52 protein-coding genes and 1 riboswitch (2 of these 53 running past the window's edge) are annotated in these 57,671 nt (G+C 40.6%); of the genes, 25 read left to right on the forward strand and 27 right to left on the reverse strand.

Annotation, left to right across the window (positions count from 1 at the left end; translation table 11 throughout):
• From AHMF7605_RS13710 to AHMF7605_RS13720, 3 genes are all read left to right on the forward strand, one after another.
• Positions 1–1,973, forward strand: partial view of an alpha amylase C-terminal domain-containing protein gene (locus tag AHMF7605_RS13710; RefSeq protein WP_106930204.1) — the 3' portion only. The gene continues 58 nt to the left of window position 1, outside the view; only the last 1,973 of its 2,031 coding nucleotides appear in the window; the start codon falls outside the window, past its left edge; it ends in the stop codon at positions 1,971–1,973.
• Between the two features lie 264 nt (positions 1,974–2,237).
• Positions 2,238–2,864, forward strand: a complete 627-nt coding sequence (locus AHMF7605_RS13715; RefSeq protein ID WP_106930205.1) for a gluconate 2-dehydrogenase subunit 3 family protein — start codon at positions 2,238–2,240, stop codon at positions 2,862–2,864.
• Positions 2,865–2,934: 70 nt separating this feature from the next.
• The gene (locus AHMF7605_RS13720; RefSeq protein ID WP_106930207.1) at positions 2,935–4,635 is read left to right on the forward strand and encodes a GMC oxidoreductase; all 1,701 of its coding nucleotides are present in this window, start codon (positions 2,935–2,937) and stop codon (positions 4,633–4,635) included.
• Positions 4,636–4,721: 86 nt separating this feature from the next.
• On the opposite strand, the gene AHMF7605_RS13725 is transcribed toward AHMF7605_RS13720, so the two are convergent.
• Positions 4,722–6,068 (reverse strand): glycosyltransferase, encoded by a 1,347-nt coding sequence (locus AHMF7605_RS13725; RefSeq protein ID WP_106930208.1) that lies wholly within the window; start codon positions 6,066–6,068, stop codon positions 4,722–4,724.
• A 365-nt stretch (positions 6,069–6,433) separates the two neighbouring features.
• On the opposite strand from AHMF7605_RS13725, the gene AHMF7605_RS13730 reads away from it, so the two are divergent.
• Positions 6,434–8,854 (forward strand): glycoside hydrolase family 31 protein, encoded by a 2,421-nt coding sequence (locus tag AHMF7605_RS13730; RefSeq protein ID WP_233219044.1) that lies wholly within the window; start codon positions 6,434–6,436, stop codon positions 8,852–8,854.
• Between the two features lie 300 nt (positions 8,855–9,154).
• Here AHMF7605_RS13730 and fbaA read toward each other — a convergent pair whose 3' ends face one another.
• On the reverse strand, positions 9,155–10,231 hold the full coding sequence (gene fbaA, locus AHMF7605_RS13735) for a class II fructose-bisphosphate aldolase (RefSeq protein WP_106930210.1): 1,077 nt from the start codon (positions 10,229–10,231) through the stop codon (positions 9,155–9,157).
• A 175-nt stretch (positions 10,232–10,406) separates the two neighbouring features.
• On the reverse strand, positions 10,407–11,717 hold the full coding sequence (locus AHMF7605_RS13740) for a 1-acyl-sn-glycerol-3-phosphate acyltransferase (RefSeq protein ID WP_233219050.1): 1,311 nt from the start codon (positions 11,715–11,717) through the stop codon (positions 10,407–10,409).
• A 534-nt stretch (positions 11,718–12,251) separates the two neighbouring features.
• Between AHMF7605_RS13740 and AHMF7605_RS13745 the strand changes: the two genes are divergently transcribed.
• Positions 12,252–13,580, forward strand: coding sequence for an ammonium transporter (locus AHMF7605_RS13745; RefSeq protein WP_106930213.1), 1,329 nt, complete (start codon positions 12,252–12,254; stop codon positions 13,578–13,580).
• 115 nt (positions 13,581–13,695) lie between these two features.
• Here AHMF7605_RS13745 and purU read toward each other — a convergent pair whose 3' ends face one another.
• From purU to AHMF7605_RS13760, 3 genes are all read right to left on the reverse strand, one after another.
• Positions 13,696–14,526 (reverse strand): formyltetrahydrofolate deformylase, encoded by an 831-nt coding sequence (gene purU / locus AHMF7605_RS13750; RefSeq protein ID WP_199200236.1) that lies wholly within the window; start codon positions 14,524–14,526, stop codon positions 13,696–13,698.
• A 363-nt stretch (positions 14,527–14,889) separates the two neighbouring features.
• Complete coding sequence (locus AHMF7605_RS13755; protein WP_106930215.1) at positions 14,890–15,192, reverse strand: Dabb family protein; 303 nt, start codon at positions 15,190–15,192, stop codon at positions 14,890–14,892.
• Between the two features lie 249 nt (positions 15,193–15,441).
• Entirely contained in the window at positions 15,442–16,191 is a 750-nt protein-coding gene (locus AHMF7605_RS13760; RefSeq protein ID WP_106930216.1) for a copper homeostasis protein CutC, read from the reverse strand.
• Between the two features lie 184 nt (positions 16,192–16,375).
• Here AHMF7605_RS13760 and AHMF7605_RS13765 point away from each other — a divergent pair, with 184 nt between their 5' ends.
• On the forward strand, positions 16,376–17,470 hold the full coding sequence (locus tag AHMF7605_RS13765; RefSeq protein WP_106930218.1) for a mechanosensitive ion channel family protein: 1,095 nt from the start codon (positions 16,376–16,378) through the stop codon (positions 17,468–17,470).
• Here the strand turns inward: AHMF7605_RS13765 and AHMF7605_RS13770 are convergent.
• On the reverse strand, positions 17,467–19,308 hold the full coding sequence (locus AHMF7605_RS13770; protein ID WP_233219062.1) for a glycosyltransferase: 1,842 nt from the start codon (positions 19,306–19,308) through the stop codon (positions 17,467–17,469). The two genes, AHMF7605_RS13765 and AHMF7605_RS13770, sit on opposite strands and share 4 nt — an antisense overlap.
• A 183-nt stretch (positions 19,309–19,491) precedes the next feature.
• The gene (locus AHMF7605_RS13775; RefSeq protein ID WP_106930220.1) at positions 19,492–20,109 is read right to left on the reverse strand and encodes a deoxynucleoside kinase; all 618 of its coding nucleotides are present in this window, start codon (positions 20,107–20,109) and stop codon (positions 19,492–19,494) included.
• Positions 20,110–20,659: 550 nt separating this feature from the next.
• On the opposite strand from AHMF7605_RS13775, the gene AHMF7605_RS13780 reads away from it, so the two are divergent.
• The 9 genes from AHMF7605_RS13780 to AHMF7605_RS13820 all read left to right on the forward strand — a co-directional run bounded on the left by AHMF7605_RS13780 (position 20,660) and on the right by AHMF7605_RS13820 (position 27,518).
• Positions 20,660–21,031, forward strand: a complete 372-nt coding sequence (locus AHMF7605_RS13780; RefSeq protein WP_146153585.1) for a hypothetical protein — start codon at positions 20,660–20,662, stop codon at positions 21,029–21,031.
• A gap of 604 nt (positions 21,032–21,635) precedes the next feature.
• Positions 21,636–22,703: a sensor histidine kinase gene (locus AHMF7605_RS13785; protein ID WP_106930223.1), complete on the forward strand. Its 1,068-nt coding sequence runs from the start codon at positions 21,636–21,638 to the stop codon at positions 22,701–22,703.
• On the forward strand, positions 22,696–23,352 hold the full coding sequence (locus AHMF7605_RS13790; RefSeq protein ID WP_106930224.1) for a LytR/AlgR family response regulator transcription factor: 657 nt from the start codon (positions 22,696–22,698) through the stop codon (positions 23,350–23,352). Before AHMF7605_RS13785 ends, AHMF7605_RS13790 begins: the two co-directional genes overlap by 8 nt.
• 162 nt (positions 23,353–23,514) lie before the next feature.
• Entirely contained in the window at positions 23,515–24,222 is a 708-nt protein-coding gene (locus tag AHMF7605_RS13795) for a porin family protein (protein ID WP_106930226.1), read from the forward strand.
• 285 nt (positions 24,223–24,507) lie between these two features.
• The gene (locus AHMF7605_RS13805) at positions 24,508–25,284 is read left to right on the forward strand and encodes a DUF4386 domain-containing protein (protein WP_106930230.1); all 777 of its coding nucleotides are present in this window, start codon (positions 24,508–24,510) and stop codon (positions 25,282–25,284) included.
• Positions 25,271–25,879, forward strand: a complete 609-nt coding sequence (locus tag AHMF7605_RS13810) for a S41 family peptidase (protein ID WP_106930232.1) — start codon at positions 25,271–25,273, stop codon at positions 25,877–25,879. The genes AHMF7605_RS13805 and AHMF7605_RS13810 overlap by 14 nt, the downstream gene beginning before the upstream one ends.
• The gene (locus tag AHMF7605_RS29740) at positions 25,876–26,049 is read left to right on the forward strand and encodes a hypothetical protein (RefSeq protein WP_158267510.1); all 174 of its coding nucleotides are present in this window, start codon (positions 25,876–25,878) and stop codon (positions 26,047–26,049) included. Before AHMF7605_RS13810 ends, AHMF7605_RS29740 begins: the two co-directional genes overlap by 4 nt.
• Complete coding sequence (locus AHMF7605_RS13815) at positions 26,046–26,597, forward strand: S41 family peptidase (protein WP_106930234.1); 552 nt, start codon at positions 26,046–26,048, stop codon at positions 26,595–26,597. The genes AHMF7605_RS29740 and AHMF7605_RS13815 overlap by 4 nt, the downstream gene beginning before the upstream one ends.
• Before the next feature lie 69 nt (positions 26,598–26,666).
• Positions 26,667–27,518 carry a CPBP family intramembrane glutamic endopeptidase gene (locus tag AHMF7605_RS13820; protein ID WP_106930236.1) on the forward strand — a complete coding sequence of 284 codons (852 nt, stop codon included), beginning with the start codon at positions 26,667–26,669 and terminating at the stop codon, positions 27,516–27,518.
• Between the two features lie 141 nt (positions 27,519–27,659).
• On the opposite strand, the gene AHMF7605_RS13825 is transcribed toward AHMF7605_RS13820, so the two are convergent.
• The 9 genes from AHMF7605_RS13825 to ahcY all read right to left on the reverse strand — a co-directional run bounded on the left by AHMF7605_RS13825 (position 27,660) and on the right by ahcY (position 38,064).
• A complete protein-coding gene (locus AHMF7605_RS13825) occupies positions 27,660–30,557 on the reverse strand; it encodes an outer membrane beta-barrel protein (protein WP_106930238.1) in 2,898 nt (965 codons plus the stop codon).
• Between the two features lie 175 nt (positions 30,558–30,732).
• Entirely contained in the window at positions 30,733–31,305 is a 573-nt protein-coding gene (gene nadD / locus AHMF7605_RS13830; RefSeq protein ID WP_106930240.1) for a nicotinate (nicotinamide) nucleotide adenylyltransferase, read from the reverse strand.
• Complete coding sequence (gene gmk / locus AHMF7605_RS13835; protein WP_106930242.1) at positions 31,302–31,886, reverse strand: guanylate kinase; 585 nt, start codon at positions 31,884–31,886, stop codon at positions 31,302–31,304. The genes nadD and gmk overlap by 4 nt, the downstream gene beginning before the upstream one ends.
• A gap of 6 nt (positions 31,887–31,892) precedes the next feature.
• Positions 31,893–32,201 carry a zf-HC2 domain-containing protein gene (locus tag AHMF7605_RS13840; protein ID WP_106930243.1) on the reverse strand — a complete coding sequence of 103 codons (309 nt, stop codon included), beginning with the start codon at positions 32,199–32,201 and terminating at the stop codon, positions 31,893–31,895.
• Positions 32,202–32,293: 92 nt separating this feature from the next.
• On the reverse strand, positions 32,294–32,902 hold the full coding sequence (locus AHMF7605_RS13845; protein ID WP_106930245.1) for a sigma-70 family RNA polymerase sigma factor: 609 nt from the start codon (positions 32,900–32,902) through the stop codon (positions 32,294–32,296).
• Between the two features lie 232 nt (positions 32,903–33,134).
• Positions 33,135–34,454, reverse strand: a complete 1,320-nt coding sequence (locus tag AHMF7605_RS13850; RefSeq protein WP_106930246.1) for an O-antigen ligase family protein — start codon at positions 34,452–34,454, stop codon at positions 33,135–33,137.
• A gap of 120 nt (positions 34,455–34,574) precedes the next feature.
• Entirely contained in the window at positions 34,575–35,621 is a 1,047-nt protein-coding gene (locus AHMF7605_RS13855) for a glycosyltransferase family 9 protein (RefSeq protein ID WP_106930248.1), read from the reverse strand.
• A complete protein-coding gene (locus AHMF7605_RS13860; protein WP_106930249.1) occupies positions 35,618–36,370 on the reverse strand; it encodes a glycosyltransferase family 2 protein in 753 nt (250 codons plus the stop codon). Before AHMF7605_RS13860 ends, AHMF7605_RS13855 begins: the two co-directional genes overlap by 4 nt.
• A gap of 386 nt (positions 36,371–36,756) precedes the next feature.
• Positions 36,757–38,064 carry an adenosylhomocysteinase gene (ahcY, locus tag AHMF7605_RS13865; protein ID WP_106930251.1) on the reverse strand — a complete coding sequence of 436 codons (1,308 nt, stop codon included), beginning with the start codon at positions 38,062–38,064 and terminating at the stop codon, positions 36,757–36,759.
• Positions 38,065–38,250: 186 nt separating this feature from the next.
• On the opposite strand from ahcY, the gene AHMF7605_RS13870 reads away from it, so the two are divergent.
• The 6 genes from AHMF7605_RS13870 to AHMF7605_RS13890 all read left to right on the forward strand — a co-directional run bounded on the left by AHMF7605_RS13870 (position 38,251) and on the right by AHMF7605_RS13890 (position 42,794).
• Positions 38,251–39,468 (forward strand): THUMP-like domain-containing protein, encoded by a 1,218-nt coding sequence (locus tag AHMF7605_RS13870; protein ID WP_106930252.1) that lies wholly within the window; start codon positions 38,251–38,253, stop codon positions 39,466–39,468.
• A gap of 206 nt (positions 39,469–39,674) precedes the next feature.
• Positions 39,675–39,998: an ArsR/SmtB family transcription factor gene (locus AHMF7605_RS13875; RefSeq protein WP_106930254.1), complete on the forward strand. Its 324-nt coding sequence runs from the start codon at positions 39,675–39,677 to the stop codon at positions 39,996–39,998.
• The gene (locus AHMF7605_RS13880; protein ID WP_106930255.1) at positions 39,991–40,518 is read left to right on the forward strand and encodes an SRPBCC family protein; all 528 of its coding nucleotides are present in this window, start codon (positions 39,991–39,993) and stop codon (positions 40,516–40,518) included. Before AHMF7605_RS13875 ends, AHMF7605_RS13880 begins: the two co-directional genes overlap by 8 nt.
• Before the next feature lie 170 nt (positions 40,519–40,688).
• Positions 40,689–41,147 (forward strand): GNAT family N-acetyltransferase, encoded by a 459-nt coding sequence (locus AHMF7605_RS13885; RefSeq protein ID WP_199200237.1) that lies wholly within the window; start codon positions 40,689–40,691, stop codon positions 41,145–41,147.
• Between the two features lie 325 nt (positions 41,148–41,472).
• Positions 41,473–41,643, forward strand: coding sequence for a chryseobasin-related MNIO class RiPP peptide (locus AHMF7605_RS29745; protein ID WP_158267511.1), 171 nt, complete (start codon positions 41,473–41,475; stop codon positions 41,641–41,643).
• A gap of 26 nt (positions 41,644–41,669) precedes the next feature.
• Positions 41,670–42,794, forward strand: a complete 1,125-nt coding sequence (locus AHMF7605_RS13890; RefSeq protein WP_106930259.1) for a multinuclear nonheme iron-dependent oxidase — start codon at positions 41,670–41,672, stop codon at positions 42,792–42,794.
• A 101-nt stretch (positions 42,795–42,895) separates the two neighbouring features.
• Here the strand turns inward: AHMF7605_RS13890 and AHMF7605_RS13895 are convergent, their stop codons facing one another.
• Complete coding sequence (locus tag AHMF7605_RS13895; RefSeq protein ID WP_106930260.1) at positions 42,896–43,498, reverse strand: DNA-3-methyladenine glycosylase; 603 nt, start codon at positions 43,496–43,498, stop codon at positions 42,896–42,898.
• 147 nt (positions 43,499–43,645) lie between these two features.
• On the opposite strand from AHMF7605_RS13895, the gene AHMF7605_RS13900 reads away from it, so the two are divergent.
• The 4 genes from AHMF7605_RS13900 (at position 43,646) to AHMF7605_RS13915 (ending at position 47,582) form a co-directional block, all read left to right on the forward strand.
• The gene (locus AHMF7605_RS13900; RefSeq protein WP_106930262.1) at positions 43,646–44,179 is read left to right on the forward strand and encodes a DUF4136 domain-containing protein; all 534 of its coding nucleotides are present in this window, start codon (positions 43,646–43,648) and stop codon (positions 44,177–44,179) included.
• A gap of 61 nt (positions 44,180–44,240) precedes the next feature.
• Positions 44,241–44,445, forward strand: a riboswitch (cobalamin riboswitch).
• Between the two features lie 101 nt (positions 44,446–44,546).
• On the forward strand, positions 44,547–45,584 hold the full coding sequence (locus AHMF7605_RS13905; RefSeq protein WP_106930263.1) for a TonB-dependent receptor: 1,038 nt from the start codon (positions 44,547–44,549) through the stop codon (positions 45,582–45,584).
• Positions 45,560–46,462 carry a TonB-dependent receptor domain-containing protein gene (locus tag AHMF7605_RS13910; protein ID WP_262512385.1) on the forward strand — a complete coding sequence of 301 codons (903 nt, stop codon included), beginning with the start codon at positions 45,560–45,562 and terminating at the stop codon, positions 46,460–46,462. Before AHMF7605_RS13905 ends, AHMF7605_RS13910 begins: the two co-directional genes overlap by 25 nt.
• Positions 46,463–46,496: 34 nt before the next feature.
• Entirely contained in the window at positions 46,497–47,582 is a 1,086-nt protein-coding gene (locus AHMF7605_RS13915; protein WP_106930266.1) for a YncE family protein, read from the forward strand.
• Between the two features lie 124 nt (positions 47,583–47,706).
• On the opposite strand, the gene AHMF7605_RS13920 is transcribed toward AHMF7605_RS13915, so the two are convergent.
• The 9 genes from AHMF7605_RS13920 to AHMF7605_RS13960 form a co-directional block, all read right to left on the reverse strand.
• The gene (locus AHMF7605_RS13920) at positions 47,707–47,997 is read right to left on the reverse strand and encodes a hypothetical protein (RefSeq protein WP_106930268.1); all 291 of its coding nucleotides are present in this window, start codon (positions 47,995–47,997) and stop codon (positions 47,707–47,709) included.
• Positions 47,998–48,271: 274 nt separating this feature from the next.
• Positions 48,272–50,164, reverse strand: a complete 1,893-nt coding sequence (locus AHMF7605_RS13925; protein ID WP_106930270.1) for an amidophosphoribosyltransferase — start codon at positions 50,162–50,164, stop codon at positions 48,272–48,274.
• A 136-nt stretch (positions 50,165–50,300) separates the two neighbouring features.
• Complete coding sequence (locus tag AHMF7605_RS13930) at positions 50,301–51,824, reverse strand: NADH-quinone oxidoreductase subunit N (protein ID WP_106930272.1); 1,524 nt, start codon at positions 51,822–51,824, stop codon at positions 50,301–50,303.
• Between the two features lie 12 nt (positions 51,825–51,836).
• The gene (locus AHMF7605_RS13935) at positions 51,837–53,567 is read right to left on the reverse strand and encodes a complex I subunit 4 family protein (RefSeq protein ID WP_106930273.1); all 1,731 of its coding nucleotides are present in this window, start codon (positions 53,565–53,567) and stop codon (positions 51,837–51,839) included.
• Between the two features lie 27 nt (positions 53,568–53,594).
• Entirely contained in the window at positions 53,595–55,796 is a 2,202-nt protein-coding gene (gene nuoL, locus AHMF7605_RS13940) for an NADH-quinone oxidoreductase subunit L (RefSeq protein WP_106930275.1), read from the reverse strand.
• 12 nt (positions 55,797–55,808) lie between these two features.
• Entirely contained in the window at positions 55,809–56,120 is a 312-nt protein-coding gene (gene nuoK, locus AHMF7605_RS13945) for an NADH-quinone oxidoreductase subunit NuoK (RefSeq protein WP_106930277.1), read from the reverse strand.
• A 109-nt stretch (positions 56,121–56,229) separates the two neighbouring features.
• Positions 56,230–56,745: an NADH-quinone oxidoreductase subunit J family protein gene (locus AHMF7605_RS13950; RefSeq protein ID WP_106930279.1), complete on the reverse strand. Its 516-nt coding sequence runs from the start codon at positions 56,743–56,745 to the stop codon at positions 56,230–56,232.
• Between the two features lie 178 nt (positions 56,746–56,923).
• Positions 56,924–57,499 carry a 4Fe-4S binding protein gene (locus AHMF7605_RS13955; protein ID WP_106930281.1) on the reverse strand — a complete coding sequence of 192 codons (576 nt, stop codon included), beginning with the start codon at positions 57,497–57,499 and terminating at the stop codon, positions 56,924–56,926.
• Positions 57,500–57,502: 3 nt separating this feature from the next.
• Positions 57,503–57,671, reverse strand: the final stretch of a protein-coding gene (locus AHMF7605_RS13960) for a complex I subunit 1/NuoH family protein (RefSeq protein WP_106930283.1). Its footprint extends 935 nt past the window's final position; 169 of the gene's 1,104 nt are visible here — the last part of the coding sequence; the start codon falls outside the window, past its right edge; it ends in the stop codon at positions 57,503–57,505.

The raw sequence follows: 57,671 nt of genomic DNA on the forward strand, positions 1-57,671 counted from the left end.
ACGAACCAGAAATACTCGCTCGTCAGAACCGGTACGCTCAAACTCTAGAAGAAATACAGAAAAAGTACGGGTCGCTTCCTGATTTTGCCAATCAGCACCATTATTTAGGTATAAATTATGATCCTAAGAACGAAGGTTGGTGGTATCGGGAGTGGGCTCCGGCAGCTTTTCAGCTTTATTTGATCGGCGATTTTAACGATTGGAATCGTACTAGCCACCCTTTGCATAAAAATGAACAAGGCATTTGGGAGATTTTTTTACCTGATAAAGAATATACTAATCGGTTTGGTCACGAAACAAAGGTAAAAGTACACGTTATCGCTGCCAATGGCAATCTCGATCGTATTCCCCCGTATATCCGGCGAGCCGTACAAGATCCGGTAAGCTACGATTTTGCGGGTCAGGTTTGGCTACCAAATGAGCCATTTATCTGGACGGATGAAGCTTTTGCTATCACTAACATAAAAGAACCGGTAATTTATGAATGCCATACCGGTATGGCTCAGGAAAAAGAAGGTGTAGGCACTTACCGCGAATTTGCCGACCAGATTTTACCACGTATTCATCGGGATGGTTATAATTCTCTGCAGCTAATGGCGGTAATGGAACATCCTTATTACGGTTCATTTGGTTACCACGTATCTAATTTCTTTTGTCCTTCGTCGCGCTTCGGTACTCCCGAAGATTTAAAATACCTGGTTAATGAAGCTCATAATTTAGGTATTGCCGTAATTATGGATATAGTTCATTCGCACGCGGTAAAAAATATTGCCGAGGGTTTGGCTTTCTTCGATGGATCGGGTGATCAGTATTTTTATCCTGGTCCGCAGGGCTTCCATCCGGCTTGGGACTCCCGAATTTTTAATTATGAGAAACCAGAAGTACAGCAATTTTTACTATCGAATGTTAAATACTGGCTCGAAGAATTTCATTTCGATGGTTTCCGGTTCGATGGCGTTACTTCTATGCTGTACCTGCACCACGGCGAAGGAGTAGCTTTTGATCATTATAATAAATACTTCCGGGAAGGCGTGGATAATGCGGCCATTTTATACTTGCAATTGGCCACTTCTTTGGCTCAAGAAGTAAAACCGGGCGCCATTTGCATTGCCGAGGATATGAGCGGCATGCCGGGTCTTTGCCGCACAATACCGGATGGAGGTATTGGCTTTGATTATCGCCTGGCGATGGGTATTCCAGATTATTGGATTAAACTCTTGAAGCACACCCGTGATGAAGATTGGAACATTTACGAAATGTGGGGAGTGCTTACTAACCGCCGCTACCAAGAAAAAACCATCGCCTATGCCGAATCGCACGACCAAGCATTGGTAGGAGATAAAACTTTAGCTTTTTGGCTCATGGATAAAGAAATGTACTTTCACATGAGTGCTGATGATCCTAATTTAATTATTGACCGCGGTATAGCCCTGCACAAACTAATTCGGCTTGTTACAATTTCCCTGGGCGGCGAAGGGTATTTGAACTTTATTGGTAACGAATTCGGCCACCCGGAATGGGTTGATTTTCCGCGCGAAGGTAATAATTGGAGCCATAAACACGCCCGGCGGCAATGGTCGCTCATCGATAACCCTAATTTAAAATATAAGTTTATGGGTAATTTCGATCAGGCAATGATTAAAACAATTTTGAAATACCATATACTGGTTGCTCCCCAGGGTAAGCAGCTTAACATGGATTCTGCTAATAATATTATAGTTTTTGAAAGAGCTAATTTAATTTTCGTCTTTAATTTAAGTCCTCAAAATTCTGTATTCGGATATACTTTCACGGTACCTCAAGCAGGCACTTATCAGCTAATTTTAAATTCCGACGATTCAGAATTCGGTGGATTTAACCGCATTGATCCAAGTGTGGAGTATTTTACTTACGAAGAGGAAAAAACGGCTAAATTACGCATCTATACCCCAAATCGTACGGCTCTGGTTTTTAAACTGAAAGACACTATCTAATACTTTGCGGCAAGAATTATAAATTAGGTTCACCATTAATAAAAAGCAGGCTAAGCCCCTGCTTTTTTTATGCCTATTTTATTAAGCAATTTCGAAAGCTAAGAACAGAAAATTAAAAATTACTCAACAAGTAAGGTTGTTCATTATTCTAATTATATAATTCTCAAAACGAGAACTATATATCGTGGATTTTGAAATAAATTATTGTAAATTGTTTACAATTTGTTGTAAATATTAATCTATTTTCTATTCAAAAACCACCTAATGGACAGAAGAGAAGCCATGTTGCGAGTGGCCGCCTTAATGGGCAGCGCTATCTCTGCTCCCCTCCTATCAGGCCTATTATACAGTTGTCAAACTAAAACCGGCAACGACCAAGACACTAAAACTACCACTGTAGTCTCGGACAAGCATAAGGCAATGATTGAGGAAATCACGGAAGTTATTATTCCGAAAACGAGTACACCCGGCGCTAAAGAGGCCAAGGTACCCGAGTATGTTTTAATTATGCTCGCCGATTGCTACCCGGAGAAAGATCAGCAACGGTTCTTTAAAGGGTTAGATGCCTTGGATGAGCGGGCGAAGCAAGCCCACGGCACCGAGTTTTTAGATTGCAAACCGGAACAGCAATTAGCCTTGTTGCAGCAAGAAGAAGAAAAAGCTATGGCGGAACGGGCAGAACAAATGAAAATAAAAGCCAAGGCTACTACGCGTGAAGAAAAAGAAAAAGAAGATGAACTTCCTTTCTTTTCGATGATGAAGGAAATGACGGTTGTTGGTTATTTTACTTCGGAACCCGGAGCAACAAAAGCTCTTGCCTATGTGCATGTACCTGGCCATTTCGAAGGCTGTACCGACTTAAAACCTGGTCAAAAAGCATGGGCTACTTAAAAGCTACTGCTAGTTTATAACTGCATTTCAGCCAAAAGTAATATAATAATTTTCTAGATTTTTAATATTCATGAACATAAACGGTAAAGCAAAAGAACAAAATACCTACGATGCCATTGTTATTGGTTCGGGCATAAGCGGTGGTTGGGCAGCCAAGGAACTCACTGAGAAAGGTCTGAAGGTAATAATGCTTGAAAGAGGCCGCAACGTAGAACACGTAAAAGATTATACCACGGCCATGAAACACCCTTGGGAGTTTACCCACCGGGGTAAAATTACGTTAGCGCAAAAAGAAACCCACCCTTATCTGAGTCGCGATTACCCTTACAACGAAACAAACGAAAGCTTTTGGATTAACGATAACGATGCTCCCTACAGCGAGAAAAAACGTTTCGACTGGTACCGGGGCAATATTGTAGGTGGAAAATCTATTATGTGGGGACGACAGTCTTATCGTTTAGCCGACCTTGATTTTGAAGCCAACGCCAAGCAAGGCATTGCCGTAGACTGGCCCATTCGCTATAAAGATATAGCACCTTGGTACGACTACGTAGAAAAATTTGCCGGAATTAGCGGGTCCAAAGAAAATATACCCCACCTGCCCGATGGTGAATTTTTGCCTCCCATGGAGTTAAACTGTGTAGAAAAAGAAGTAAAAAAGCATATTGAAGCTAAATTTAAAGGGCGTCATTTAACTATTGGCCGGGTAGCCAATTTAACGCAGCCGCATAATGGTCGCGCTAATTGCCAATACCGTAATTTATGTAGCCGCGGTTGCCCCTATGGTGCCTACTTCAGTACTCAATCTTCTACGTTACCAGCTGCCGTAAAAACAGGCAATCTTACCTTACGCCCTCATTCGCTGGTAAGTAATATTATTTACGACGAAAAATTAGGCAAAGCTACCGGCGTTACGGTTATAGATACCCAAACTAATGCTACCGTTGACTATTTCGCTAAAATTATTTTTGTAAATGGCTCTACCCTGGGTAGCACCTTTGTTCTGTTAAATTCTACTTCTAATCGCTTTCCGAATGGCTTAGGTAATGGCAGTGGTCAGTTAGGCCATAACTTGATGGACCATCATTTCCGGATAGGTGCTTCCGGAGAAATGGACGGCTTTGATGACAAATACTATTATGGTCGCCGGGCGAATGGTATTTACATTCCAAGGTTCCGGAACCTTGGCGATGAAAAACGGGATTACATCCGGGGTTTTGGCTACCAAGGAGGTGCCAGCCGCGACAGTTTTATGCGGGGCGTTGCCGAAATGGGTATTGGGGCTAACTTTAAAGAAGAAATTACCAAGCCTGGTAAATGGAAAATGAATTTAACTGGTTTTGGTGAATGCTTGCCTTACTACGAAAATCAAATAGCGTTAAACAAAGATCGCAAAGATAAGTGGGGCTTGCCTACCATAGATATTGATGCTGAATTTAAGGAGAATGAAATGAAAATGCGGAAAGATATGATGAACGATGCTGCCGAAATGTTGGATGCAGCGGGTTTGAAAAATGTCTCTACGTACGATAACGGTTCTTATCCGGGTATGGCCATTCACGAAATGGGTACTGCCCGCATGGGTCGTGATCCTAAAACCTCGGTATTAAATGCTCATAATCAATTACACGAAGTAAAAAACGTATTTGTAACAGACGGGGCCTGCATGACTTCAGCAGCTTGCCAAAATCCTTCGTTAACGTATATGGCTTTAACTGCCCGTGCGGCGGATTTTGCCGTTTCTGAGTTAAAGAAAGGTAATATTGCTTAACTTAAAGTTAAATTTTAAAACAAAACAGGCCGCAATTATGCGGCCTGTTTTGTTTTATTCAAAAGGTTATTTTAAAAGCAAAACTATTATTCTACAACTTTTTCAAAAATTTGAAGAATTTCTTCGGTTGATTTCTCCCAGGTAAGTTGTTCAATATCCTTGTAGGAATCGGCAATTACTTTGGAGCGCAATTCATCATCTTCCAGCAAGGAAATAATATGAGCCGCCATAGCATCGGTATCATTATAATCGGCTTTTAAAGCGCTGTGCAATACCTCGCCCACTCCCGATTGGTTAGAAATTACCGCCGGAACCCCAAATTGAGCCGCCTCAATGGCCGATAAGCCAAAAGGATCTGAAACAGACGGCATGCAATACACATCGGCTATAGCTAACAGGTTTTCTACTTTTTCGCGGTCTAGAAAGCCAGTAAACTCAAATTTGTTATCTAATTGCAGGTACTGATCCGAAGAAATAAGGTCTTGTAATTGATTGCCTGTACCCGCCATTACAAATTGCACGTCTTTGTTTTTTTCTAAAACTTTAGAGGCAATATCCAGAAAATAAGAAGCTCCTTTTTGCTCCGTTACCCGGCCTAAGAATAACACGATTTTGTCTTCTTCAGGAGCTTTTTCTTTCCGTTTTTGTTGTTTTGGCTCAATACCATTGTAAACCGCCTGAATCCGATCGGCCGCAATCCCGTATTCATTTTGAATAATTTGAGACGTATATTCACTTACCGGAATAATAAAATCGGCTTTTTCCAGCGCTTGCTTTTCTAATTCGTAAATCCATCCCTGGCTATCCTTACCAGCCCGGTCGTAACTTAAAGAGTGTACATGCACTACTAAAGGTTTACCACTCACCAGTTTTAATTCTACACCCGCCAGAAACGTCATCCAATCGTGTGCATAAATTAAATCAAATTCTTTTTGCGAAGCTAAACGGGTAGCATACCGGGCATACTGAATTACCGCTGAGTTGGCATCCATATTTTCCAGATTAGTTTGCCCAAATACGTTAAGCTCTTCTACCGGTTCCGAAAGCGTTACCGGATGATAAGCCAGTCTTGCGGCGGGCGCAACTGCTTCTTCCGTTTCAGCATCAGCACTCTGAGCTGGATAAGAAACTTCGGCAGGCAGGTCCTCTTCTGTTTGGTACGGCGTAATAGTAGAGGGAACATACATTACGTCGCCAAAAGCAGAATAATCCGGTTTAGTAAACTCAGCCTTAATATTTTGAATATCGATATTGTTCAGGCCAGTTAAATTAACATTTTGCAAAATAAAATCCGGATCGGATTTGGGTAGGATCAGTGTAAGATCGACCTTGTCGGCAAGAGACTTAGAGATACCGTAACAGGCAGTGCCTAATCCGCCGGAAACAATAGGGGGAAACTCCCAACCTAACATTAATACCTTTAGCTTTTTCATGTAAATAACCTTTTTGAAAGTGTCAAACAGAACCAATAAAATTTATTTGTGAATTATTCCTATTTTTTAAGCAAATAATCTAAAATTACTATATATATTTACTAAAATTATTCATTGCAATTACTCTAAAGGGTATATACGAAAGATTACTTTTTAAACTTAATCAAAATAATGATTAAATTTTAGGTATTAATTAATCAACAGTTAGGCAGCTAACTAATATTTTCAACAAAACTAATAATTTTTTACAAATTTAGTAATTAATTATTTATTACTATAAATAATTTTTAATAATAAATGTTATTTTTTATTGTAGTGTTTTTTCTGTTCCTCACCCCAATCAATTAAATTTTGCTATTGCTATTATGGAAAATGTAATCCAAGAAGGTAATTATATGATAAATGACCTGGCAAACAGAAAAGGAGAACTGTTTCCGGGAACTATTATAAATTGTGAATTTGAAAATAACAATTTTTATTTTTATTGCGATAATAATGTTATTCTGCATTTAAAAGCAGTTACCGACAAAGTAATCCGGTTCCGGTACGCGGTAGATGGCGATTTTGAAAAAGACTTTTCGTATGCCCTAGCCGATACTTATGAACCGGAAATACCCACCTTGGAATTTAAAGAAAAAGCCGATCATTTTCGTATTACTACCAATAGGATTATAATAACCGTTTGGAAAGAAAACCTATTAGTTAAAATTCTGGATAAATCCGGCACTATCCTTATTGAAGACGAAAGAGGATTTCATTGGGAATACGACCGCGAAACAGGTAACAATATTGTAAAGATATCGAAAAAAGTACAAAGCGGCGAGCACTACTACGGTCTCGGCGATAAGTCGTCTAACATGAACCTGCGGGGCCGTCGCGTACAAAATTGGGGCAGCGATACCTATGGCTACGGTAAAAACACGGACCCACTTTATAAAAATATTCCTTTTTACATTGGCTTGCACCAGAAAATTGCCTACGGTATGTTTTTCGATAACAGCTTCCGGAGCTTTTTTGATTTTGCCGCGGAACGTAGCAACGTAACCAGCTATTGGGCTTATGGTGGCGAACTGAATTATTATTTTATCTACGGGCCCAAACTGGTAGAAGTAACCGAACAGTACACCTGCTTAACGGGCAAACCGGAATTGCCGCCCCTCTGGACATTAGGTTATCACCAATGTAAGTGGAGCTACTATCCCGAAGAAAAAGTAAAAGAAATTGCCGCTGGCTTCCGCGACCGGCAGATTCCCTGCGATGCGCTTTACCTGGATATTGATTATATGGAAGGTTTTCGATGCTTTACCTGGAGCAAAGAGTATTTCCCGAACCCAAAACGCATGTTGCAGGAACTAGCTCAGGACGGGTTTAAAATTGTAGTTATTATTGATCCTGGTATTAAAATAGACAAAGATTATTGGGTTTACCAGGAAGGTATGGCCAACGATTACTTCTGTCGGCGGGCCGATGGTCCATTGATGAAAGGTTCGGTATGGCCAGGTTTGTGTAATTTCCCGGATTATACCCGTCCGGATGTGCGGGAATGGTGGGCGGGCTTGTTTAAAAGCTTAATGGAAGTGGGCGTAAGAGGGGTATGGAATGACATGAATGAGCCAGCCGTATTTGAACAAGGCACTTTCCCCGATGATGTACGCTTTGACTATGATGGCCACCCCTGCAGTCATAAAAAGGCCCATAATATTTACGGCATGCAAATGGCCCGTGCTACGTACATGGGGGTAAAAAAATATTCCTACCCTAACCGGCCTTTTACCATTACCCGTTCCGGCTACTCAGGTGTTCAGCGTTTTGCCTCTACCTGGACCGGCGATAACATTGCTAGTTGGGAACATATGTGGTTGGCTAATATTCAGTGTCAGCGCCTGAGTATTTCGGGTTATTCGTTTGCTGGCTCCGATATTGGAGGGTTTATTGAAACACCTTCCGGCGAATTATATATCCGATGGTTAGCTTTAGGAATTTTCCACCCTTTTTGTCGTACCCACTCTTCCGGCGATCATGGCGATCAGGAACCGTGGTCGTTTGGTGAAGAAAATACAGCTTTAGCAAAGAAATTTATCCAGCTGCGCTATCAGTTCATGCCTTACATGTATACTACTTTCTGGCAATACGTTTCTAAAGGTACCCCCATGCTGAAGCCACTTGTTTACCTGGACCAATACGACTCGGAAACTTACTTGCGAATGGCTGAGTTTGGTTTAGGCGACAATTTACTCGTTTGCCCTATTACTCAGCCCGAAGCCGATGGCCGCTGGTTATATTTACCCCGTGGCAATTGGTATTATTACTGGACCGATGAATTAGTAACGGGCGGCAAAGAAATTTGGGCTCACGCTGGTTTAGATCGCATTCCTTTGTACGTACAAGCCGGAGCCGTTGTACCTATGGCTCCGGTACAGCAATACGTAGGCGAAAAAGAAATAGAAGAATTAACCTTACACGTTTACCATAAAAACGGCGCGCACGAAAGCACTCTCTTTGAAGATGCCGGAGAAGGTTATGGCTACGAAACAGGCGATTGTATGGTAAAGAAATTTACCACGGTTGGCACTACGGCCAGTTTAAGTTTGCAGCAAACAGCCACCGGCGCGTTTATAGCTTCTTACCATACCTATAAAGTAGTGCTGCACGGTTTACCATTTGAGATAACTTCCAGCGAGATGGATGATTATAGCCTGCCTATTAGCCAAATAATAAAAGATGAAAATCTAAAAACCCAAACAATTTATTTAAAAGCTGATTTTAAAACATTGGCCTTAAAGTAACGAGACATTAGTATCAAGCTATTAGACCCTAGACTTTTCCCCTAACTGTTGATAATAGTGTTCTCCAACAATAATCTCGAAATCTTATATTCTAAAGAGATAGTAACTGTTATACCCAATAGTATTAGTTACCTTCCATCAGGTTGATTTAAAAAATTGCTCCAGCCCGTCGTTTCCTTCGTTATGGCAGCTACTTGAAACAATTGGGTATTACTTGAATAAAAATAGTGTAATTCATATAAAACGAAAGCCATCTGATTCCTTCAGACGGCTTTTTGTTTTATAGATTATAATAAGAAATTAATTACGGTTTAAAGCGTTTAAGTCAGCAAATGCTTCTTTTAAACGATCAATAAAAGTTTGTTCGCCAGAACGTAACCACACTCTTGGGTCATAATATTTTTTGTTGGGGCTATCTTCGCCTTCGGGGTTGCCAATCTGTGCCTGTAAGTAATCTTTTTTCTTTTCGTAGTAATTCTTTACTCCGTCCCAAAACGCCCATTGCATATCCGTATCAATGTTCATTTTTACGGCACCGTACTCTATAGCCTGGGTAATTTTTTCTTTTTCGGAACCGGAACCACCGTGGAACACAAAATTTACCGGATTAGCATCCGTTCCGTATTTCTGTTGAATGTAATCCTGCGAATTTTTTAAAATTTCCGGCCGCAACTCAACGTTGCCTGGTTTGTAAACCCCGTGTACGTTACCAAAGGCCGCAGCAATTGTAAAATGATCGCTGATGGCTTTTAAGGTTTCGTAAGCATAAGCTACGTGTTCGGGTTGCGTATATAAATGCGAGCTATCTATATCTGAGTTGTCTACCCCATCTTCTTCCCCCCCGGTAACTCCTAATTCAATTTCTACCGTCATACCTATTTTATTCATTCTTTCAAAATAGCGGGCGCAAGTTTCAATGTTTTCCTGGATATCTTCTTCCGATAAATCGAGCATGTGAGAGCTGTATAAGGGTTTACCATGCTGGGCATAAAACTTTTCACCAGCATCTAGTAAACCATCAATCCAGGGTAATAATTTTTTGGCAGCGTGGTCGGTATGTAACACAACCGGAACGCCATAAGCTTCCGCCATTAAATGAACGTGGTGCGCTCCGGAAATACCACCAATAATGGCAGCTTTTTGAGCATCGTTACTTAAACCTTTACCGGCAAAAAATTGTGCTCCCCCGTGCGAGAACTGAATGATAACGGGCGAATTTACCGCTTTAGCCGTTTCTAATACGGCATTTACCGAGTTAGTACCAATAACGTTAACTGCAGGTAGGGCAAAATTATTTTCATTGGCGTAATTAAATAAGGCTTGCACATCATCGCCGAACAAAACGCCTGGTTTAAATTTAGTCATTACATCACTCATTATTTATATTTTAATTAATGTTGGGTTTTAATATATAAAGAAGAAAAAGATACGTCTAAAGGTTTTAATTCTTCTAACTAGATGGGCACAATACTACTTTTTTTTATTGTAATTTAAAATTAATGCCTTCACTTTTAACTAAAATAGCTTCCTGTACCCTTATAGTATCGAAATGTTAGGGTACTTGTTGCACTTTTTGCAAATATTCCTGGCGGGCAAGTTCTAACTCTGCTAATAATTCTTCGCGCTGCCGGATTAAAGTATTTATTAGTTTCCGCTCGTTAAAAAACAAAGTTTGTAGCCTTAGATTAGCCCGAATGTTTTGCAGTTGCTTGTAATAATGCAGCACAAAAAAGCCAGCTATAGGCAGACAAATGAAAAAGAGGAAAACCAACAGCCACGAATGCGTAACATACCAAACCAAATACAACTCTACTCCATAAAATATTGGAAAAGTAAAAATACCCGTGGTAAGCAAAATAGGAGAGATAAATTCGGCTTCTTCGGTTAAAGCATTAGCCACCTTAGCAGGTATAATATAAGGTAAATAATTAGTGATTAACCCAAATAAGTAAAGCGGCAGACCTATTAACAAAAACAAACCCGAGGCCAACAACCACTTTCCCAAATGCCGCCTACCTGTTGAAGAATAAAATACAGTATCTTGTAAATTTAATTCTCTAATCTGCTGCAGGTAGGCGCTTAGTTTGCGTTGAATAGCCATTACTTTTTCGGGGTTGTGCTTTTTAAAGTATGCCAGGCTAGCTACTATGCGTTGGGTTAGCTGAAATTCCTGTTCAGAATTGTTTGCTTCGTTAGCCGCTAATACGTGTTTTTTAAATACGGTTTCTACTTGGTAAACCAATTCATCATCAACGTGGGAGTGCGTATGAATTATATTTGCCTCGAGTGCAGCGCGAATTTGGTTGGTTAATGCATGAAAAGCTTTTCCCGCATCTTGCTGGTACCCGGCAGCTAACCTGTTTACCTCAATAGGCGGAGCCACGTTTATTAACAACTTACTCCTGAAACGAGTAGGTTCTAAATAATTTAAACCAATTGGAATAATACGAACTTCTTGCGTGAAATTAAGCCGGGCGGCGGCTCCTAAAGCAATGCGGGCCGCACCGGTTTTTAGCGGCCGTAGCCGTCGTTCGTTAAAGCTATTGCCTTCCGGAAAAATTAATAAAGTACCCTGCGCATTCAGAAATTTATAACATTTCTCGAAAGTATTATCATTCGCTCCGGCAACTACCGGGCCGTCTTCCCGTCGGTAAACCGGAATAAGATTCATCTTTTGCAAAAGCCATTTCCGGAACGGTGAACTAAAAACAGTGCTTTTCGCGATAAAGTAAACTTCCTGCTTTAACAAAGAAGCAATAACAATAGGATCCATAAACGTGTTAGGGTGGTTCGCTACTAATAAAAGTGGCCCTTTATCCGGCAATGGCGCGGCTTGTTTTACTTCTATTTTTCTATAAAACACCCTTAATGCCACTCTAAAAATAAGCTTGAGAATAAAGTAAACCATAGCATTTATAAGCTAAGGATAAAATTTATTAGTTGCAAAACATTTAATTATACAAAGGTCTACTTTCCTGATAAAACAGCTCATTGTTTAAGTAAAACAAAGTATAAACCTCTACTCTAGGCTACAATCACTATTTTCTTTTAAAACAGTTGCATATTCCATATCCGGCTTACAATTTCAAGCTTACATTAACCGATATTAGAGAAAATATTTAAATCTAGCTTATCTTTTATACCATTTCCTTAAAATTCATCTTATCTAAACCAAACAATTAGTTCATTATTCTACTTAAAAAATATATAACATTATATTTTAAGTAGTATTTATCTAATTCATGCTTTTTTAAGCCAAATAACCCATTTTTATAAGACGTTTTCATCATTTTGATAATTTATTTAAAAATTTGCCTTATAAAATTAGGTATTATTTTAAAAATTTTATTATGTTTGAATCGTTGAACAATTATTAATCACTTTTAATTTGTAGCCCATGAAAGAAAAATTATCTATCGTTCCCTTTTCTATGCTGGTTATCGTCAGCATATTAGGTGTTGCCTTATCAGGAGTGCCCGGAAGTATGCCTACGGAAGGCTTAAACTCCGGCGATGTAGCCTGGATGCTAGCAGCAACAGGTTTGGTTTTACTAATGACTCCCGGTTTGGCATTGTTTTACGGAGGCATGGTAAATGCTAAAAACGTTATCTCAACGATGTTGCAGAGTTTTATCTGCATGGGTATTATCAGTATTTTATGGATTGTAGTAGGCTTTAGCTTGGCATTTGGCGATTCCATTGGTGGTTTTATTGGCGACCCGCGCACTTATTTTATGTTTAACGGCGTACTTGAAAGTAAGCCTTGGCCATTAGCCGCTACGATTCCGTTAGTGTTGTTTGCTTTCTTCCAATTAAAATTTGCGGTAATTACCCCTGCTCTAATAACCGGCTCTTTTTCCGAAAGAATTCGCTTTACCTCTTATATCTTATTAGCTTGTCTGTTCAGTATGTTTATTTATGCGCCAATTGCGCATTGGACCTGGCACCCGGATGGTTTCTTGTTTAAAATGGGCGTTTTAGATTTTGCCGGTGGTACCGTTGTACACATTTCGGCTGGTTGTGCGGCCTTAGCTTCTGCTATGTATTTAGGCAAGCGTAAAAAAGAAATTGTTCACTCTTCTCCTTCTAATATTCCTTATGTATTACTTGGTACGGGTTTGCTTTGGTTCGGCTGGTTTGGCTTTAACGCGGGTTCGGCAGTAAGTGCCAGTGGTTTAGCGGCCTCCGCTTTTGCTACTACCAATACTGCTGCTGCTGCTGCCGGTTTAGCTTGGATTTTATTTGACGCTTTCCGGGGTAAAAAACCTTCTGCCATGGGCTTCTGCATTGGCGTAGTAGTTGGTTTAGTAGCCATTACTCCTGCCGCTGGTTTTGTAGGCATCTCGGTAAGTATTTTTATTGGTACTGTTGCGGCTATTATCAGTAATTTGGCTGTTTCATGGAGAGGCAGAAGTAGCTTAGATGATACTCTGGATGTGTTTCCTTGCCACGGAGTAGGCGGTATTGTAGGTATGTTAATGACCGGTATTTTTGCCCACCAAAGTATTAACCCGGCTAACACTACCGGCAACGGCTTATTCTACGGCGAAACAAAATTATTCTTGATTCACTTAACCGCTCTGGGCATTGTAGTAGCCTTTTCTTTCCTGGGTACTTTTGTTTTATTAAAAATTACTGATCTCATTACTCCACTACGGGTATCAGAAGAAGAAGAAACTATTGGCTTGGATGTTTCTCAACACGAAGAAAAATTACTGGTTGCTTAATATCGCTTACAGGAGAAATTCTAAATAAAATTTATAAAACCAGAAAGAGGTTCCTATTAAGGAACCTCTTTCTGGTTTTAGCACACTCTTTTAAACTCGGCGAAACAGGAACTACTTAAAAAATAATGGTTCTATTACCGCTGACAAATACTTTATCGGCAAAAATTAATTTTAAAGCCTGAGCCAGCACAATTTTTTCTACATCTCTTCCCGATTGCGCCATGTCGCGGGCACTATGCGCATGATTGACTTGAATAACGTTCTGCGCAATAATAGGTCCTTCGTCTAGCTCATTGCTTACAAAATGAGCAGTTGCTCCAATAATTTTTACGCCTCGTTCGTACGCTTGCTTGTAGGGATTAGCGCCAATAAAAGCGGGTAAAAAGGAATGATGAATATTAATAATACGCCCCGGAAACTGCGCCACAAAACCTGAACTTAGCACTCTCATGTATTTCGCGAGCACAATGTATTCTGGTTGGTAACTTTGTACTACTTGCGCTATTTCCTCGTCGTGTTCTTCGCGGGTTTTACCTTCGTGGGAGACAAAATGGAACGGAATAGAAAAACGGGCAACCAGCGATTCTAAAACCGGATAATTCCCTATTACTGCCAGAATATTAACCTGTAAATCGTTGAATTCGTACCGCAAAAGTAAATCGCCTAAACAGTGGTGCTCTTTGGTAACCAGAATGACAATATTCTTTTTCTGCTGGGGTACCAGTTGTATATTTACGCCACCAGGTAAAACCGTGTAAAGTTCTTGTATAACTTGTTCGGCATCCAATTCCCCTTCTACTTCCGCCCGCATGTAAAAATGATTGAGCTGATTATCTACGAATTCATCGTTACTGATAATATTTAGTCCATGATTAAATAATACTCGGGTAATATCATAAATTAATCCTTTCCTATCCAAACAATCAATACGTAGTATGTGATTCATATATTTATTCGGCTATTAACTGGCCTGATTTTAAGCTTTATTTTACCCCTGAATTACCGGTTGGCTATCTTAATTTAAAAAAGTTAATTTTTGCTTCATGAACCAACGCTTCCTTGAGCTATTTCTAACTATGCTTTACGCTACCTTAAATGAAGTTGCGGAAATTTTGTAAATAAAACAGATTTGTCTTGCCATTAAACTTGCTTATGCCCGCTTATTTTACAATCGGAAAGTGGAGATTATGACAAAATCATTATAGGTACTTAGAATACTCAATTAACAAGTAGTAAAAACCCATAAAGCACATAACAAAAAGCCTTCTGTTAACGGCAGAAGGCTTTTAAGAGTTTGCGTCATATCCAGTTATACTGTTTCCGAATCGTAGATTTGTACCCGGTCCCAATATTGCTGGCAAGTTTCCACAAATTTAAGATGCGTAGGATCTACCTGGTAAGCATCATGATCAGCAAGATTCTCGAAAGCCAGCAGCAAGGAATAAGAATACGAACGTTCAATAACCGGCCGATCCGTAGTGGCTGGTCTACCCACATCCCCTATTTTTACAAATTGGATGCCTAGCAACGATTTTACGCCGGCTTCGAAGGCGGCTTGCTGCTCTTGATTTAATTCTGGTTTCAACCAGAAAAACACGTGGTGTACAAACATATACAGAAGCTTAGTGATTAGTATGGCCGGCAATTTATAGGTTTCTAAAAAAATTGCCTATTTAAATTTAAGTTATCTAGGTTCTGCTTCGTTAAAATTGAAAATAATTCCTCTTTCCAACTGCTTTTTTTCAGCTAATAAAAGGAGAAGGATTTCATAAAGTACTTCGACATAATTCGCTTAGATTACCGTTCCCGATAACTTCCTGATCATTGTTTAACAATTAATTGAACAACGAATAACCCTTAACTACTTATTTAAGGCTAATTGCGTCCGGGCTACTTTCTGCGCATTGGTAAAAGCAAGTTCGTATTCGGGCAGGCGTAGTTCTCCTCCCATAAAAGCATTCGAGTTCCGGTAAATCATGGGGCTGGGTAACTTTTCGCGGGCCGTTAAATGATATTCTTGAGCCTGGGTTTCCCGGTGCAAGCGGGCAATGTTTCGTTCCGTGATACCGCCGCCCGGCATTACCACTAATTTATTTCCTGCTCTTCGCACCAATTCCGCAATTAATTCCGATCCTTCTAAAGCGGATTTCTCCTGGCCCGAAGTAAGTAAGCGCTCTACCCCTAAATCAATTAACTGCTCTAAGGCAAGTACTGGATCTGCTACCATATCAAATGCCCGGTGAAAAGTAACTTTTAAAGGTCGGGCTTGCTTAATTAAGGCCGCCGTACGTTCTACATCCATGTTTCCATCGGGAGTTAAAACTCCTAATACCACCCCATCTGCCCCTAAACTTTTTATCATTTCCAGATCGTACTGCATTACGGCAAATTCATCGTTGGTATAGCAAAAATCGCCGCCCCGGGGCCGCAGAAGAACATGAATGGGAATGGCTATTTGCTGGCGAGCTATTTTTAGACAACCAGCTGTTGGCGTAGTACCGCCTTCGAACAAGTTAGCGCATAGTTCTACCCGGGCCGCCCCGCCCTGCTCGGCTTGAATACAAGAGTATACCGAATCGGTACAAATTTCGAGAATAAGCTGATTTATCATGAAGCAAGAATACTTAAAATAGAGTAAAAAACCAGGTTTTATTTACCATCAAGGCATATGTAGCCCTTTATATTGTTGGCTGTAATTGGCTGTAAAAAACGGAAATATTCGGACAAATCATTCCGAATATAAAATCAACCTGGTTAACAATTTCTGTTTAAGGGAATAATAAGTACTTTAGATAATGGATTTAGGCTTACCTATACCTTACTTATTAGAGAAAATTCTGCACGCCGCAGGTTTAATTATCGGCAGCTTAGTAGTTGGCTTATTAATTAAGTACTTAATTTTTAAAGCATTAAGCATATACAGCCGGCGCTCCGAAGCGATTATAGTTAATTCTATTATCAAATTTGTTAAGCGGCCGGCGGGGTATTTTTTACCCGTGCTCGTATTTTCGATTATAATGCCGCTGATGCCTTTTACGGGAGGCAGCTACGAAGTAATGCGGCGCATCATAGAAACCAGCTTAATCATAGCCTTTGCCTGGGTGTTAACCCGGGTGGTATACGTATTTGAAGAAGTAGTCCGGCAGAGTTACCAGATTTCGAAAGCCGACAACATCCGGGAACGCAAATTATTAACGCAGTTACAGTTTATTAAACGCCTCGTTGTTCTGGCCATTGCGTTTGTGGCACTTTCGTTGGTGCTGATGAGCTTTGCTGCTGTCCGGAAAATAGGCACCGGTTTACTCACTTCCGCCGGTATTGCCGGAATTATAGTGGGCTTCGCGGCGCAACGCTCCTTAGCCAATTTACTAGCCGGCTTTCAGATTGCCTTTACGCAGCCCATTCGGATTGATGACGTGGTGTTACTGGAAGGTGAATACGGCAATATAGAAGAAATTACTCTTACCTACGTGGTAGTGCGTATCTGGGACCAGCGTCGGTTAATACTACCAATCAACTATTTTATTGAAAAACCCTTTCAGAACTGGACCCGCTCGAATGCTGAACTTTTAGGTACCATTTTTATCTACACCGATTATACTATACCAGTAGATTTAGTACGAGCTGAACTAGAACGACTGATGCAGGCTTCGCCGCTGTGGGATAAGCGCGTTTGCAAATTGCATGTAACGGAGTCGAAGGAAAAGACTTTAGAACTGCGGGCACTCGTAAGTGCCCACGATTCTAGTTCTGCATTTGAGTTACGCTGCGATATCCGGGAAAAACTTATCGGTTTTATTCAAAAGAATTATCCCGCCAGTTTACCTAAAACGCGCACCGATTCTCCGATAGGGCTTAATGGCTTTAGCAGCAGTACTACTGAAGCTTAAGTAAATTCTTTATCTAAGGCCAGAACGTACGCCCGGTTATAATGTTTGGTTAGGTTTTTCCAATCAAATTCTACCGATGAGTTTTCGACTCTATTGCGCAGAGAAATCCGTTCCCGCTGATTAAGACGAACGTAATCAAATAAGTAATTAGTAAGTTGAGTTACCGCATCATCAAAGCTTCTATTCCGCCGCTTGATAACAAAAGTACCCCGAGCCGTTTCTTCATCTACCTGGCGGTGAGCCAGGTAATCACCAAAGCCGGCTAAATCACTAGTAACCGCGGGTACGCCCCGGGCAATACATTCCAGCGGCGTGTAGCCCCAAGGTTCGTAATAACTCGGGAAAATTCCCAGGTGGCAGCCTCGCACAAACTGCCCGTAATCTAAACCAAACAAAGGATTCGTGGAAGAAATAAAATCCGGGTGGTACACTATTTTTACCCGGTCATGCGCATTGTTGATTAAATGGGCGGAGCGTAGAAAATTTAAAATTTCATCGGTTTGGTCGTGGACCAGGTTGTGGGTTACCACACTCGGCAGTATGTGTGTTTTCCAGGATTGTAAATTACGCCGATAACGTAGTTGCCAGTAATCATCCACAAATTCGGTCATGTTAGGTAATTTCACATCGGAGTTAGATGCGGCGTAGTAAAATAACCGATCGCCAATTTGCCGCTCAATGGTTTCACAGGTATCCCGGATTTCCTGCATCATAGCCCGCGATTGCAGCACGTGGGCGTTTATGGAATGATAAGGTTGCTTGGTTACAAAAAACATAACCACCGTTTTTTTAATCCCGGCCTGCTGCATCCGGTAATTTAACCGGGCCAAGGCTTCGAGAGTTACATCAAAACCTTTGTTCCGGTATTCGTACCGGCCCGAAGTAAAGAAATACAGCGTATGGTCCAGATCAAATGGGTAGCTCTGGAAAAAATGCCCCATTACAAACTGGTGAATTTTTTCTTTGAACTGGGCGTGCAGGTTTTGAAACTCGTGAATAGCGGTAAATCGCTCAATATTTAAACCATTCGGTAACAACACATCCGGAATGCGGTCGAGCAAGAATATACATTCTCGCGCGGTAACCTGGCTTACCGTACTAAATATATGCGAACCATGAGCGGCCGCCCGCTCAATGCGTACGGCGGTTTCAATGTTAAAATGCTGGGCTTCCTTCAACCAGTTTACCGAGGTAAGATTATCGTAAAACGACGGATCGTTCATGGCCAGATAACGACCTAGTAAAGTAGCGTGGGTAGTAAATACTATTTTAATTTTAGCCTGTTCCCGCCGCAGAGCCGGTATCGCCGAACCGACCATCCACTCGTGAAAATGCGCAATAACAGGCCTTTCCGTAATCTCAGGTTCAATTAAAATAGTTAAAAATATTTTTACCAGGTAGCCAAAAGCTTCCGTTTGGTTTAAAAGATCGTCGTTATCCGGCGTCGGAATATCATGATCTGCCCAAAGCCGGTATTTTATTTCTCCCAGCCGATCGTACACACTGTATGGATTTAGCAATACAATGAGGGGATTGCCCGCCACGAGCCAATGTCCGTAATGTACCTCATACCCCATATTGCGCATCTTGAGTACCGCCTGGCCAAAAGGCCGGCTGTAATCGTCAGTCGGTTCAAACTCAGCCGCTGCCATTTTCGGAAAATAGGGCCCAATCAGAAAATAACAATCGCCCCATTTTTCAATCATGGATTGAACTTTCGTTTGGATAACGGTGTAGATACCGCCTACCTGGTTACACACTTCCCAGGCAATTTCGGCTAGTAACGCTTGTTTCAGCGCATCTTCGTTTAGTTTAGCAGGATAATTTAGGTCTAGCACAGGCAGGTGATTTAAGGTTAGTAAATATGCTTTTTAAAGATAGATATTACTGCAGTTAAATACGGTATTTCTACGGAAGATGAAATTACTTTTTAATAATATTGATAAAAAAATACCAGATTTAAGCTAAATCACAGACTTACAGCGAGTAATTTTTTAAACTTCGGTGCTTTTCCGGACTTTTTACTTGAAAAGACCAAATAATTCCAGGTTAATTTTATCTATGATGGAGCCTAAATCTTCTGGTTTCGACACAAAATCTAAATGGTTTACATCAATAACGAGCAATTTGCCTAAATCGTAGTGGTTAATCCAGTTTTCGTATTGCTCATTTAAACTACGCAGGTATTGGATACTGATATTGCTTTCGTATTCCCGGTTCCGTTTTTCAATTTGCGCAATTAATTTTGGCAAATCGGCTTTTAAATAAATTAAAAGGTCGGGCGGGGTAACCATACTAATCAGAGAGCGAAATAATTCGAAATAATTGTCGTAATCGCGTGGGCTCATCATCCCTGATTCGTGCAGGTTACGGGCAAAAATATACGCATCTTCGTAAACCGTGCGGTCTTGTACTACGCTTTTCTGGCTGTGTTTTATTTGTTGCACTTGCCGGAAACGGCTGTTCAGGAAATATACCTGCAAGTGAAAAGCCCAGCGAGGCATATCGTCATAGAAATCTTTTAGATAAGGATTATTATCCACCACTTCTTCAAAAAGAGCCCATTTATAATGACGCGCTAGTTTCTGAGCCAAGGTTGTTTTACCAGCTCCAATGTTCCCAACAATGGCAATATGCATGCGTTTAGTTGAAAGTTACAGATTGTAAGTTGAAAGTTAAAAGTTGCCAGTTGATATTTAACTTAATTTAGTAAATTAATTTACGTTAGCGGGTGAAATTATGAATTCGGGTTTTACTGGTAAAGTACTTAAAGTGTATCCGGCGAAGGCAGAATGCTTGATCATTTTTACTCTTTTGTTAAGATTACAGCAATTAAAAAGAAATTCTTAAAGAGAGTTTAAGTAACTAATGGCTGAAGGTGGCAAAACTATAAAGCCAAATCGATTAAAATAGGCAGGCAAGCTGAGGGTTGTTGCTTAAAAATAGTAAACAGCCAGGAGAAACAAATGGCAAAAGGTAAATGTTAGTGCATACGAATATCTCATTATTCAGGTATTTAAAACACTGATATGAGTTAAATTGATGCATAAAATATGCATCAATTTAAGAGTTATTAGACGAAATGCTATGAGAAACCTCAATTGATAGAAGAAATCAATGAATTTCACGGTTATTTCTGTTTTTGCGAATTCAAAAGCATACTAATTAATCAAGCCTTTTATGATAAACATGGCACAATCGGGACTTTTAATTTTACTCTCGCTGTTTTTAGTATTGCATTTTATCATTCTTGTAAAATTAATCCCTTACAATCTTGTTTGGGGTGGCAGACTAAAATCAGATAAAGAAATGTATCGTTTTGAAATCTTCTCTATCTTAATAAACTCACTATTCGTTAGTGTAATTTTGGTGCAAGGAAACTTTTTGATAGTTGATATACCAAACAAAATAATAACTTATGCCTTATGGCTCATGACAGGCTTATTTTTATTCAACACATTGGGGGATCTAACTTCAAAAAATAAAATTGAACAAATATTCTTTACCATAACAACAATACTATTGGCTATATTTTCATTAATTTTGGCATTGTCAAACTAATTTGAAAGGCACAATCTCCAACATGGGTATTTGCAAAGATTGAGCGGAAGGAAGCCTATTTTAATAGTTGTAACTTGATTGGGTAGTAGTTCGAACTTGACAGAATACTATTGCCTAGCTTTCGCAAACACCTGGTCGTTGTATGCAATTCAGAAACGAGATTCCGTTTGCCTTCATAATTATAGAACATTCCATATGAGTATCTTATAACCTACCGCACATTGCAGCACATTTACAAAGCACATAAAGAGCTTACCTTATAATAGAGATCCAATTGCTAACATACGGTATGCATTCTTTCAATTTAGAAAGGCAAAATCCAAAACAAGAAGAAATAAAAGTCGACCAAAACGACTTCATTTTGTTAATTACATACTATACAAAAAATCCCTTACAAAAATTAAGCATCACACTTCCAACAATTAAACGATTTTATAAAAGAAAAGAATCAATTATCTTTTACCTTTTACCAATAGTTAAATAAGTGTGTATAACTTATATATCTCTAATTTGGCAGACAAATCCGACCTGTTTGCATATTAGTTTTACAAACTCCGAAATAATCAGAGACTTTTGACTTCATTTTTACTAGGTATTTAAAGGTATGAAAAAATCATTTATCGTTTTATTACATATAGGTTTTTGGGTCTGCTATTTACTATTAATAGCAATTATGCTAGCTGTTTACTATCGAAGTAGCCTTAACGTAAGTAACCAAGAGTCCAGAATTTTAAATGCCTTAAAAAGTCTTTTCCTTTTTGCCTTTATCCCTTCATTTACTTCATATTTCTCTTATTACTTTATATTGTTTCCTAAGTATCTTCAACACAAAAGAATTTTCCTTTTAATAATTCATGGCATATTAATTTCTGTAGGAGCAGCCCTAATTGGATATATCCTGATTCGGTATTGGATAGAATCTGGTTATATGATAGACATGGATGATGCTGGTAGACACGGCAGGTCAACCGCTGTTACAGTAATAATTGCTATGACTATCATTGGTCTAATATCTGGTATGGTTGCATTGGTTATTAAAGGGTTTATCACTTGGTTTAATGAAATTAAACTTAAAAAAGCTTTGAAAGATAGAAATTATGAAATAGAAATGGCCCTAATAAAATCAAAACTTGATCCTCATCTTCTATTTAACACCATTAATAATATCGATGCACTCATTTTGAAAGACGCCGTAGAAGCATCTAACTATTTGAATAAATTATCAGACATCATGCGGTTTATGTTGTATGAAACAATGGCTGAAAAAATCCTCCTTTCCCAGGAGATAGAATACATAGAGAAATACATTGCCTTGCAAAAGATAAGGACTGCAAACGAAAATTATGTACACTTTGCGGTAACTGGTATTATTGGCAGTAAATATATTGCCCCAATGATATTTATTCCATTTATTGAAAATGCCTTTAAGCATACTCATAACAAGAAACTTGAAAATGCTATAACTGTCAATATCATTATAAAGAAAGAAACCATACAACTAGTATGTGAAAATAAGTTTGACTCAAGGCCATCGGTTAAGCAAATAAATAGCGGTTTAGGTAATGAACTGATTCAAAAAAGACTACATCTTATTTATTCGGGAAAACACATTTTAGAAGTGCATAAAAACAATGAACTGTACAGCGTAAACTTAACAATCACTAATGGATAGATATACCTGCATTATTATTGAAGACGAGCCACTTGCGCTTGAAAAAACGAAAGATTTTGTAAATAAAGTTCCCTTTTTGAATCTAAGTGCAACTTTCGACAATGCACTAAATGGGCTCACTTATCTGAACAACAACAAAGTAGATTTACTTTTTTTGGATATAAATATGGATGAATTATCGGGCATCGAATTGCTAGAAAGTTCTAAAATACACAGCCAGGTTATCATTACCACGGCCTACCAGGAATACGCCTTAAAGGGTTACGAACTACAGATAACAGACTACCTTTTAAAGCCATTTACCTTTAATCGCTTTCTGCAAGCTGTCAATAAAGCTCAAGAAAATTTAAGTCAAAGAGGCATCGATAAACAATTGGATTCTGTGTTTATAAAAACGGAGAACCGCCTCGAAAAAATCATAATTAATGATATCCTGTACATAGAGGGCATGCGAGATTACGTGCGTATTCACACGGCAAATAAAAAAATTATGACTTTGCAGAGCTTTCATGAACTGGAACAGTTGCTACCTGCTCATCTGGTGTGCCGTGTGCATAAGTCGTATATGGTTGCCATAAACAAGATCGAATCGATAGAGCGGAGTAGAATAAAAATTGCGGATCAATTAATTCCCGTTTCAGAAACATAAAAAGAAGCTTTTTTGCAACTCATCAACAGCAGGCCATAAACTTTCTACTATCTCGCAGACTAAAATATCCCGTTGGCAGACATATTCCCCTCCGTTGCATAACTGAATTGTAAGCTCTCGCGCGTTCCTATACTTTTGCTTCAGTTAAAAAAACTAAAGAAAATGATGAAGCAAAAAGTACAAACAGGATTCATACTAGGTATGGTTTTCCTATCAATAGCTGCGTTTGGTCAAACAAAAGGGTCAGAATTTAAAAAAATAAGCGACCCTAAAAAAACTACCAAAACCTATCTGGACCTGATGGTAAATGTGGTAAGTACAAATCTTAACTACGGCGGATCGAACAGCAGCCTGGCGGATTACAAGAAATCAGCGAACGGTATACAAGCCGGAGCTTCCTTTCAAGCAGGCATTACACCAGGGGTTTCGCTTGTTTCTGAGCTGTATTTTATAAAGAAAGGAGGCAAATTAAAAGCTAATAATCCTTTATCCGATAAAGAGTCCAGTATTCGTTTAAATACAATAGAATTGCCGCTGTTAGCTCGTTTTCATTTTGGTAAATTTTACATGAACGCCGGGCCATCTCTTGCCTATAATCTTAGTGGAAACAAGAAAATTGCTAATTTATCAACTAAACTCACTTTTGAAAATTCAAGTGAAGCATTTAAGCGTCTGGATGCTGGTATTCAAATGGGTGGAGGTATTGAGTTTCCGTTGAAACAAAGAAGAATTTCGTTAGATGTTAGATACTCGCATGGTTTAACCAACATCGCTTACGATCAGGAAATTTACAACAGGGCTTTGATGATTAGTGTACATTTTTCGAGACCCTGGAAAACAAATCCACTAGGAAGTAATCGAAATTCATAAATCAAAATATTCCGGGTAGTCCTGCCACTGTTTTGCAATCATTTTAAAAAAGAATGATGAGAAACTAAGTCCCGGTAACATTTATTATCCGGTGCAGCCTATTGTATGCTCTGTTCCTGTCATAGCCGCAAAAATTTAGGAACGCTACATTTTCAATCATTGCAACTGCGGTTTCTTTTGCTATTCCAATTCCCGGTTTTATGATGAAAAAACTATTTCGTGATAATACGGCAAACCTGCTTCTAAAATTTTTCATTTCATAAAAAAAACCTTAGAAATTTAAAAATGAATGCAAACATAAATACCGCTACCTTAACAGCCAATACAACGGATCGTGCCCCGTTGAGCGCATTGCGGAAGACATCGTTAGTTGCCGGCGTACTTTACCTGCTCACCTTTGTTTCCATTCCCACTCTGGCGCTTTATAGTGCCATACACCAACCTAATTACATCGTTGGTGATGGTCCGGATACCGCCGTTATTTTCGGGGGTATCCTGGAGATAATCGTGGCACTTGCTGGCATCGGTACCGCTGTTACACTGTACCCCGTGCTCAAGCAGCAAAACGAAAGTCTGGCGCTAGGACTTCTTGCTTCCCGAATTCTGGAAGCCGGCACCATGTTCGTCGGTGTGGCCTTTCTTCTGTCGGTAGTAACTTTGCGACAGGCCGGTGCCGGAGCAGAGGTATTGGTTACTAGCCAGGCACTTGTTACCCTTTATGACCGCATCTTCCTACTTGGTCAAAGCTTTTTACCGGCGATAAATGACTTGTTGCTTGGTTTTTTGCTTTACCAATCACGCTTGGTGCCCCGGGTACTTTCTCTTATTGGAATTTTTGGAGCCGTTCCGCTCATAGCTGGCTATATCGGTGTGCTGTTTGGTAGTATCGAACAACATGCACCTATGGCAGGATTATCCGCGTTACTAGTCGCAGTATTTGAATTTTCGCTGGGCATCTATCTCGTTCTTAAAGGCTTCAAGCCTTCAGTAATTACCGATCAATTTTTTAAATTATTTAACCAGACCACCGTTAATAAAACTTATTCAAATGAAATTTTTTAAAAATTACAATTTATTTTTCCTGTCTGCTTTTATAATGTTTTACGCGAGCAGCGCCCAAATTAATAAACCGAAACTCGTTAACATTGATTCATTAATAAATTCTATTTCTGATAGTTTAAGCCTACATTATATTTTCCCCGAAAAAGCTGTAAGTATATCTGTTTACCTTCAATCGCAACTGAAGAAGAATGCTTATACCGGTTTGCTATCTAATCCTCAAAAGCGGGCTGAAAAAATACAGCAAGATATAAATAGCGTACACCATGACCCCCACCTGCGCCTAAAATTTGATACGGACTTTGTTTCCCAGAAAATTTATAAACCTACTTCTGAAGATATTAAGCAAGCTAAAAGATATTGGAAAGAAAATAATTACATGTTTAAAAGAGCCGAAGTACTTCCGGGAAACATTGACTATCTGCCTTTAAATTTGTTTGTGGATGATATAGAAGCTGCCAAACCAACCATTACGGCTGCTTTCAAATTTTTATACCATACCACTGCTTTGATAATTGATTTAAGGGAAAATATGGGCGGCAGCCCGGAAATGGTAAGCCAGATTGAAAGTTATTTTTTAAAAAAAAGACCCCCATGAATGATCTTATTAACCGCTCAACGAAAGATACTACTTTATGGTATGCTGACCCTGCTAAATCCGACAGTTTAATTCTTTCTATGCCTCTTTATATTTTAACCAGTCAGCACACTTTTTCGGGAGCAGAAGATTTTAGTTATGGAATGCAAATTGCAAAAGAGCTACGGTGATAGGTGAAACAACCGGTGGTGGTGCACATCCCCAAATGCCGTTTTCGGTTGGTCAGGGCTTCGTAATTTTTATACCATTCGCCCGTTCTTTTAATTCCATTACGCAAACAGACTGGGAAGGAAGAGGTGTCATTCCGGATGTAAAAACAACAGCCCTAAAAGCATTAATTAAGGCCCAAGACCTTATATTCCGGAATTTATTATTAACAGTCACAGATCAAAAAGAGAAAAACAAATATGTATACTACATAAATTCTCTACTGGTAAACGATTCGAATAAACTACTCCCTTTAAATCAATTAGTTCTCTTTGCAGGAACTTATGGCGGGTTAAAAATTTACCTAGAGAAAAGCCAACTTTCTTGTAAAAACAATAACAACGGAGGTGCTGTTTCAGAATTAAAACTGCTATCTAACAAACTGTTTGTACTCGATAAAGATGCCCAAATAAAATTCATAAAGAACCGCAAAGGACATTATTCAGCGATAAAAATATTCGTTAACGATGGAAGTGTTTTTGAAGAAAAAAGAACCGATAATCCCCTTTAAATAAGAGTACCAAATGATAGTGGTATTGCAAATTTTACGATTTAAATTTTAACAACTAAATAAATAGTTATGATAATCAGCATTACCAAACAAAAAATATTAAAATCTGTATGGGCAAGAATAATTTTCGGCTTAATTATCTGCCTGGCATCAATAATTATCGGGCAACAAATATTCCTGAAAATACCCGGTATAGATCTACTACAAGCAGATTCAAGAAATCTTATCAAAGGTATCTTTGTTTCCATTTTAGCAATTAGCAGTTACTGGCTTTTTTACAGTAACTACGAAAAGAGAGCCATTAGGGAATTGTCGGTAAACGGGTTTGGAAAGAAATTATTTGCAGGAATATTAATTGGCAGTGGTTTACAATCCCTTACTATTTTGGTGATTTCTGTTTATGGCAGTTTTAAGATTATTGCTATTAATCCGGTTTCAACCATGATTATCCCCTTTACCGTTGCATTTACGGTTGCTATAATAGAGGAAATACTGCTGAGGGGAATTGTATTTAGAATTACAGAAGAAAAATGGGGCAGTACCATTGCGTTAATTATTTCGGGGGCAACTTTCGGGGGCTTACATTTGGTTAATCCTCACGTTACATTATTATCGGTTCTATGCGTAACAGTTGTAGGAGTTTTGCTGGGTGCAGCCTACATGTATTATAAAAACTTATGGGTGCCCATAGCTATTCATTTTGCCTGGAATTTTACTCAGAACGGAATTTTTGGCGCTATTACATCGGGAAACGAGAAAACCAGTAGTCTTTTAACATCAGAAATTAATGGTCCGAAAATTTTAACCGGTGGACAGTTTGGACCAGAAGGGTCGATACAAGCCGTATTGCTTTGTTTTATTGTTGCAATGGTTATCATTAGGCAACTACATAAACAACATAAATTAGTTAAGTTTCTTTAGTGTTTCAGATTATCCAGACGCAACAAAATTTAAGGTTTTTAATGCTATCTCCCGAATAAGCCCCTAAACAAAGTAGCTATTACCGCTAATCTTATTTTATCTCCCACAAAGCTCTTAGTAAGGATAATTTTTACTAAAAACTTAATTCCGCGGCTCACCACCCGGACTGAAACCCCGATTGCCGGGTCCGAACCCATCGTTGCGCCGTTGGTTGTTTTCGCGATTGCCGGGTCGGAAGTTACCATCCGAATTATTATTGTTAGAGCCCTTATAATTGCGGATAGTATAGGTAAAAGTAAGCATAAAATACCGGCGCAGCGTTTTGGTTTCGGTATCTTCAATGTAAGTAGGATAAATATTCCGCTGGATGCTGTTATTCTGATTAAGTAAATCGTACACGAGCAACCGAAGGTCGCCGTTTTGTTTTGGAAAGAATTTTTTACCCACGCTCAAATTCCATAAACTGTAGCTCTGGTTAAAACTACTGCTTAAGCCGGAGTAAATTCGCTGCGTAAAATCAGTTTGCAGCACCAAGCCTTTGCCAAATATCCAGTTTAAACGGGCCCGGTTATTTACGATAACGTAATTGGTATTTTGGTCGGGAGCCGCCGAGTTTTGCGTGAGGCTAAGATTGCCATTTGAGCCAACCGTAAAATCGAGCTTTTCGCTGATATTACTGCTTATCGAAAGTCCTAAGCCGTAAGTCTGGGTGCGGGAAAAATTAAGTAAACCATTAAAGTATCCAGGGTTTTTATTAAAACCGGCGTTAGCATCTACGTTTACGTTGCTTTTAATTGCTTTAATGGGCAAACCATAATTTAAAAAGCCATTGACATTGTACTGGCCGTTTAGGTTGCGCGGTCGGGTTATCTGTTGATTTTTAACTAAGGTATCGCCAAAAATAACGGTAGTAGTATCGGCAATAATAGTCTCGTTTACGATGGCATTCTGGTTTATTGCCCCATTAAAACCCACAAAAAAAGTACTGGCTTTTTCGAGGTTAGCAGCGCTGTACCGAATATTGGCAAAATGCCGGTAATATTGGTTTAGGTTGGGATTACCTACTGTAAACCGCAAAGAATCGTTGCTGATGGTGGTTACATCTTGCAATTGTTCCACTGCCGGCGGGTTAGTGGCGCCGGAATAAAACAACCGGAGATTCTTTTGCTTGTTAATGTTATAACGGAAATTGGCGGAGGGCACCACATTATGAAAGCCTCGAGAAAATTGATTTTTCGTTAGATACTCCCGTTTATTGTTCAATTCCGAATATTGGTACGAACCATTTAGGTTTACATTTATTTTATTATCCGGAGTCCGGAGGCGATAACCTAAGCCTAATCGCTGCTGCGGGTTTTCGTTCACAAAAGTATTCGAAAAACGCGGATCAAAGCTGGTGTATCCTTCGTCGGGAATAAAGTTATAAGCCCTTCTATCCGATTCGTTACGCTGAATAATACCCGAGTAATTTAATTGCAACTGACTAAACTTGGTTAACGGTTCCGAATAAGTAACCGATGGATTCAGGCTCCAGCCTTTCACTGTTTGGTCGTTACGCTGGTTGATAGCTATATCTTCCGTGGAATTAAATTGTTCGGTGGCCGTTTGGTTGTAGGCGTCGGTGCTGCGGTTATTGAAACTGGTGTTTAAACCAATCGTTAACGAGCGGCCTCTTTTCGCAAACTGGTGCCGAAAATTAAACTCGTTATTAAAATTAATTCCTACAGCATCTGATCTACTCTGCCCCACCGTGCGGGTTACGGCGGTACTATCCAAGCCTAACGTTCGCGTTAAATCGGTATTGGCAGCCCGGTTTTGCAAGCTTAGCCGCGGCCGGATAAAAATGGTATTGGCCGAATCCAGCTCGTACTCCAATCGAAAATTAAACCGGTGATTGGAGTTTTGAGTAACGGCATTGGTAATCGAGCTTTCATTGTTGTACAATCGGCCCGGATTCACAACGTATTGTAAAAAGGATTTTTCGAAAGCATCGTTATCGGTGTAATTTCCAAAATAACTGCCGCTTACTTGTATTTTCTTTCCCCACTCGTCGGAATAATTAAGGCCGGCCGAGTAGGTCTGGGTAATCCCATTCGTTTGAGGTACGGCAAAACCGGCATCGCCCCCGTTTCCGCCCCGGTCACCACCACTTCCCCGGTTGCCTCGTCCGCCCTGGCCGCTACCATTACTTACGCCAATCAAATCTTCGCCGGAAAAATTCTGTTGATTAATGGAATTAGATTGTCCTAAAATAGTAAGCCTTTGCCCGGGTTTAAACATATTTATACTTCCGCCCGCCTGGTAACGCCCATCCGTTCCAGCGCCCGCGTATACCCGTCCAAACTGTCCGTTTCGCCGGTCAGTCCGGGTAACAATATTTAATGTTTTTACCCGGGTACCATCATCAAAACCGGAAGCTTTAGATTGTTCGCTTTGCTCATCAAAAATTTGAATTTTATCAATTACCTCGGCGGGCAAGTTTTTTAAAGTGGCATTTACATCATCGCCAAAATACGTTTTACCATCTACCAGCACCCTCTGCACGTTTTCGCCTTGTGCTTTTACCTGACCATCCTGCACGCTGATACCCGGCATCTTCTGCACTAAATCATCGGCGTTGGCATCCGGGTTGGTTTTAAAAGCTTTAGCATTTAACTCGGTGGTGTCGTTTTTTTGTACGGCCGTGGGTGTTTTACCAATTACCTGAACTTCTTTTAACTGCCGGGCATCCGCTGATAAAGCAATATTTCCTAGATTAACAGGGGCGTTGCTAATACTAAGATCTCGTTCTAGTGTTTGATAACTAAGAAAGGAAATTTTAAGGTGGTAACGCCCCGGGTTTAATTGAAAAGCAAATTTACCCGCAGTATTGCTGATTACTACCGATTGCACCGAATCTGGTAACCGGGTAAGTAAAACGGAAGCGCCGGGAAGTACCGAGTTATCTTTGGCATCCACAATGGTGCCTTCCAATAGAAAAGATTGGCCGAACACCTGGAAAGTTACTATAGTCAGTAAGAAGGTAAAAAGTATTTTCATAGCATCAGAAACGGAACTTGGTTTCCTTAGATGCTTAGAAATGAATAAAGTTTAACGCGCTGATGATTTTTATTAAATAAAAATTATTTGTCAAAACCTGGTTAGCACTATCCGGAAACTCAGCTAGTAGGAGTAGCTAATTATATTTGGTAAAAGGAGTAAATAAGGAAGAGATTTACAACCAGAACTTTTTTAACTTGATGTAATTTTCGACGACTTCGGGAACCATGTAGGTAATGGATTTACCTTGGTGTACGCAATCGCGAATGAAGGTAGCGGATATATCCAGCAAGGGCGCCGGTACTAATTTTACTTTCGGGTGATTTTTTAGCGGCGAAGGAGGAGTGCCGGAACGGGGGTAAACGTAAATTTGAAAAAACTCCAGGATTTGTTCGTAGTTTTTCCACTTCGGGAAAGAAGGCAAATTATCTTCTCCCATAATCAGGACAAACTCATAAGAGGGATATTTTTCCTGCAGGTAGGTAAGCGAATCGACCGTATAGCTCGGTTTAGGCATTTTAAATTCAATATCCGATACGCCCAACCGGGAATTAGTATCAATGGCCAGGTTCACCATATGTAAGCGATCAAATTCGTGCAGAAGGGAAGTACTTTTTTTGAAAGGATTTTGGGGCGACACTACCAGCCAAACCGCACTTAAATCGGTATTGTTGGCCATGTAATTGGCTAAAATTAAATGGCCGGTATGGATAGGATTAAAAGAGCCGAAAAGCAGGCCTACTTTCATAGTACACTGTCTTCCACTTCAATAAATTCGTTTACTAATTTTTCCGCTTTCCGGAAGGCATCTTCCAAGTTATCGTTTACAATAACCTTATCAAACTTGTTTTCGAAACTTAGTTCAAACTTAGCTTTAAATACCCGACTGGATATACTGGAGGCCGAGTCGGTAGCCCGGGCAACCAATCGTTGCGCTAATGCTTCGATAGAAGGAGGTTTCACAAAAACCGCTAATGCGCGGTCCTGGTAAAATTCTTTGATATGCAACCCGCCTTTTACATCTACGTCCAAAATAGCGTGTTTCCCGTTACTCCAGATACGCTCAATTTCAGATTTTAAAGTACCGTAAAAAGCGCCTTCGTAAACTTCTTCCCATTCCACAAATTCATTGTTTTCAATTTTCTGCCGGAATTCTTCGGGGGTAATAAAATAATAATCCTTACCGTGTACTTCTTTACGGCCCCGTTTGTCGCGCGTGCAAGCGGAAATAGAAAAGCCTAAATGCGGATTTACTTGTAGAAGATGTTTTACAATAGTGGTTTTACCAGCACCGGAGGGAGCCGAAAAAATAATAATCTTACCTTGCATCCGAGGTTAAACAGTTTCATTTATGATGGTCTTGATAGAACCCATCAGATTTTGAGGCACAATTTTGCGCTTTATATTATCTTTTAAAAATAATTTTAACTGTTGATGCTTATCATGGGCCTTAAAACAATCCTGGCAGGTCTCCAGGTGGTTGAAAAAATAATGACGGTCTTCGGCGGTAGCTTCGCCGTCAATAATTACATCTAGTAATTCAACTACGCGTTCGCAGTCTGTTTTAGGCCCGTCTTCGGTAAGGGCGTGTTGCAAAGTAAAGCTTGTATTCATGGGCGTTGGGTTGGGTGCTTGCGAGTTCATACGTTCCGATTAGCCGGTTTAAACAGGGTGTTTTCTGTGTAACAAAAAATCCAAATAAAAATTTACAATTTCATATAAATATTTACTTTTTTTTATTCTTCTTCCTCATTGCCCTGGTACCCCATTGACCGAGCATATTTTTCAAGCTTTTCTTTCAGAAAGTTCCGGGCCCGGTGCAAGCGAGAGCGAACAGTACCAATGGGAATGTCCAGAATTTTGGCCATTTCTTCGTAAGTAAACCCTTCTAAGTCGCAAAGAATAATTACGGTTCGAAAATCGACGGGTAATGAATTTAACGCGCTGGCTACTTCATCCCCGATTAATTCTTGCACACTTTGCGACCGCATATCAGAGGTAGTGGCTATTTCCCCGTCGCCGTCTAAACCTTCGGAGTTATAGTACCCCTCTACTTCGCTGTAATCAACTTTAGCCGGTTGTTTACTTTTCTTTCGAAAATCGTTAATGAAAGAATTCTTGAGTATCCGGAACAGCCAAGCTTTGGCATTAGTTCCGGGCTCGAAGTAATCGAAAAACCGGTATGCCTTCAGATAGGTTTCTTGAACCAGGTCATTGGCATCGTCTTCGTCTAAGGTAAGTCTAAAAGCAAAATTATACAGCGGATCGATAATTGGCAGCAATTCCGCTTCGAACCGGGTATCTTTTTCTGCCTTGGTTAGCTGATTGCCTCTTTGCTCGCTCATTTAACTTAAATTGGATGTTAATACACTTATTTAACAGCTACCTATACGCAATTTTATAAAAATGTGTAACGTAGCTGGATGTTAGTAGTTACCAACGGAATAATGAGTACTTCGGATTTTACATATAATCCGGAAGTGCTATTATCCGTTTAGCTAATTGTACTCTAATAAGTAGAAGGTACGCAAACTGCCACAATTTAGATATTTCTACGTTATCCGGATTTTAAATTTGTTAAGTATTAAAAACGGCTGACTGCTTTTCCGCTTCTATTGGCAAATTATTTACTAACGTACGCTGTTCTTTTAAAATAATCAGCAACATGTAAAAAAACACAAATAAATTCAAACCACGTTGCAGTTCGAAAAAAGAATCTACGATCATGGCAGTGCCGGTAGATAACAAAAAAGTAGTAGCTAAGAAATCATTTTGCCAGATCCGGCGCCAGAACGGGGAAATAAGCACGTATAAAAATAAAAGTAATCCGATAATACCTGTACCCATTAACATGTGTAAGTATTGATTATGAATCATTACCTGATTCTCTTTTATTAATCCAAAGTCATGAATAGCATATTGCCGCCGCATTTCAGTTGCTATATCTGCTAACCCTACGCCTACTACCCAATTTCGTTTAATTACCGTAAAAGCGGTTTCCCAGGCAGCTAATCGCTGCGAAATAGAATAATAATTTATATCCTGGTGCTCCAAATACCGGGATATATCGGTCTGAGTATTCGCTACCCGCAGCCGTACGGATTCTAAAGAAATATACGCGATTACCGGCACAATAAGCAAGATAGCTAAAAGGCTCCCCCCCAGTAAATATCTTTTTTGATTTTTAATAAAAATGAAAATTTTAAAAACCAAAGTAACGTAAAGAGCCAGCAAACCGGTTCTATAAGCCAATACATGCATTGATACCAGTAAAACCAAAACGCAGAGTACGACTACGTATTTCTCCGTTTTTTGCCAGAGAATTTGCCGGTCCCGGAAAATGTAAACGCCAAAAAAAATGGCTAAAGTCATCATCACCCCAAAATGAATATGAAAGATGCGGTTAATGGTCGGCGGATTTTGGCTATGAATAATAAGCTGATTTTGAGCATCGATGTTACGCAGGTAGTGCACCATGGTACCAATGGTAATGGCGGTAGTAAGCAGCAAAAAAAGATACAATAAGGCGTACACTTGCTTGCTCTTTAAAGGGGGCAAGAGCCCACCGGCTAGCGGGAAAAATAACAAAGCCGAATACCGGTAGATTTGCTTTGTATAATTATGCATGTTCTCGGTGTAGATGACACTAATTAGTAATAAGCCATACATAGCGAATAAACCTATGGCAGAACGATTTTTTATTAATAACTGGCATCTTTCTTTAAGGTTAGGACGCGTAAGAGCAAATACAAAAAGTAAAGCCGGCGCCGCACTTATTAAAGCGCGGGAAAAGAAAAGTCCTACCAGGAAAAGTGCGCATAACCCAGAAAAAATTTGCTGCGTTTTTAAATCGCGCTGCTCCGCAGGTGTTCCAGCAGAAAGAGCAGAAGAATCCATATCAGAAGGTTTAATAATGGGTTAAACGTAGCTTTTTAAAAATGAACCTAGTCTTACTTAATTTATTTACAGCTAGTTCCGTTATGGGCAAATAATCGTAAAGATTTACTTAAAGTAGTTTTAATCAGAAATCAGCTCCGAAGAAGGCCACTTATTAATCTTGGCAAGCACCTGGGCAACGGTGATCTGTTGAATGCAAATGCAGCTACCCGGAACCTTCCGGCAGTCCTCGCAATTTTTAGGCATCACTAAGTAATCAGCATGGGGGCCAAGAGGAGCCCAACGCCCCGGGTGCATGGGTTTAATGGGCGGATACAAGCCTAAAGCCGGAACTCCCAGGCTGGCCGCCAGATGCAAAGGCCCGGTACTCGCTCCTACTAAGCCGGTGCAAACTTTGATTAAACTAATAAACTCCGTTAAATTTAATTTCCCGGTAAAATCGGTAATATACGCTTGGTTTTCGCGGAGCCATTCCTGTAACAACTCTTGCTCTGGCTTGGAACCACTAATTAGTACCTGCCACCCCTGCGCGTGTAGCTGACGAGCCAACTCGCCAAAGTGCGTTAAACCCCATTCGCGGGCACTACCTTTCGACTTTGGGTGCAAAATAATCTGCGGTTTATCTGTCTGTAAATACGCCTGCCATTTTTCCGGCAATGGCGGCACAACCGAGAAATCCAGGTACGTAATTACTTCAGCTAAAGCCGGAATTCTTTCAAGGCCAAGCGGCTGTAATAAAGCAAAGTTAAGCTGGCTCTCGTGGTACGGAGAATGACGGCGGCTTAAGGCTACTAATGTATTAACCGTAAACAGATGAAACCATCGGTTACGGGTACCAATCCGTTGCTTAATACCAGCCTGGCGGGCTAATAAAGCAATTTGTTTATTCGGGAAAACGTGAATAATACTATCTACCTGTTGATCTTTTAAAAGTTTTATTTTTTCTGGTTGAGAAAGCAATTGCATTTCATCCCAATTTAAAAACGCATCCACGTGCCGGCAACAAGCTACCACTGGTTTAGTATAAGTTCGTCCCAGAAACAGAACGCGGGCACCCGGAACATGCTGTTTCAGCCAACCGGCCAGAGGTAAAGTTAATACCACATCACCGATCGCATCAATCCGGCTAATCAGAAAAGTTGTAGAAGTTTTGTTGGAAGCCTTCATCTATTCGCCAGGTATAATTTGGCGTATTTCGCAAAAACGGCATACGCCGAAAGTACAGCCACGCAAAAACCAGCAAAACCATCGCGCCAACCCATTTTTAATAAATACATCTGAAAAAACTTAAACGGAGGTTTTACCAGCAAGGGCCACAATCCTGGTTTTTTGCCTTGTAATTTCAACTCCTGGCAAGCAATGGTAGTAAAATGGTTTATCTGCTTTAAATGATCTTCGAGGCTATGAAAAGAATAATGCAATAAATCGCCTTGCAACTGCCCCGTTGTTTGACCGGATTTTACCTGGTAAACTTCGTGCAGTAATAATCCTTCCCATTGTCCTAAATCCCGATTATACAAACGCAATTTTTTATCGGGGTACCAGCCACCGTGCCGAATCCAGCTTCCGCAATAATTGGTAAGTCGAGTCAAATAATAGCCGGCATGCTGCCAGTTTTCCTTTATAGCTAGTACCGATTTTTCCAGTTCGGGAGTTACTTCCTCATCGGCATCCAACGAAAGAATATGCGAAAAAGCTGCTTGCGAATTGGCAAAGTTTTTTTGATCAACATAACCAGAAAAAGCCCGCGAAACAAATCGAACCCCGTACCGGGCACAAATCGCAGAAGTATTATCCGTTGAAAAGGAATCTACTATTACTATTTCATCGGCTAATTTTTTTACGCTCTCTAAACAGCGGCCAATATTTTTCTCTTCGTTAAACGTAATAATCACTACTGATAATTTTACAGGCATCCAACTAAATTTTATTTCTCGGCTAAATTTGCGCGAATATCGGATTTTACTGGTTAGAATTGAAAAATTTTATCTAAATGCCTGTAATGTACTAAATCACATTAGTTAGGATTTTAAAGCGATAGGTTCCTTCGTTGAGACTTTTCCAGTCTCAATAGAACAGTGCGGATGCGGGGAAAAAGTAACCGGTTTGCCTCGTGCCTTGACCCCAGAACGCTAAAAGGCCCTCTGTAGCCAAACGGGTCTTGGTTGCTACTAGTTACTTACTATTATTTAGTAACTAGGCCGGCAAAATTTTTAACTAAAAATAAAAGAGCCAGATAATAATCTGGCTCTTGAAAAATATACTTGAAAAATAATCTGCGTAATTCGAGTAATCCGCGATTCTAGTAACGGTAATATTCAGGTTTAAACGGACCTTGTTTATCTACGCCAATATAAGCGGACTGGTGATCGGATAACTCTTCCAGTTCTACCCCAATTTTGGCTAAATGCAAACGTGCTACTTTTTCGTCGAGATGCTTAGGTAAAGTATATACCTGGTTTTCGTAGTTAGCAGCGTTGGTCCAAAGCTCTATTTGCGCCAATACCTGGTTGGAAAAAGAATTTGACATTACAAACGAAGGGTGACCCGTAGCACAACCTAAATTTACCAAACGGCCTTCCGCCAATACAATAAGGTCTTTACCGTCAATATTGTATAAATCTACTTGCGGCTTAATGGTGTCTTTGGTGTGGCCATAGTTTTTGTTTAACCAAGCCATATCAATTTCATCATCGAAGTGGCCAATGTTACACACAATGGCTTTATCTTTAAGGGTCCGGAAATGTTCTTCCCGGATAATATCGCAGTTGCCCGTAGCAGTTACTACAATATCCGCTTCCTTCACGGCATCCGTCATTTTCTTTACGGCAAAACCATCCATCGCGGCTTGTAAAGCACAAATGGGATCAATTTCGGTAACAATAACCCGGGCACCTGCTCCGCGTAAGGAAGCCGCCGAACCTTTACCTACATCACCGTAACCGGCAACCACGGCTACTTTTCCGGCCATCATCACGTCAGTCGCCCGACGGATAGCATCTACCAGCGATTCTTTACAACCGTATTTGTTATCGAACTTCGATTTAGTTACCGAATCGTTAATATTAATAGCCGGTAAAGGCAAAGTTCCGTTTTTCACGCGCTCGTACAAACGGTGAACCCCAGTAGTAGTTTCTTCCGAAATACCCCGAACACCGGCAGCTAATTCCGGATAATGATCCAGCACCATGTTGGTTAAATCACCGCCATCGTCCAAAATCATGTTCAAAGGCTGACGGTCTTCGCCGAAGAATAAAGTTTGCTCAATGCACCAGTTAAATTCTTCTTCGTTCATGCCTTTCCAAGCAAATACTGGTATACCGGCGGCAGCCACGGCAGCGGCAGCATGATCTTGCGTTGAAAAAATATTACAAGACGACCAGATTACTTCGGCGCCCAGTTCCACAAGGGTTTCAATTAAAACAGCCGTCTGAATAGTCATGTGCAAACAACCAGCAATGCGGGCACCTTTTAAGGGTTTGGAAGAACCAAATTCTTCGCGAATGGCCATTAGCCCCGGCATTTCGGCTTCGGCTAATCTAATTTCTTTCCGACCCCACTCGGCGAGTGAGATATCTTTAACTTTGTAGTTAAGAGCGGTTTCGATCATTTTTTTATAGTTTTGAAGGGCAAAGTTACAGAATAGGTTTATGAACTACAAAAACTCTACATAGTTAATAGCTTGAAACAGAACTTACTTGCTATTCCGCATTAGCCTATTAAAAGTTTTGTAATACAACAAATTTAACTTAAAAGAGTTCTGACCTTTATTCATTCAACTATTTAAAGATTTTTCATGCCCCGCGATTCCTCTCAACAAATACCGGAATTACAAGCGCTTACACCCGCTGAACAGGAATTTGTACAGGAGTACGCGCAAGCCGATCCGGCAACATTACTTTTGCAACAACACCGGTACCGAGGTTTGGCTATACCTAAATTAGTGCATTATATTCAGGCTCGCCAAAAAGTGAAACACAAATTACCGCTTTGGTACCAGTGTTTAGATATTGTTTATCCTCCTACTCTATCGTTAGAGCAAAGCTCTTCGGAGTTAACGGCCCAGTACAAAGCTGGTTTGGTAACCGGTAAAGTTTTAATTGACTTAACCGGAGGCTTTGGAATTGATAGTTTTTTCTTCGCCCAAAATTTTGCGCAAGTGCATTACGTCGAACAAAACCCCGAGTTAACGGCAATTGCCGCGTATAATGCCCGTTTGTTAGGGAACACTAATATTCAGTTTCATAATGATAGTGCTGCGGAGTATTTGCAAGCTTTTACCGGTCAAGTTGATTGGATTTACCTGGACCCGGCCCGGCGCAGCACCGCTAACCAAAAGTTACATTTCTTGAGCGACTGTGAGCCGGATGTTTTAGAGCTGTTGTCCCTGCTTTTTCAGAAAACAGAACAGGTTCTGCTTAAAACTTCCCCGATGTTGGATATTGAACAAGCTCGCCAGCAGTTAAGCAAAGTAAGTAAAATAATAGTTGTAGCCGTAGAAAACGAATGCAAAGAAGTATTGTATTTATTAAATGAAAAGGCACCTCCGGAGCCAGACTTGGAAGCGGTAAATTTATACGCACAGAAAGAACCTACCATTTTCCGGTTTAGTAAATCCGGGGAAGAAGCGGCTAGTATTACGTACTCCGAGCCGCTACCGTATATTTACGAACCTAACACCGCCATTTTAAAAGCCGGGGGCTTTAAGAGCGTAGCCCAACAATACAAATTAAATAAACTGCACCGCAACAGCCATTTATACACTTCCGAGAATTTAATTTTGGATTTTCCGGGCCGAATTTTTAAATGTTTAGCCGTTAGTAAATACCAAAAAAAAGAAATACTAAATTATTTACCGGAAAAAAAAGCCAATATCACGGTTCGTAATTTCCCGGAACCCGTAGCCGCTATCCGCAAAAAGTTGGAACTGCAAGAAGGCGGCTCTGTTTATTTATTAGCTACCACTGATATTCATCAAAAGCCTATTATTCTGGTATGCGAAAAAGCTTTGTAAATAATAGCCTGCGGCAACGTTCCGGTACAACCTTGTAATCCTTTCTTATTTGATTCAAAAATTTTACCTGGAAATTAAGCAGGTGATATTGGAAGGTTCCTACTGCGGGATTTTTATCTGGTAAATTTTAATAAAAAAGGCTTGCGCAACCGATTAATTGCATTTATATTCGCAACTAAATGATTGCAAATTAATTGAATTTATTTATGCGAAGAGACGTATTTCAGGCCATTGCCGACCCGACCCGGAGAGCCATTCTTAGCTTGATTGCCTTACAAGCTATGACTCCTAATGCCCTCGCGGAACATTTTGCCAGTAGTCGGCAAGCCGTATCAAAACACATTAAAATATTAACCGAGTGCGAACTCGTGAAACAGGAACAGGCCGGGAGAGAAATCTATTACAACTTAAATCCTCAGAAAATGCAGGAAGTAGATAAATGGTTAGCTCCTTTCCGGGCGCTGTGGGAAGACCGGTTCAACCAATTAGATACTGTATTACAAAACTTAAAAAATAAAAACCATGACTAACAACAAACAGACCGTAATCGCCAAAGATTTAGCCAACAAAAAGCTTAAAGTAGTAAGAGAATTTGCTGCCCCGCTGGAACAAGTATGGAAAGCCTGGACGGAAAGTAATTTATTAGATTTATGGTGGGCGCCTAAGCCTTGGAAAGCAAAAACAAAATCTATGGATTTTCGGGAAGGCGGCTTTTGGCTCTACTGCATGGAAGGCCCGGATGGAACCCAATCTTGGGCACGAGCCGACTTCCAGACAATTGTTCCCCAAAAAAGCTTTACTGCCGTGGACTCCTTCTGTGATGAAAACGGCAATAAAAATGCGGATTTCCCTAGTATGCACTGGAAGAATGAATTCAACTCCATCAGTTCCGGGACGAAAGTAGAGATTGAAATTTCCTTTACCGACGAAGCAGATATGACTAAAATTTTAGAAATGGGCTTTGAAGAAGGATTTACCGCAGCGCTTGGTAATCTGGACGAATTGTTCCTGAATCAGTTTTCAACTGGCGCCGAAAAAGTAGTTAGCTAGTCGCATTTACCAACTTTTATTCAAATTTAAAATCAGGATAAAGTTCTCCTTCCCAAATTTCTGATTTATTTTAGCGGTAGGTTTCTGCCCGGATTTTTCTTTTAAAAGCTGAAATCCGAGCAGAAACCTACCGCTTTTAGTATATTGACCAGTATAATTTAAAATACATTATGGAGGTAGAAATCAAGAAATTAAAAAGCCAAGACCTGAATACCTTTATAGAACTTATCCGCGTATTTGAAGATGTTTTTGAAATGAAAAATTTTATTCTACCCGACTCAAAACATCTTCAGCAATTATTAGCTCAGGATAGCTTTTTTGTATTTGTAGCCTTGGTAAACGATAAGGTGGTGGGCGGCTTAACTACCTATACCTTGCAACAATATTATTCTACTTTACCTGTAGTTTATATTTATGACCTGGCCGTTTTAACCAGCTACCAGCGCCAAGATATTGGAAGAATGCTGATTGCCAATTTAAACCAATACTGTAAAGAAATTGGGGTGCAAGAAGTATTTGTGCAGGCCGACGAAATAGACGATTACGCCCTGGAATTTTACCGAGCCACGGGAGGAACTGCCGAAAAGGTGGTTCATTTTACCTACCCTTTAATTTCTTCAGCATCTTAATTTTAAAAATAACCTTTCAGGTAGGGATCTATGCTTTAATTAAGCGGCATTTTCTATTTTAGAGTAGAAAACCAGAAAATAGGTACTCGAAAATAATAAACGGTTACCTCCTAATTAACTTTCCTTCCAATCACTTACTTTCTTCCGTTAATCATTTAAATTTAGTTGATTAAGTTACAACCCCATGCAACCTTTCCTTAAAAACCGGGGTCACTCAGGTAAGTCAGATTATCAGGAATGGCGCACTTAAAACTACATTTTAGCTCTTTGCTGGAGCTTTCTTAGTACCAGGTGCTATATTTTCTAATTCATAAAAATTTTAAATATGAAACTGTCAAAAACCTTACTGAGTGCCCTTTTGCTGGGTATAACGGTGCAGACTACCACCAGCTGCGAAAAAAAAGAGTTACCTCAACCTAATTCCGGAAAAGAGGAAAGCAGTAAAGAACAAGGAAAAGAGGCTCCCGTTAATTGCCCGGGTTGTGGAATGGGTTAAGCCGAAAAATTTTATAATCTATTCTTGTGCCAGAGATTTTACCTGCCATAGCCTGTAATTTAGATGCGGATATTCTGGCAGCGGCTTTGCCATTATTTGGAGAAAGCCGGATAGAAGCCATTGAATGGTCGTTTGATACCCTGTTTCGTACTGCTCAAATTCCGTCTTGGTTTTTAGAATTATTAAAAGCATTCAGTAACGAAAAAAGGCTGGTGGGGCACGGAGTATTTTTTTCGTTGTTTTCCGGCAAATGGTCCCCCAACCAACAAAATTGGCTCAAACAACTGCGGCAACTATCTTCGGAATTTGACTTTGACCATATTACCGAGCATTTTGGTTTTATGACCGGCCAAAATTTTCATTATGGTGCGCCACTTCCCATACCTTTTTCTAAAACTACCTTAGCCATTGGCCAGGATAGGTTAGCCCGCATTTACGATGCCTGCCATTGTCCGGTTGGCTTGGAAAATCTGGCTTTTTCTTATTCGTTGGACGAAGTAAAACAGCATGGTGAATTTTTGGAACAATTAATAACCCCCATTAACGGTTTTATCATCCTGGATTTACACAATCTTTATTGCCAGATTTATAATTTTTCCATTGCTTACGAAGACATTATTAATTTATATCCTTTACATAGAGTGCGGGAGATCCATATTTCCGGCGGCACCTGGCAGGATTCGAACGTAGCGCCAGCAAGAAAAATACGCAGAGATACCCACGATGAAGCCGTACCGAAGGAAGTTTTTCAGTTGTTGGATTGGACTATAGACAAGTGCCCCAATTTGAAATACGTGGTTCTGGAGCAACTCGGCAACGCTCTAAAAACTAAGGAGAGTAAGAAGATATTTTACCAGGATTTTTTAAAAATGGAAGTGATTGTTCAGAGTAAAAGTAATTCTCTGGCACCTCAACCTACCAATCTGTTTCTGCCTGACCTTCCTAATTTACCTACTACAATTATAGAAGACGAAAACCTACATCAACAACAATTACAGCTTTCGGCTATTTTAGAAAAAGCGCCTACGTATACGGAAGCTTTTGAATTACTCTTTTCTTCTTCCTTAGCGCACTCCGATTGGAAAATTGAAAGTTGGGAACCGTACATGCTCGAAACCGCCAGGAGCATTGCCCAAAAGTGGAAAAAGTAATCCTAAAAGGTTTGCGACAAAATTTACCAGCAATTTACTCTACCAGTTTTCAGTGCTTGAAACTATTTAACTATTCTGCAATTTAACTATTCAACAATCTATCATTTGGCCTTACTCGTCCAGGGACTACCTTGTACCCGGAAACGCCAAGGCAATAAAGCATCTTCGCCGGCATAATCTACTCCTACCCGCGGGCTGGCAATAATTTGTTCTTCCTGGATAATCTCACCTCGGTTTTCTAACCAAATTGTATCGCCGGTTAAATCGGTGCCGTAATGTTTTTTAGTGATTCCTAGAGCTAATGTTACCAACCCCGGACCAGCGGTTAATTTGGGAGTAACTTTGGTTTGGTTACGGCGCAACAGTATCTCCGGCAAACCTTCGATAGGTTCAATTGCCCGGATTAAGACCGCATCGGCTTTTTCGGCTTCGTTGGTAATAATGTTAAATAAGGCGTAAATACCATAAATAAGATAAACGTAAGCCACACCGCCCTCCTGGAACATGATTTCGGTACGAGCCGTACGCCGCCCGCTGTGCGAATGACAAGCCATATCGTTTTCGCCGCTGTAAGCTTCGGTTTCTACTATTTTACCGCCGGTAATTACGCCGTCTAAATTGGTAAATAAGTACTTACCTAACAGGTCGCGCGCAATTTGTACTACCCCGGCGCGGGTATAAAAAGATTTAGGAAGTTTGGGCATAACGTTGAAAATTTATTTTTAAAGTAAAAATAAGTGCCAGCAACCCATTTTAACAATTTCGTATTATATCCAAATACTGTTATTAATTCTGCTTTGATTATTGAATTTGATAATCATCTAAAAACGCACCATCTAAAATAGTAAACTATGAAAACTGTCTTTTCTATTTGCCTCTGCCTGATGGGGCTATTTGGCTGCCGTACTACTCGCGTTACCAACACCCAAGCCGCCGCTAACTTTGCTCTAACCAATTATAAAACCTTTAACTTTTACGAAATTACCGCCAATGGCGAACCCGTAGATCCGCAATACAATAATCGGATTACTATTTTAAAAAACGCCATTCAGGAACAGCTTACCCAAAAAGGCTTAACGCTGAATCAAACCAATCCGGATATACTTGTAAATATTGGGATAGTTACCACCGAAAAAGTACAAACCCGCCAAACCGATTTCCGGACCGATGCACCCCGGTACATTGGGCAATACCGGTATTCCTGGAAAAGCCAGCAAGTAGAAGTAGGCCGTTACCGCGAAGGTACCGTTTCGGTGCACCTGGTAGATCCAACTAAAAATGAATTAGTCTGGCAAGGGGTAATGGAAGGGATTATTCCGAAAAAAGATGCTGCTCTGCAACGAGAAGTAAATGCCGGTGTTATCGAATTGTTCAACAAATTATAATTCAGAAAGCCGGCTGGTTCCTCGCCGTTCCTCGGGTTAGTAGGTATTCTCAAACTTTTACTTACCTTTGTCTCGGATTGGTGACTTACCTGCCCTCGCAACGTAAGTCTTAAAAGGGAATCAGGTGTAATACCTGAGCTGTTCCCGCAACTGTAATCTTCTAATACCAGGTTTGTTTACTCCTTTTGCCACTGTTCTGCGACCAGAATGGGAAGGCCGAACAAACCGAAGAAAGCCAGGAGACCTGCCAGTCGAGTTTATGTTTCATGCTTTCGGGTAAAAAGCAAAAGGCCAGACATATGATACTTTATCTTATTTCCTTACTGCCTTTTTTCTCCCCGACAGATTTAAATCTGATCGGGAAAAGATGCGCGTAATAAAAATTTTGCTTTTCTTAATGGTGGCGCTGTTCCATCAAGGCGTTAAAGGGCAAGCTATCGGCGATACTTTAATTGGCGGAAATCTGCCGGAGGTGCAAGTTACCGCGCAACATTATCTTCGGTATACCATTGGCTCCCGCACCACCCAACTGGATTCGGCTTACTTACAAATAAATAATGCCGCCACTTTAGCCGATGTATTGCAGAGCCGCAGCCCCATTTACCTGAAAAGCTACGGCAACGGCATGCTTTCTACTATTTCTTTCCGGGGAACTTCGGCTAGCCAAACGGCGGTGTTATGGAATGGTTTTAACATTAACCTGCCTACTTTAGGCCAAACTGATTTCTCCCAGATTCCGGTTACGGCGGTACAAGCCGTACAACTGCAACATGGTTCGGGTAGCGCCAATTTTGGTACGGGCGCTATTGGCGGTACCGTTTTACTTTCGTCGCAAGCTAACTGGCAACCGGGTTGGCAGTTTCGGGCTCAACAAGATTTTGGCAGTTTTGGGTATAATTTTCGCCAACTGGCCGGTAAGTTTAGCTCGAAAAAAGTAAGTGTAGAAACCAGTTTTTACCGCCGGTTGGCCGAGAACAATTTCGAATTTAAAAATACCACCCAGTTTGGCGCGCCCGTTCAACGCCAGGAAAACGCTTCTATCAACCAATGGGGCCTTACAACCAACCTGAATCTGCGGCTGAACTCCCGTAATATTGTAGCTATTCGTAATTGGTTTACCAACAATAATGACCAATCGCAGCCTAACATGGTGGCCGCTAATACCCATGCCCGCCTGGCTAACCGTAACTGGCGACTTATGGGCGAATGGACCAACCATGCTAAAATGGCTCGAACCATTGTGCGGGCCGCATATTTTTCAGATTATATGCGCTACCGCGACGATAACACTTTTTCAGAAACTCAGGTAAATACATATCAGGCTCAAGCAGAGCATAGCTTTACTTTAGCAAAAAAATTAACGTTGACGCAGGCAGTGATATTCAATATTTTACGGCCGAGGTAGATGGGTACGGAAAAAAAGTAAATGAGACCAGAGCCTCCGGTTTTCTTCTGTTTCGTTACGATCCTTTGTCTTTTCTGCACCTCAACCTGAACTTGCGTCAGGCTTGGGTAATTGGTTTTAACCCACCCTTGGCTCCTACCTTGGGTTTTGCCCTGGATGTACTTAAAAAAAATAAATATAATCTTACTTGGAAAGGAGCAGCTACGCGGGGCTACCGGGTTCCGACCTTAAATGATCGGTATTGGCCAACGGGTAATGCAAACTTAAAACCTGAGAACAGCTATAATTTTGAAACGGGTTTCCTGCATAAATATACCCCAGGCAGATTTAGCTTAGAAAATGAATTGACCGCTTACCAAATGCAGGTTGAAAATTGGATTCAATGGTTACCTGCCACTAGTACCGGCATTTGGTCGCCCCAAAACCTGAAACAAGTACACGTTACGGGAGCCGAATTTTCAAGTAAATTTTCCTGGTTTCTCCGGTATGGTAAACTAACCGGCGGCGTAAATTACAGTTATACTTCCTCGCAGCAGGCAAAAACTTACAGCAATTCTTCAGAACCAATCGGGAAACAACTGATATACGTGCCTTACCATACGGCTACTACTTACGCCGATATTACTTATAAAACCTGGCTGCTCACGGCTAATTACCAATATACGGGGGGCCGGTATACTACCGCCGAAAATACCCGCTCCTTGCCCGCTTACGGATTAGTAACACTTTACGGCGGCAAAACTTTTCCTATTGGTAAGGCTAGTTTTCAAATAATAGCCCGGGTAAATAATTTGACTAACCAAGTTTACCAGAACTTAGAATATTACGCTCTGCCCGGTCGGAACTACCAGCTTAGTAGCCGCTTTACTTTCCGTTAATCCACCTTTAAACACCAACTTAAATCTTTATTTTATGAACAAAAACTTATTTAACCAATCGGTTCTGATTGGCTTTTGCCTCAGCAGTATTTTTTTAACCAGTTGTACTGATGATGACTCGAATGGCGGCAATACCGTGCCTAAAGGCACTTACGAGAAAGGTGTTTTTGTAGTAAACGAAGGAAATTTTCAGAAAGGCAATGGTGCCATAAGCTTTTTTGATAAGCAAAATAAAACTGTTATAGCAGATGTTTTCCGCACGGAAAATAACCGGCCTTTAGGCGATGTGGTGCAGTCGGCAACCATTCATAATGACCGTACTTATGTAGTGGTAAATAACAGCAACAAAATAGAAATAGCGGATGCCAATACCTTTAAATCGCTGGGAGTAATTAATGATTTGCAGCTACCTCGTTATTTAGTGGTAGCGAATAACAAAGGATATGTAACGGAGTGGGTTAGTTTTAGCGGAAATGGCCGGGTTTCTGTCATTGATTTAACCACCAATACTATCATTAAAAGTTTGGAAGTAAGGAAACTCCCCGAAAAATTAATAGCAGTAAATAACAAGATTTACGTTACAAATTCCGGCGACAATACTATTTCCGTTATCAACCCCACTACCGATGCTATAGAAACGACCCTTACAGTAGGCGATTCACCGAACAGTTTGGCCGTAGATGCCGCGAATAAATTGTGGGTACTGTGCGGTGGTCAGAAAAACTATAATCCGGATTATTCTATTAACGAGAACACCAGTACGCCCGGAAGTTTAATCCGGATTAATCTGGCTACCAATGCCATAGAAGCTACTTTAACTTTTACGTCTAAAACCCAATCGCCGGAAGACTTAATGGTAAACGGCTCTAAAAACAAACTATACTATCGTTACAGCGGCAAAGTTTTTCAACAAGAAATTGCTAGCACCACTTTGAACTCTGCAGCATTCCTGAACCGTAATTTTTATGGTATTGGCGTTGACCCGGTTGATAATTTAATTTATGGGGCTGATGCGGGTTCATTTACCTCTGATGGCAAAGTAGTGCGTTTTAATCCGAATGGTTCACCGGTAGATTCTTTCACGGTTAGCCTACTACCCAGCGAGTTCTTATTTAAGTAAGATCTAATCTTATTAAGTACACTGCATAAATAACCCCGTTAGTTTTAAACTGCTAACGGGGTTAAATAAACTTAATTTTTATCTTCAGTTTTAGCTTAGCCATCTATTCGGCAGCAGATTATTCCTACTGATCTGCTTGGCCGTCGTTATCCGCGTCGCGGGTGCCATTATCGGGATCTACTTTTTGATACGTTTTATTCGCATCCGGATCATCGCTGTTCCTAATGGAATCGGCCGCAGCGGAATTTTCCGGTTCATTGGTATTTAATTTTTCCGGATTTTTATCTTTAGCGCCGCCATCCTCTACATTGGTATCGCCTTCCTTCGTACCCGTACTGCAGGCAGTTAATTGAAGAGCTGCTCCCAGCAAAAGAACCAGACTAAATCGATTAATAGATAACAATATTTTTTTCATAGTTTGTTTATAAAAGTTAAGAAATCGCATATTCCGGTAAAATTCATCTTATTTATCAAAGTTTGTACGGCAACCTTGCCGAATGGTTAAAATAAGTATTGTTAGCAGTTGCGATTTAAATAAGAGGATGAGAAAATTTTTAAACTTATACCAGCCTGTAGATATGCGGCTGGCTTATGACTAATGTTGGGTATGTAAATAAGAAATGCCGCTATTAGTAGCGGCATTTCTTATTTATTGAAGAGAACTAATTTCTAAGTAAATTCAGGCACTTTTAATAAGCCCGTACTTCTTTCTTTTCCATAAAATTCATAAAGGCGCGGTTTACTACTTTGTTCCCACCCGGCGTGGGATAATTACCCGTAAAATACCAGTCGCCGGTATGGTTAGGGCAAGCTAAGTGCAGGTTCTCAATAGTCTGGAAAATAACTTCTATTTCCGCGTTAATTTCGGGTCCGCGAACAATTTCGGCTACTTTATTGGATATTTGCTCCGGTGTAAATAAATCAAATAGTTCTTTTACAAAATTAGTCCGCTTAAAAGCTTCGGTACCCTCGTGCGCCCGGCATTTATCGTAGACCTCATCCAGTTTATAATCTTGCCCATTATCCTCTAATAACTGTAACATTGCCCGGAACGCTACAAATTCTTTTAACTTCGACATATCTATGCCGTAACAATCCGGATAGCGAATTTGCGGTGCGCAGGAAACTACCACAATTTTCTTTGGTTCCAGCCGGTCGAGCATCCGGATAATACTTTTCTCCAGGGTAGTACCTCGCACAATTGAATCATCAATCATGACAATGGTATCCACCCCTTTTTTAATTACTTCGTAAGTAGTATCGTAAACGTGCGCTACCAAATCGTCGCGGTTGTCGTTATCAGTAATAAAGGTGCGCATTTTCGCGTCTTTAATCACCAGTTTTTCGGCCCGAGGCTTAGCAGTTAAAATCTCGTCTAACTCTTCCGGACTTGCCCCTTTCAAAATAGCTTCCTTGCGGTATTGGCGCAGATAATCCTCAATTCCTTGCATCATACCCAACCAGGCAGTTTCGGCAGTATTCGGAATATAAGAGAAAACGGTGTTTTTTAAATCGTAATCAATGGCTTCGAGTACCTGTTCGCAAAGTAAATGGCCCATACGCTTGCGCTCCTGATAAATCTCGGGATCGTTACCGCGCGAAAAGTAAATTCTTTCGAAACTGCAGGATTTTTTCTCGGCTTCGGCTAAAATTTCGAGTTCGCGGGAACCGCCATTTTTATTAATAATTAAAGCGTGACCCGGCGTAACTTCCTGAATCTGGCTGTAATCAATCCCAAAAGCCGTTTTAATGGCCGGCTTTTCCGAAGCTACAACTACCACTTCTTCGTCGATGTAATAATAAGCCGGACGGATACCGGCCGGATCACGTACCACAAAAGCCGCCCCGTAGCCCGTTAACCCGGCCATGGCATAACCACCATCAAAGTCTTTACAAGCCCGCCGCAGTACCCGTTGTAAATTTAAATTTTCTTCAATCAGGTGCGATATTTCGGTATTGGTATAGCGCTCTTGTTTGTAAGAGTCAAACAAGGTTTGATTTTCTTCGTCGAGAAAGTGACCGATTTTTTCCAGTACTGTAATAGTATCCGTAGTTTGGCGTGGATGCTGACCAATATCCACTAACACATTAAATAACTCGTCGGCATTGGTCATGTTAAAATTACCGGCTACGGCCAGGCTACGGCTCCGCCAATTATTTTCGCGTACCATCGGGTGGCAATTATCAATGCTGTTCAGGCCGTGCGTGCCATAACGCAAATGGCCCAAGTAAACATCCCCTAAAAAAGAGAGATTTTTCTTGAGCCATTTGGTATCGTTCACTTGCTCCGGGAACCGTTTCTTTAACTTAGTATAAGAATCACCGATTTTACCGAAAATAGCCGGGATTGCCCGGGTTTTAACCGACCGATAACGCGAAATATATTCGGTTCCCGGTTCGGCGTCTATTTTTATACTAGCTACCCCGGCACCATCTTGACCGCGGTTATGCTGTTTTTCCATTAAAAGGTACAACTTATTAATGCCGTACATGGCGGTACCATACTTATCGACATAATATTGGGTGGGTTTTCGTAGCCTAATTAAGGCAATACCACACTCATGCTTTATTGCGTCGCTCATATTGTTTTTGCAAGTTACAAGTTACAGGTTGCAAGCTTTCGAAAAAGCTACCAGCCAACCTTACCAAAATATATTAAAGTTAAACAGAGCGTAGTTTTATACCATTCCGTACCGAATATAAGGAAAAGACAAAAAATTATTTAATAAAAAGATGAATGAAATTTATAAGCCAATCCGTTCGAAAGAAAAAAACTACTACCGGCAAAGCCAGGACCAAGATTAATACTCGCGAAGTTATTGGTATAACCTTTTTTTCTTTACGGAAATTCCTTTTGAAAAATAAGAAATACGGAATTTTAACGTAATAAAAAAAAGCTACCCCGGTAAAAAGCAATCCGGCTACTACCAGCAACAGCATCAACGGATTACCCGAAACCTGATAGGTTTGCCAAACCGAGCTAAATACCAATAATTTGGCCGTAAAACCAGCCGTAGGCGGCAACCCGGTTAAAGAAATTAAAAATACAATGGCTACTATTCCTATAAAAGGATAATGCTTTCCCCAACCGCTAAAATCCGGGAAGGTAAATACGCCTAACTGCTCTTCAAATTCCTGGATAAATAAAAAAATGCCAAAATTTGTAAACAGCAAAATGGTAACGTAAAACAACAAATTACTCAGGTTATCACCGGACAAAGATAAACAGGCGGCCAGCATAAATCCAGCGTGCGATACCGACGAGTACGCGAGCATGCGTTTGGGTTTACTCTGCCAAAGTGCCGTAAAATTACCAATGACTAAAGTAAACAAAGCAATACCCGCCACAAAAAGCAGCACATCAAAATACAAGGCTTGGTAAAGTTTCTGGGCCTTCAATACTTCCACAAAGCGCAGCAACACTAATATACCCGCTATTTTGGGTGCCGTAGAAAATAAAGCGACTACGGGAGTAGGCGTATTTTCGTACACATCCGGAGCCCAGAAGTGAAAAGGAGCCGCCGATATTTTAAATAAAAGACCAGCCAGAGTAAGCACTATTCCTACAGTTACCGCTACCGGATAAACCTGGTTTACTGCCTGCCAGAAATCCGGTTGTAAAAATTGCAAGGACCCGGTAAAACCATACAGAAACGACATTCCGTAGAGCATTACCCCAGCGGCCATGGTACCGTACAGAATATACTTCATTCCGGCTTCGGTACTACGCACATTTTCCTTTACAATCATGGTAAGTAAATAACTGGCAATAGATACCAACTCGATACTCACGAATAACAATAATAAATTAGCTGATTTTACCATTAGGTTCAGGCCTACTACCAGCACCAACAAATAGGCATAAAACTCGCCGCGACCAAAAAAATGCGTTTTAAATGGTTGGTATTGCCAAGCCAGCAAAATTGTTAGAATAGCCGCCAGATTAAATAAGATACCAGCATACATACTTAATCCATCTTTTATTAACAAGCCTAAAAGAAAAGGTTCGGGACGGGCATACCGGCTTATAGAAAAGCCTTCGAAGAACTGCACCCAAAGCACTAAGCCAAATCCTAGTAAGGCTAAAAAAGGCAAGGCGCTTTTGGCGAAATTAGATTTAAATAAATCGGTAAAAACAACCAGAAGACAAAAAACCGCGAGCAAAATTTCCGGCAACAGAGCACCTAATCCGTTTTGAATTTGCTCCAGAGTAGCCGTTAAGGAAAGAATAGATTTCTGCACGCTGCTCCTGGATTAAGGCATAGAATTTAAAACCTGATTTAGTTGCGGCGCTCCCTGCGTGAGAACGTGCTGCAGGAAACCACTCACTCCTAAACTTATCTTATCGAGTAAAACACTGGGTAAAATACCGAATAAGATTACCAAAATTACCAGCGGAATAAAAAGAGTGTATTCGCGCGTAGTTAAATCGGTTAGTCGGGTCCGCTCCCGCAATTCCGGGTGAATCCAGTTTTTACCAAAGAACATCCGTTGTAAGGCCCAAAGGTAATACGCGGCACCCAAAATCATACCCGCCATGGCGGCTATTGCTACCCACCGTGGCAGAATGCCCGATGTAGTAGCCGAGGCGAAAGCGCCGAGGAGCACCAGCAGTTCGGCGATAAAGCCCGCCAGCCCTGGTAAACCCAAAGAAGCAAAAAAAGCAATAACGGCTACCGTAGTAAAGGCCGGCATGGTACCGGCTAACCCCCGAAAACAAACAATAGAACGGCTTCCTGACCGATCGTAAATTACGCCCACTACCAAAAACAGCATGGCGGATATAAGACCGTGGCTAAACATCTGATAGATGGCTCCGTTTACTCCTTCCGAAGTTAAAGCCGCTAAGCCTAATAATACAAAACCCATGTGCGAAACCGACGAATAAGCAATTAACTTTTTTAAATCGCTCATTGCTAAAGCACAAAGGGCACCGTAGATAATAGTTACTACCGCCAATACACCCAAAAAATAAGAAAAATAAATTGCTCCATCGGGAAATACCGGAAACACAATCCGGAGCAAACCATACGCCCCCACTTTTAGCAGTAAACTGGCCAGAACCACTGAAATAGGGGTGGGGGCTTCTACGTGGGCATCGGGAAGCCAGGTATGTACGGGCACTAAAGGCATTTTAATGGCAAAACCGGCAAATAAAAGCAGAAAAGCCATTAACCGGATTGACACTGAACCTACCATTTTACCAGAAGTTAAGTGCAGCAAACTACCCGGGATAAAATTGCCCGCCGAAACTATATCCGGGATGCTGAAAGTATGAACCAGCACTTGTCGCGGTACTTTACCAATTGCTAATAAGTCTTGTACCTTCGTAATAATTCCAGCAGCATCTCCTAAAGCATTCGTTAACAAACCCATTTGTTGTCCGGTTGCTAATGGGTCAATCACGGAGGTATATAGCCCGATTATAACAATTAAAATAAAAATAGACCCAATTAAGGTATAGATAAAAAATTTAATAGCAGCGTACTCCCGGCGCGGTCCTCCCCATATTCCAATTAAGAAATACATGGGCAATAGCATGAACTCGAAAAACAGATAAAATAAAAATAAGTCGAGCGCCAGAAAACACCCCATAATGCTGCTCAATAACAGCAAATACAAAGCATAATATCCTTTTACACTTTTAGTAATGGAGAAAGACGAAATGGCTCCGATCAAACCGATAATCCCAGTGAGCAATACCATGGCAATGCTTAAGCCATCTACCCCCAGAAAATAGTTAATCCGCAGGTAACCTAAGCTGTTTAAGCTCAAATTAATCCATTTCACTTTTTCTACGAACTGATAACCTGTTTCGGTGGTGGCATTAAATTGCTGATATAACCAAATAGCCAAAATTAATTCTATCGCTGTAATACTACATGCTACCACTTGAATAAGTCGGGTTGCTCTACCCGGCAGAGCCAGGATAAGCAGAACCGCTGCTAAGGGAAGAAAAATTAGACTACTCAGAATAAAATTCATTCAAGTTAAATTGCTTCAGCAGACTTGTTAAAAGATTAAAATGTAAAAAACGAGCAATAACAAGCCTAAAAGTGAAAATATATAATACGTCTGGATTTTACCATTCTGCATCCAGCGGCCTAAGTTACCGGATAATTGCACCAATGCTCCCGTCGTTCGTACCAACCCGTCTACCACTGCCCGGTCAAACCAACCTACAATTTTAGAAAAAACTACCAGAATTTTCGCGAAAGTATTTATGCCGTAATCAATAACATTTTGGTCGGTTTTAGCCGTTATTTGAGCCAGCCACAATATAGGTTGTACCAAAATGGCTTCATACAACTTATTCAGATGAAAGTTATGGTAAATGAAACTCGAAAACCCTCTGGAGGGCAGCGCCGATAATTCGTAACTGGCTGCGGTAGTAATAAGATTACCCCGAAAACGTAACCAGGCTACGCCAGTTCCCAATAAAATTGCTAAAACGGACACTATTGCCGTGTAAAGATGAATGACTGAATGCTCCGAACCGTTTAATCCTGCCAGGAAATTACCGGCAAGCAAAAACTTTTGCGGATTTAAGGATACTACAGAAATACCAGCAGATAGCCAGCTTTCGCTGGCGCTAAAAGGATTAACGGCGTAAAAAATACCTAAAGCCAACAAAGATAAAAGAATCACCGGCCCGAGCATTAAAAAGGAAGTTTCACGGTGTTCGCTTACCCGCAAATGCTTTTCTCCGAAAGGTAACCGGAACTGGCCCGGAAAGATAAATAATAATTGGCGCGTCATATAGTAGGCGGTTAAAGCCCCCGATAAAAACCCAATTACCGGCACTACATACCACCAGCTATTACCCAGTTTTTCGTGCCCGTAAGCTGCCCACGTCCAGGCCCCGATTAAAATAGCCTCTTTGGACAAAAATCCGGAAAAAAAAGGTATGCCCACCAAAGCGGCGGCCGCTAACAAATACGAATAAAAAGTGTACGGCAGTTTATTCCATAATCCTCCCATGTTGCGAATATCCTGGGCATCCATAACGGCAGATGCTTCGGTTCCCTCCTGTACCAGCACATGGTGCACCGCGTGAATAATAATACCGGCGTTCAGGAAAAGCGCCGCCTTAAAAAAAGCGTGCGTTGTCAGGTGGAACAATGCCGCATCGTGCGCTCCTACCCCCATACCCATTACCATATAGCCTAATTGCGAGATAGTAGAATAAGCCAATATTTTTTTAATATCAAACTGCGTACACGCTGCTAAAGCACCCATTAAAGCCGTAATGGCTCCTACTATGGCAATAACTAGTAAAGCATCGGGCGTAAAAAAGGCGTAGCATTTAGCTAAAAGGTAAATACCAGCTGCCACCATAGTAGCGGCGTGAATAAGCGCCGAAACCGGGGTGGGCCCTTCCATGGCATCGGGTAGCCAAACTTGTAGCGGGAATTGGGCCGATTTACCTACGCAACCGCAAAATAAGGCTAATCCGGTTAAAGTAAGCAAACTAACTGGAATTTGGAGTGATGGTTCAATGGTTGGAAGAGCAGACAAGCTAAAATTACCATTAAAACTTGTTTGCATTAGAGCTAAAGGCTCTTTGAGTGCCACCAAATCGAATGTTCCAAAAATGCTGTACAACAAAAACAATCCGATCAGTAAACCTACATCGCCGACGCGGTTAACAATGAAAGCTTTTTTACTGGCTTGAACAGCAGCGGGCCGGTCGAACCAAAAACCAATGAGCAGGTAAGAGCAAAAACCTACCAGTTCCCAGAAAATAAATATAATTAGTAAATTATCGGCCAGTACCAGGCCCAGCATACTAAAAGTAAATAAACTCAGGAAGGCAAAATAGCGGTTGTAATGTTCATCGGCGTGCAGGTAGGCTACGGAAAATATTTGGACTAATAAAGAAATAAAAGTAACCAGCACCAGCATTAATACTGTCAGATTATCGAGGTAAATTCCGGCTGTAAAAAGTTGATGCGTTTGAGCGGAACCGGCCAACTGGAACCAGGTAAAGCGGCCATGTACCACTGGTTGCTGCCAGACTTGGCTAAATAAATATACTGCCAGCAAAAAAATTACTGCGCCCGCCCCAATGCTTAGCCAATCACCTTGCCTAGTTATTTTTTTTCCGAATAAAAAACAAATCCCAAATGCTAGTAAAGGCAGTAAAAGTAAGCCAAGCGCCACTTGTAAGTTTGTCGTTCCGGTTAAACTGCTCGTTAGAGGGTCGGTGTTCAAAACGTTTTCGTCTTATCCGCGCGAAGTATCTACCTCGTTTACGTTTACGGTATTAAAATATTGATACACTTTTAAAATTATAGCCAAGGCAATTGCGGCCTCCGCGGCGGCAATAATAATTACGAAGAGCGCAAAAACCTGCCCTTGCAATAAATTTGGATCGTGTTGACTAAAGGCGATTAAGTTTAAATTAGCCGCATTAAAAATTAGCTCAATTCCCATTAACACCGCTACGGCGTGGCGCTTGGTTACAATGGCCAAAACTCCAATGCAGAACAAGGCAGCACTTAATAACAGCAAATGTTCGAGCGGAATAGACGCCATGATGTAGTTATAGGTTATTAGTTGCTCGTTCTTTAATTTATAATTTTATGGTTCCCAATTGATTCCACTTTAACCCGATTCTAAAATAATTACAGTTAAAGGCTTTTACTCATTTAGCTTGCGAACTGATAAAAGCGGCTCCCATTAAAGCAATCAGCAAAATAAAAGATGCTACTTCAAAAGGGAGTGCAAAGTTAGTCATTAAGTTGATACCAATACCATGCAAGGTAGATTTTACCCCCGTAGATGCTATTGTTTCAGAATGGCGGAGCCAGGGCAATTGCATAAAATGCGTCCGGGTAATAACATAAACCAAACCACCCAATAACAAAAAAGAAAGCATCCCTCCGGCAATACCATTACTCGACTCCGACCGAATAAAAATAGTATCACCCCGGTTACTCAGCATTATACCAAATAGAATGAGTACCAAAATACCACCCACGTAAACCATCAATTGCGTAACCGCTAAAAAATCGGCAAACAGTAAAACATACACCGCTGCTAAACTCAGCAAGGTGATTAACAACATAAATGCCGCGTGCAAAAGGTTTTTCATAAAAACCAGCAACAGCGCCGAGCCCACTATTAAAAACGCAAATACGTAAAATAAAATAAGGGCCATTGTTTAGTTGAGAGGTTTTAAAGTTGAAAAGTTAAAAGGTTGTAAAGTTTAAAAAGTATCTGCCTTATTAGGATTTAGAACTTACTTTACCTTGATTTATCGTCATTTTTTATATTTTTATTATCTGTTTATTTCTCCTGTATCTACAACCTGTAACTTGAAACCTGCAACTTGTAATTTATTTTGCTTTGGCAGCTTGCTGTTTTTTAAATAATTCTTGCTTTTCCCGGGCTTGTTCGGGAGTTAGGTCGGTGAAGTGGTAAATCATATTTTTAATATCTACCTCCGGAAAATCGTACACCTTCGTCATGGTTAAGCAATCGGTTGGGCAAACGGTGGTACACAAACCGCAGTAGCAACACTTGGCCATGTCAATATCAAACTTAGGCGCGTAGAGCCGTTTTTTGGTACCGTCGGAAGTTATCCCAATTTCTTCGGTGGCTTTTATCGACTCAATTTCGATGCAGTTTACCGGACAAATTTTCGCGCAAAGGTCACAGACAATACAATCATCCATTTCGTTGTGCAGCCGGTAGCGGCCATTATCGGGCACCGGAATGGTTTCGTACGGATATTTTAAAGTAACCAATCCTTCTTTTTGGGTAAAATAATCCGGATCGGAAACATACATTTGCTCTCGGCGTTTGGTTGCCTTTTTTATATGCCGCAGCGAGAGCATCAGGCCACTCCACAAGGAATGAACAGCTGTCCAAAAACCTTTATTTCTTTCTATACTTATTGAATTCTTTTTCATTTTTTAAATCATTAACAAGCGCCAGACGCCTGCTAAAAGCACCATTCCTAAGCTTACCGGAATTAAAATTTTCCAGCAAAGTTGCATCAACTGGTCTACGCGCATACGGGGATAAGTCCAGCGAAGCCAAATTTGGGAAAGCAACAAAATGCTTACTTTGCTCATTAACCAG

The sequence above is a fragment of the Adhaeribacter arboris genome, from assembly GCF_003023845.1.
Lineage (GTDB): Bacteria > Bacteroidota > Bacteroidia > Cytophagales > Hymenobacteraceae > Adhaeribacter > Adhaeribacter arboris.

Bases quoted from the DNA above. Each gene is read 5' to 3' on its own strand.
- AHMF7605_RS29740 (WP_158267510.1), top strand. From the start codon at position 25,876: ATGAATGATCTTATTAACCGCTCAACGAAAGATACTACTTTATGGTAT.
- AHMF7605_RS13875 (WP_106930254.1), top strand. From the start codon at position 39,675: ATGCGAAGAGACGTATTTCAGGCCATTGCCGACCCGACCCGGAGAGCC.
- AHMF7605_RS13860 (WP_106930249.1), bottom strand. From the start codon at position 36,370: ATGCCTGTAAAATTATCAGTAGTGATTATTACGTTTAACGAAGAGAAA.
- purU (WP_199200236.1), bottom strand. From the start codon at position 14,526: ATGAATCACATACTACGTATTGATTGTTTGGATAGGAAAGGATTAATT.
- AHMF7605_RS13805 (WP_106930230.1), top strand. From the start codon at position 24,508: ATGAATGCAAACATAAATACCGCTACCTTAACAGCCAATACAACGGAT.
- AHMF7605_RS13765 (WP_106930218.1), top strand. From the start codon at position 16,376: ATGGATTTAGGCTTACCTATACCTTACTTATTAGAGAAAATTCTGCAC.
- AHMF7605_RS13915 (WP_106930266.1), top strand. From the start codon at position 46,497: ATGAACAAAAACTTATTTAACCAATCGGTTCTGATTGGCTTTTGCCTC.
- AHMF7605_RS13955 (WP_106930281.1), bottom strand. From the start codon at position 57,499: ATGAAAAAGAATTCAATAAGTATAGAAAGAAATAAAGGTTTTTGGACA.
- AHMF7605_RS13885 (WP_199200237.1), top strand. From the start codon at position 40,689: ATGGAGGTAGAAATCAAGAAATTAAAAAGCCAAGACCTGAATACCTTT.
- gmk (WP_106930242.1), bottom strand. From the start codon at position 31,886: ATGCAAGGTAAGATTATTATTTTTTCGGCTCCCTCCGGTGCTGGTAAA.
- fbaA (WP_106930210.1), bottom strand. From the start codon at position 10,231: ATGAGTGATGTAATGACTAAATTTAAACCAGGCGTTTTGTTCGGCGAT.
- AHMF7605_RS13760 (WP_106930216.1), bottom strand. From the start codon at position 16,191: ATGATAAATCAGCTTATTCTCGAAATTTGTACCGATTCGGTATACTCT.
- AHMF7605_RS13795 (WP_106930226.1), top strand. From the start codon at position 23,515: ATGATGAAGCAAAAAGTACAAACAGGATTCATACTAGGTATGGTTTTC.
- AHMF7605_RS13925 (WP_106930270.1), bottom strand. From the start codon at position 50,164: ATGAGCGACGCAATAAAGCATGAGTGTGGTATTGCCTTAATTAGGCTA.
- AHMF7605_RS13745 (WP_106930213.1), top strand. From the start codon at position 12,252: ATGAAAGAAAAATTATCTATCGTTCCCTTTTCTATGCTGGTTATCGTC.
- nadD (WP_106930240.1), bottom strand. From the start codon at position 31,305: ATGAAAGTAGGCCTGCTTTTCGGCTCTTTTAATCCTATCCATACCGGC.
- AHMF7605_RS13810 (WP_106930232.1), top strand. From the start codon at position 25,271: ATGAAATTTTTTAAAAATTACAATTTATTTTTCCTGTCTGCTTTTATA.
- AHMF7605_RS13725 (WP_106930208.1), bottom strand. From the start codon at position 6,068: ATGAAAAAGCTAAAGGTATTAATGTTAGGTTGGGAGTTTCCCCCTATT.
- nuoK (WP_106930277.1), bottom strand. From the start codon at position 56,120: ATGGCGTCTATTCCGCTCGAACATTTGCTGTTATTAAGTGCTGCCTTG.
- AHMF7605_RS13850 (WP_106930246.1), bottom strand. From the start codon at position 34,454: ATGGATTCTTCTGCTCTTTCTGCTGGAACACCTGCGGAGCAGCGCGAT.
- ahcY (WP_106930251.1), bottom strand. From the start codon at position 38,064: ATGATCGAAACCGCTCTTAACTACAAAGTTAAAGATATCTCACTCGCC.
- AHMF7605_RS13920 (WP_106930268.1), bottom strand. From the start codon at position 47,997: ATGAAAAAAATATTGTTATCTATTAATCGATTTAGTCTGGTTCTTTTG.
- AHMF7605_RS13780 (WP_146153585.1), top strand. From the start codon at position 20,660: ATGGCACAATCGGGACTTTTAATTTTACTCTCGCTGTTTTTAGTATTG.
- AHMF7605_RS13715 (WP_106930205.1), top strand. From the start codon at position 2,238: ATGGACAGAAGAGAAGCCATGTTGCGAGTGGCCGCCTTAATGGGCAGC.
- AHMF7605_RS13775 (WP_106930220.1), bottom strand. From the start codon at position 20,109: ATGCATATTGCCATTGTTGGGAACATTGGAGCTGGTAAAACAACCTTG.
- AHMF7605_RS13790 (WP_106930224.1), top strand. From the start codon at position 22,696: ATGGATAGATATACCTGCATTATTATTGAAGACGAGCCACTTGCGCTT.
- AHMF7605_RS13720 (WP_106930207.1), top strand. From the start codon at position 2,935: ATGAACATAAACGGTAAAGCAAAAGAACAAAATACCTACGATGCCATT.
- AHMF7605_RS13845 (WP_106930245.1), bottom strand. From the start codon at position 32,902: ATGAGCGAGCAAAGAGGCAATCAGCTAACCAAGGCAGAAAAAGATACC.
- AHMF7605_RS13935 (WP_106930273.1), bottom strand. From the start codon at position 53,567: ATGAATTTTATTCTGAGTAGTCTAATTTTTCTTCCCTTAGCAGCGGTT.
- AHMF7605_RS13825 (WP_106930238.1), bottom strand. From the start codon at position 30,557: ATGAAAATACTTTTTACCTTCTTACTGACTATAGTAACTTTCCAGGTG.
- AHMF7605_RS13755 (WP_106930215.1), bottom strand. From the start codon at position 15,192: ATGTTTGTACACCACGTGTTTTTCTGGTTGAAACCAGAATTAAATCAA.
- AHMF7605_RS13785 (WP_106930223.1), top strand. From the start codon at position 21,636: ATGAAAAAATCATTTATCGTTTTATTACATATAGGTTTTTGGGTCTGC.
- AHMF7605_RS13840 (WP_106930243.1), bottom strand. From the start codon at position 32,201: ATGAACTCGCAAGCACCCAACCCAACGCCCATGAATACAAGCTTTACT.
- AHMF7605_RS13880 (WP_106930255.1), top strand. From the start codon at position 39,991: ATGACTAACAACAAACAGACCGTAATCGCCAAAGATTTAGCCAACAAA.
- AHMF7605_RS13900 (WP_106930262.1), top strand. From the start codon at position 43,646: ATGAAAACTGTCTTTTCTATTTGCCTCTGCCTGATGGGGCTATTTGGC.
- AHMF7605_RS29745 (WP_158267511.1), top strand. From the start codon at position 41,473: ATGAAACTGTCAAAAACCTTACTGAGTGCCCTTTTGCTGGGTATAACG.
- AHMF7605_RS13855 (WP_106930248.1), bottom strand. From the start codon at position 35,621: ATGAAGGCTTCCAACAAAACTTCTACAACTTTTCTGATTAGCCGGATT.
- AHMF7605_RS13895 (WP_106930260.1), bottom strand. From the start codon at position 43,498: ATGCCCAAACTTCCTAAATCTTTTTATACCCGCGCCGGGGTAGTACAA.
- AHMF7605_RS13730 (WP_233219044.1), top strand. From the start codon at position 6,434: ATGGAAAATGTAATCCAAGAAGGTAATTATATGATAAATGACCTGGCA.
- AHMF7605_RS13870 (WP_106930252.1), top strand. From the start codon at position 38,251: ATGCCCCGCGATTCCTCTCAACAAATACCGGAATTACAAGCGCTTACA.
- AHMF7605_RS13820 (WP_106930236.1), top strand. From the start codon at position 26,667: ATGATAATCAGCATTACCAAACAAAAAATATTAAAATCTGTATGGGCA.
- AHMF7605_RS13905 (WP_106930263.1), top strand. From the start codon at position 44,547: ATGCGCGTAATAAAAATTTTGCTTTTCTTAATGGTGGCGCTGTTCCAT.
- AHMF7605_RS13950 (WP_106930279.1), bottom strand. From the start codon at position 56,745: ATGGCCCTTATTTTATTTTACGTATTTGCGTTTTTAATAGTGGGCTCG.